Below are 57671 nucleotides of genomic sequence, written 5' to 3'. Positions count from 1 at the left end.
GATTTTATTCAAAAAGCTATTGAAAGTGTGCAGAGAAATGCTCTGGTCGGTGGACTTTTAGCAGTATTAATTTTATTTATCTTCTTGAGAAATATTAGAAGTACAATTGTTATTGCGACAGCAATTCCGGTTTCTATTATAGCTACCTTTGTATTAATGTATTTTGCTGATTTAAATATTAATATTATTTCTCTTGGTGGCCTGGCATTAGGTGTTGGAATGCTGGTGGATAATGCTATTGTGGTGCTGGAAAATATTTATCGTTATCGAAGTATGGGAGTCGGTAAGATAGAGGCTGCTAAAGAAGGTAGTTCAGAAGTGGGAATGGCAATTACAGCCTCAACTCTGACTACAATAGTTGTATTTCTGCCGGTGTTTTTTGTGCAGGGTCTTGCTGCCAGATTATTTAAAGAACTGGCTTTAACAGTTAGTTTTTCTTTATTTGCTTCTCTGGCTGTAGCTTTAACTTTAATTCCCATGCTTTCTTCAACCTTTTTGAAGGTAAGTCAGAAAGATTTAGATAGAGAGAGTAAACAGGGCTTTATTACTCGAAATTATAAAAGAATGCTTGGATTTTCCTTAAATCACCGCTGGATAATTGTTTTGATTCTGGTTATTTTACTGGCGGGAAGTATTGCTTTAGTGCCTAGCATTGGAACTGAGTTCTTACCGGCTTCTGACCAGGGAATGTTTACAATTAATTATGATCTTCCGGCCAGTACTGTTCTGGCTGAAAGTGATAATGTAGCTCAATATATAGAAGATGTACTTGCTTCCATTCCGGAAGTAAAAACTGTTTTCAGTCGAGTTGGTTCTGCTGATATGATGGGAACTTCTACCAGCAGTGATTCGGGAACTATAATTGTTTTAATGAAAGAACTTGATCAGAGAACTAGAAGTACTGATCAAATAATGGAAGAAGTAAGACAGCGTCTATCTTTACCTGATGTAAACTTTCAGCTTTCTACTCAGTCCGGTTTTGGTGGCCCGGGTGGAGGCAAACCAATTAATATAAAATTAAAGGGTAATGATTTTGAAGTTCTGAAAGAATATACTACTAAAGCAAGACTGGAAATGGAAAATATCGATGGATTGAGAGATGTAAGTGATAGTTTTGAAGAGGGAAGACCCGAATTAAGGATACAGCTCAATAGATCTCTGGCCAGTCAGTTTGGTTTAAATGCCAGGCAGGTTGCTAATACTGTCAGAACAGCTGTTAGTGGTAGTGTAACTACCCGTTACGAAGTAGCTGGAGATGAATATGATATCAGGGTTCAATTACAGGAAAGTGATTTAAATACTGTTTCCCAGCTTTCTAATCTAAATATTATAGCTCCGGGTGGAGTTCAGGTGCCATTAAAGAGATTTGCTGATTTAGAGGTGGAAACAGGACCGAATCAAATACTGCGTATAGACCAGGAAAGGTATGCAGAAATAAATTCTGATTTGTACAATATTGACCTGGGAACAGCAGTTGAGAGAATTCAAAACAGACTGGCTGAAAATATTGAACTGCCAGATGGTTACGAATTCAGTTATGAAGGACAGTTCCAGGATTTGCAGAGTTCATTTAGAAGTTTAGCTTTTGCTTTTATTCTGGCTGTAGTTCTGGTTTACATGGTAATGGCTTCACAATTTGAATCGTTAATCCATCCATTTATTATCATGTTTACTGTACCTCTTGCTGTAATTGGTGTAATACTGGGTATCTTTATAACAAATAGTACTTTATCTGTAGCATCTTTAATTGGATTAATAACTCTTGCCGGTATTGTTGTAAATAATGCGATTGTAATGGTCGATTATATAAATCATTTGAGACGAGAAAAACAGGAAAAGAATGCAGCGATTCTTGAAGCTGCTTCAGTAAGACTAAGACCAATTATGATGACAGCTCTGACAACAATTCTGGGTCTGATTCCACTTGCCCTTGGTCGTGGTGATGGGGGAGAACTGGCTCAGCCAATTGCTGTTGTAGTTATCAGTGGTTTAACATTTGCCACTTTCTTAACTTTATTTATAATACCAATTTTCTATTCTCTATTAACATCATTTAGAGAGATTATACTTGCAAAAATTAAGGGTGTTGATCGTTCAGAATTGGAAGGAAAAATTTAATAGATAGATAATCAATTAAGGAGACATCTTAAAATAATTGGATAATAAAGTTTGATTATTCAAAAGATGTCTTCTTAATTTTTTCTCAGAGCTTCGGAAACTGTTTTCCGGGGTTTGAAAGGGAGTTTTTCTCATTCAGGTTATTGTATTTTCATCATTAATATGTTAAAATTAAAGCTGTGTTGAATTATGGATATCTAGCAATATTTTACTTAACTACTGGAGGTGAGATTTAGATGTTTGTACTTAAGATTTTACACTTTATTATAGCAATTGGAGTAATTGTTGGTGTTTTACTGCAGTCAGGAAAAAGTGCCGGTTTATCTGGAGCAATTGATGGTGGTGCTACAACTTTTTTTGGTAAGTCAGGAAAGAAGATGGAAGACAAAATAAGTAAGGCAACAACTGTAGCAGCAGTATTATTTATGCTTAATTCTCTAATTCTTGCTATATTTTAAACTTCATAATTAAGTAATAATAAGTTAATGATAAAGCAAATATTATTAATAATAATCATCTAATATTCAATCAGGGAAAATAGTAAATTTTTAAAATGAAATAAAAACCAGATAAGATGCTATGAAAAAATTAGCAGATAAAAAATTAATAAGGAGGTTGGTGCATGAATTTTTATACACCGCTGGCGGGAATAATCGCATTAGCTTTTGCTTTTATTCTTGCTGGAAAAGTAAAAAAGGAAAGTATGGGAACAAATAGAATGGCTGAACTGTCAGATGCAATCAATGAAGGGGCTATGGCTTTTTTAGGTCGTGAATACAAGATGTTAGCAGTATTTGTTGCTGTAGTAGCAGTTGTAATGACAGTAGTACCCAGTCTTGGCTGGCAGTACGCGGTATCCTTTATTTTAGGAGCATTATTCTCTGCTCTGGCTGGATTTATCGGGATGCAAATTGCTACCCAATCAAATGCTAGAACAACCAATGCTGCCCGGACAGGTTTGAATGCAGCTTTAAAAGTTGCTTTTTCCGGAGGAACAGTAATGGGAATGTCTGTTGTAGGTTTAGGTACTCTGGGGCTTGGAATTTTATATATGTTCTTTTCTCATAATGTACAATTTATTAGAGGTTTTGCTTTTGGAGCCAGTTCTATTGCCCTCTTTGCCCGTGTTGGTGGAGGTATTTATACTAAAGCAGCTGATGTTGGTGCTGATTTAGTTGGTAAAGTAGAAGCTGGAATTCCAGAAGATGATCCCCGTAATCCTGCTGTTATTGCTGATAATGTTGGTGATAATGTTGGTGATGTTGCAGGTATGGGAGCAGACTTATTCGAATCATATGTTGGTTCAATAGTAGCTGCTATGACTTTAGGAGCTGCTCTGAGTGTAGATCATGTTTTATTACCAATGTTAATTGCAGCTTTAGGTATTGTAGCTGCTATTATTGGTACTCGTTTTGTCAGAGCTAAAGAAGGTGGCAACCCTGCTAAAGCTTTGGAAAGGGGAACTTTAAGTGCTGCCGGAATTACAATTGTTGGTGCTTACTTTTTGGTAACAGCACTGACTGGAGAAGTTGGAATTTTTATAGCAATTATCGCCGGTTTAATTGCAGGTACTTTAATTGGTAGAATTACAGAGTATTATACTTCCGAACACTATGGGCCTGTAAAACATATTGCCCGTCAGTCACAGACTGGTACAGCAACTAACATAATCAGTGGTCTGTCTGTAGGAATGAGAAGTACAGCTCTTCCAATTTTAGTTATTGCAGTAGCTATTTATTTAGCTTATAATTTTGCCGGTCTGTATGGTATTGCAATGGCAGCAGTTGGTATGCTTTCTACTACAGGAATTACACTTTCTGTTGATGCCTACGGGCCTATTGCTGATAATGCAGGAGGTATTGCCGAAATGGCAGAATTAGATTCTTCAGTTAGAGATATTACTGATAAACTGGATTCTGTTGGTAATACAACAGCTGCTATGGGTAAGGGATTTGCAATTGGTTCTGCTGCTTTGACAGCTCTTTCATTATTTGCAGCTTTCTCACAGGCAGTTGGCCTGGATTCAATTTCTCTAACTAATCCGCAGGTTATCATTGGTCTCTTTATTGGAGCTATGTTACCATTTTTATTCTCAGCGATTACTATGGAGGCTGTAGGTAAGGCTGCTGGAGAGATGATCGAAGAAGTAAGAAGACAATTTAAAGAAATGCCGGGTATAATGGAAGGAACTCAAAAACCTGATCACCGGAAATGTGTTGATATTTCTACAACAGCTGCTTTAAAAGAAATGATTTTACCAGGATTACTGGCAGTAGTTGTTCCAGTAATTATTGGACTCTGGAATGTGCAGGCACTTGGTGGTCTTTTAGGTGGTGCTCTTTCTTCCGGTGTTCTTCTGGCTATTATGATGGCTAACTCCGGTGGTGCCTGGGATAATGCTAAAAAATATATTGAATCAGGAGCTTTTGGTGGCAAGGGAACAGAAACTCATGCTGCTTCGGTTGTTGGTGATACAGTTGGTGATCCATTTAAGGATACCTCTGGTCCATCCTTAAATATTTTAATCAAATTAATGACCATTGTTTCACTTGTATTTGCTCCTTTATTCATGTAAAATTAATATAGTAGTAAAGGATTTAATCACCCTCCTTGTAGTTAATACTACTGGGAGGGTTTTTTAATTAGAAAGGTAGTGATTTAATGCCGGAAGTAGAGGATGGAATGTGCTTTGCCTGTGGTGAGGAAAATCCAATTTCTCTGGCTCTTAAATTTGAAAAAATTGAAGAAAACAAAGTTAAAGCAGAATTTATACCTGGAGAATATCACCAGGGATATAAGGGGATTATTCATGGGGGTATAACAGCTACTTTACTGGATGAGGCAATGGCACATGTGCTTGGTTTTAAAGGAATTAAGGCTTATACTGCCGAATTAAATATTCGGTACAGAAAAGCAATTGAGATTGGAAAAAAGTTAGAAATTATTGGTGAATATAAAAGTTCTAAAAAGTCATCTATTGCAAATGTTTATTATGCCCGGGCAGAAATTTTTGATAATAATGGAAACTTAAAGGCTGAAGCCAGAGCAAAATTTATTGAGGCCTGAGGATAATCTTAATTGTTAACGAAAACTTGCAAAAAATTAAATCATATTTAGGGGAGGATACTAATGCAGAGAGAAGAAGCAATTAAATTAATGAAAGAAAATATTAAACAGAAGAATTTGCGTAAACATTGTCTGGCAGTGGAAGCAGTAATGGCCGAGCTTGCTGATTATTTTGATAAAGATCAGGATAAATGGCGTCTGGCAGGGCTGCTGCATGATATTGATTACGAAGATACTGCAGATGAGCCCGAAAAGCACAGTCAGCTTGGTGCAGAAATGCTGGCAGATATAGGAATGGAAGCAAAAATTGTGGAGGCTGTTAGAGCCCACAATGGAATGCATCAACTTCCCAGAAAAACATTAATGGCAAAGGCTTTATATGCAGCTGACCCATTAACTGGTTTAATTGTTGCTTCGGCATTGATCCATCCTGAAAAAAGTCTAAATGCACTGGATACAGAATTTGTTTTAAATCGTTATGGAGACAACTCTTTTGCCAAGGGAGCTGATCGGGATGTAATTGCTTCCTGTAAAGAGATGGATTTAGAATTAAAAGAATTTATTGAACTGTCTCTAGCAGCTATGCAGAATGTTTCTGATGATTTAGGACTTTAATTTTAAATAAATTTTAGCTCAGAATCACCAAAAGATTGGGGATGATTATTAATGAGTGCCAGAAGTGAATTGTTGAGACGCTTAAGAGAAGATGTGCATCGTCCATTAAGTAAGGACGAAATTTTTGAGGAGTTTGAGATAGCAAAGGATCAGCGGCAAATGTTTTCAGATCTACTGCTGGATTTAATTAAGTCAGGACAGATTTTTAAAAACTCACAGGGATTATATGGAGTTCCTGAAAAATTTAATTTAATTGGTGGTAGAATAGAGAAAACAGCATCTGGAAATGCATTTTTAATACCTGATGATCCAGAAAAAGATGATATCTATATTGCTTCCGCAAATATGAACGGTGCAATGCACAATGATAAAGTTTTTGTGAGACCTGTCCATTCTGATAGAGGTAAAAGTCAGGCGGGAGAAGTTGCAGAAATTATAGAACGTGTTAACAAAAAGATAGTTGGTAATTTAGAGAAATATAAAAATTATGGATTTTTGATTCCGGATAATAATAGAATTTGTAATGATGTATTTATTCCACCTGAAGCTTTAAATAAGGCTGAAAATGGTCAAAAAGTGGTTGCTAAAATAACCCGCTGGCCAGAAAAAAATAGAAACCCTGAAGGCGAAATTATTGAAATTCTTGGAGATAAGGATGATCCAGGTGTAGATATTGAGGCAATAATTCGTCAGCTTGATTTACCGGGAGAATTTCCGGATAAAGTTTTAAGTCAGATTAAAAATATTCCGGATGAAGTTAGTGATGCAAGAGTAAAAAAAGATGACGAACGGCAAGATTTAAGAGATTTAAAATTGGTTACAATTGATGGATCAGATGCAAAAGATTTAGATGATGCAGTTTCTATAGAAAAACTCGATAGTGAAGTTTATCGACTGGGTGTTCATATTGCTGATGTAAGTCATTATGTTACCGAAGATAGTCCGCTTGATAGTGAAGCTTATTCGAGGGCTACAAGTATTTATCTGGTTGATCGGGTGATTCCAATGCTGCCCGAAAAACTTTCAAATGGTATTTGCAGCTTAAATCCTCGTGTTGATCGTTTAACTATGACTGTATTTATTGACTACAGGCTGCAGGGGAAAAATGGAATTGAGATTATAGATCATGATATTACTAAATCTGTGATTAATTCCAATCACCGGCTGACCTATGATGCAGTACAAAATATTTTAGAGGACAAAGAAAGCCAGGAGAGACAGCAATACAGTGACTTTGTTGAAGAGCTGGAAATGATGAATGAATTAAGAAGAAGACTTAGGCGCCATCGATTTGCGGAAGGAAGTATGGATTTTAATTTTACTGAAGTTAAGGTGGAACTTGATGAAGAAGGACATCCAATTGATTTAAAGAAAAGACGTCACCGGGAAGCAGAGCAGTTAATTGAAGAATTTATGATTGCTGCTAATAGAATTGTAGCTGCTGAAATGTCCTGGCGAGATATGCCGTTTATTTATCGAGTTCATGAAGAACCGGATCTTGATCGAATGCAGCAGTTTAATGAATTTATTCATAACTTTGGCTACAGTCTTAAAGGAGTTAAAAATGGAGTCCATCCCCGAGCACTGCAGGAAATTTTAGAAGATGTTAGGGGTACTAAGGAAGAAAAAATTATTGAAACAGTAATGCTTCGTTCACTTAAGAAAGCTGTTTATTCTGATAAAAACATAGGGCATTTTGGACTCGGAATTAGTCATTACAGTCATTTTACTTCTCCCATTAGGAGATATCCTGATCTAACAGCTCATCGAATCATTAAGGAAACAATCACTGAAGGATATTTAAGTGAAGAACGTCAGGATGAGCTGGATAGTGAGCTGCCTAAAATTGCAGACCACTGCTCCTTACAGGAGAGAAGGGCAATGGACGCGGAAAGAGATTCAGTTGATCTTAAAAAAATTGAATTTATGGAAGATAAAATCGGTGATGAGTTCGAAGGTATTATCAGTGGAATAACAGGTTTTGGAATTTTCGTTGAACTCGAGAACACTGTTGAGGGTCTGGTTCATATAAAAAATCTGCGTGATGATTATTATCATTATGATGAAGAAAAATACCATTTAATTGGTGAGAGAACCAAAAAGATTTATCGGATTGGGGACCAGGTAAAAATAAAGGTCGCAAAAGTTAATAGAGATGAGAGGCAGTTGGATTTCGAACTGCTTGAGAAGTTAGATTAAGCTATAATAGCTGAAATAAATGAATAAGGATGTGGTAGTCATGGCTAAAAATAAGGATAAAGACATAGAAATTATCTCCAGAAATAAAAAAGCCAGACATGATTTTTATATAGAGGAAACTTATGAAGCAGGAATCAAACTAAAAGGAACAGAGATTAAATCCATTAGAAATCATCGGGTTAATTTGAAAGATAGTTTTGCTCTAGTTGAAGAGGGGGAAGTCTATCTGCATAATATGCATATCAGTCCCTATAAAGAAGGAAATCGTTATAATCATGAACCGGAAAGAAAAAGAAAACTTCTGCTTCACAAAAATGAAATCAGAAAGCTAATCGGATATACAACTCAGAAAGGTTATACCCTGGTACCTCTTACTCTTTATCTAAAGAAAAATCTATGTAAAGTTGAACTTGCAGTGGCTAAAGGTAAGCAGCAGCATGATAAAAGAAGAGATATTGCTAAGAGAACTGCTCAGAGAGAGATGGAAAAAGCTTTTAGACGTCAGCAAAAAGGAGATTATTAACTCTTAAATGTTAATATTTTTTACTATTTTGCTTTTAGGATGATCTTGGAATATGATATAAATTTGACATTTCCTGACCTTTGAGTTATAATAATTATGCTGAAAAGAAACAGCTATCCAGGGGGTGTTCTGGCTTCGCCTGGATGGTGAATCCTTTAGAAGCGGGTCGAGGAGTTCCTTTCACTCGTAAAACACTGGGAACTATAAAATTATCTGCAAACGATAATAATTACGCTTTAGCTGCCGCGTAGGCAGTTAACGCCTGAGCGGGTCCTGTCTGTGGAGTCGCCTCAGGTGCCATAAAAAGCAGACTAACCTTCTTCTGATGTCTGTAAGAAGAAGGGACATTTAACAGGCTGGCAGTAAGTAATCCTGTTCAGTGGAGTGCTTACTGTGAGATTAAAAGCTGAACTACGCTCGTAGAAACTACTGGGTGAGCCATTCAGTACGTGGGTTCGACTCCCACCACCTCCACCAAATAATAACTAAATTTAATATTTTTGATTCAAGAACCTGATTATATAAGGGTTCTTTTTTGTTTTATATAGAAGGAAATAAGGCTCAAATGTTTAATATATATACTAGTAGAAGAAATGAGGTGTCCTTATGACCGGGACAAAAATCAAAAAATATATTTTAGATAATAGAGATGATCTAATAAATAAAATTATGGATGAGCAGGAGTTTTTGTTACCTCAAGAAATGAACAGGTATAATTCAAATATGATGGAGAAAGTTAGAAGTGATACCTCTTCTAATTTAAATTATCTGGCTCAAGCTTTAGCTGTTGGTGAAAAAAACATTTTTGTTAATTACTACAGCTGGCTTTATACGGTTTTAAAAGAGCGGGGGATTGGAATTGAAGTTCTTAAGAAACACCTAAAGGCAATAAAAAATGTTTTATATTCTGAATTTACGCAAAAAGATTTTAATTTAATTAAAAATTATTTAAATTCTGCTGAGAATAAGATTTAAAATCCTGAGAATCATTATCAATCTTTCATCAATGAAAATAATTATTTGCAGGAAAAAGCAAAAATTTATCTTAATTTTATAATTAATATGGAAAGAGAAAGAGCAGTTAAACTAATTCTTGATTTGGTTGATCAGGGAACTGCAGTAGACGATATTTATTTAAATATTTTTCAACAAGTACAGTATGAAATTGGACGTCTCTGGCAGCTAAATCAGATAAGTATAGCTCAGGAACATTATGCGACTTCTGTAACTCAGCTGGCAATGGCACAATTATATCCTAAAATTTTTTCTTCCTATAAGAAAGGGAAAAAAGTTTTAACTGGCTGTATTGGAGATGAGTTACATGAGCTGGGAGTTAGAATGGTAGCTGATCTTTTAGAATTAGCCGGTTGGGATACAATTCATCTTGGTTCAAACACTCCTCCTGCTGAAATTTTAAAGCTGCTAGTAGAAAAAGAAATTGATTTACTTGCTATTTCGCTCACTCTGCCTGATAAGTTGGAGGTAGCACAGGGGTTAATAACTAAAATTCATGAAAAAACTAAATTGTCCAATTTAAAAATTATTGTTGGTGGAAGAGTGTTTTTAAAAAACAGCAATTTGTGGCAAAAAATTGGAGCAGATGCTTTTGCCGCTGATGCAAAAGAAGCAGTAAAGGTGGCTGATTCGTTATTATGATAGGCACAAATCAGCAGAATTTAGGTTTTATTATAAAAATTGATCAGGATAGTCAGGTTCAGGAAGTCCTTTTCAATTCTTTAAATAACTCGCTAAATTTAGAAAAAGAAAATTTCAGCAGATATGTAGACCAGGGTAGTCTCAAAAAATATTTTTCTCTTTTAAAGGAAGTTAAAAAGAAAGAGGTTGTTTTTGGCAGAGAAATTAATCTTAAACTTGGCGAAAAATCAGAATCATATATTTTGATAGTTCTAGATAATCTTGACAGCAGTAGCATTTTAATTGCTGCCAATCAGTCTGAAGGAATTATTAAATATTATGAAGAATTGATGCGGATCAATAATAATTATGTAAATAATTTGAGACGAAATTTAAAGGAAAAGATTGATCAAGAAACCCCTTTATCTGAAGATCAAATTTATAATGAAATGAGCAGGTTAAATAATGAATTAGTAAATCTTCAGCGTAAACTAAACAAACAAAATCTGCTTTTAAAAGCAGAAAAAGAAAAATATCGAGTTACACTTGCGAGCATAGCAGAGGGAGTCATAACTGCTGATCAGGATGATCTTATTGTTTATTTAAATTCGAAAGCTGAAGATATGCTTGGCTGGACACTTTCCCAAGCAAAAGGAAAAGAGTGTACAGATATTTTTAAGATATTTATTGAAGAAAATAATGAACAGGATTTAGATATAACTGCAGATGAGGATAAAAAATCAGAAGAAATAGAGATTTCACTTTCTGAGCTGCTATTTAAAAATGGAGAGATTAATAACCAGGAAGCAGTATTAACTCCTAGGAATAATAATAGTTTTCCAATTGAATTTTCAGCTGCCTCAGTAGCTGAAAATCAGGGAAAAGTTATAATTTTTAGAGATATCAGTGAAAGAAAAGATATGGAAGCCAGATTAAGAAAATACGCTGCAACTGATCTTTTAACAGAGGTTTTAAATAGAAGAGCTGGACTTGACTTTTTAGCAGAAGAAATGGACAAGGCTGAAGAAAATCAGGACAGTCTTTCTATTATTTTTATTGATGTTAATGATCTTAAGCTGGTTAATGATAATTTTGGTCATCAGGAAGGGGATGAACTGCTGCAAAAAATTAGCGATATTTTACAGCACTCTCTTCGGAGAAATGATAGAGTAGTCAGACTGGGTGGAGATGAATTTTTACTTGTTTTACCTCATAGTAATCAAATAGAGGCTGAAAAGATTTGGCTGCGAATTAGAAAAGAATTTAGGCGAGCTACAGAAGCTAATAAAAAAGACTATAAAATTTCCGCCAGTCATGGAGCAGCTGAATACAGTCCTGATTATCAAAAAGATTTAGAACAACTGATAAATGAAGCTGATAATGCTATGTATAAGGAAAAGCAAAAGATTAAATCAGCTGAAAACATACGATAAATAGATAAACTTAAATTAAAAGGAGGAAAGATAATGCAGGAAATTGGTCTGGGAACAATGCTCTTAAATAATAGTATTGAAAATTACCTTCTGGCTTTATTATTCTTATCTGCAGTTTATTTTATAATAAGAATATTTGATAAAGTATTACTGGGGAAAATGGATTTGTTTGTAGAAAAGTTTTCTCACTCTTTTTCAGTCTTATTAAAAAAAATAATAAAAAAACGTATTTATCCATTATTGTATTTGCTGGCACTTTTCTTAGCTTTTAATGAGTTGAAAACCAGCAGCCAGATTGATAATTTTATTAATTTAATTCTTATGATTTTATCAGTTATTTTTATAGTTCTTTCTGTTCTGGATATAATTACTTACAGTCTTAAAAAATACTGGTCTAAAAAACATCGAAGTGAGGAACAGCAGAAAGTTTTGAGTATTACACTCTTTATTATCAAGACTGTTGTCTGGATAATTGCTTTCTTATTTATTTTGGACAATTTAAATATCCAGATTACTGGCCTAATCACTGGGCTTGGAATTGGTGGTATTGCAATAGCTTTTGCAGCTCAAAATGTTTTAACTGATCTTTTTAATTATTTTACAATTTTTTTTGATAAACCATTTGATATAGGTGATTTTATTATTATAGGAGACTATAAAGGCACAATAGAGCATATAGGAGTTAAAACTACCAGAATTAGAAGTCTGAGTGGTGAACAACTTATTATTTCCAATACAGACCTTGTCAATTCTAGAATTAACAACTATAAGCGGATGAGGCAGAGAAGAATTAATTTTAGTTTTGGGGTGACTTATGATACTCCTCTGGAAAAGCTAAAAAAAGTGACGGGTATAGTAGAAGATATAATTAAATCAATTGATAAGACAGAATTTGATCGAGCTCATTTTGCAGAATATGCTGACTCCAGTCTGCTTTTTCAGGTTGTATATTATGTTACAGATAGTGATTATAAATTATATATGGACATTCAGCAGCAGATAAATTTTAAACTAAAAGAAAATTTTGAGGAGTTGGGAGTTAGTTTTGCTTTTCCAACTCAGACTATTCACTTTGCTTCATCAGAGTTAATAAATAAAAAATCTGAAAAAGTTGTAGGTATAAATAAAGAAGATCAAAATAATTTTGATAAAGATAAAATAAATTGAAATAAGGAGTTAAAAAGATGTTAATTGCAAGTTGTGAAATCAAATTATATTTACCAGGCGCAGCAACCTTAAAAGATAAGCGGCGAATAATAAAAAGCCTGCTGCAGAAAAGCAAAAACAAATTTAATCTTTCTGCAGCAGAGGTAGATGCCCAGGATTATATCCAGACTGCTGTACTGGGAGTTGCACTGGTAGGAAGTGATTATCAGTATTTGCAGAGTGTCATGGACAAATATCTTGACTTTGTTGAATCTTTTCCCGAATTTCTACTTACAGACTTCGAAGTGACAATCAGCTGAAAGCTCTTCTTTATTAATTAAAGAAGCAGCTTCCCGGTCAAGCAAAACTGTGATCTGGGGATGAGTCTGTAGTAGTGATGCTGGAACCTGAGTGGATATTTTTCCACTCACAGTTCGTTTTATTGCCTCTGCTTTACTTTTACCACTGGCCAGCAAAATTATTCTATCAGCTTTTAAAATAGTAGCCATACCCATTGAAATTGCTTTTTTAGGAACTTCATCTTTGCTGTCAAAATAGCGGCTGTTTGCTTCGATTGTTTCTTCAGTTAGATCTACTACTTCAGTTGCGACATTTAAATTTTCTGCAGGTTCGTTAAAACCAATATGGCCATTAGAACCTATTCCCAGAATCTGTAGATCAATACCCCGGGCATTTTTAATTGATTCTTCGTAATTTCTGCACTCCTCAGCAAAATCTTCTGCGCTTCCATCAGGGATATGGATATTTTCTTTTTTAATATTAATGTCATTGAAAAAATTATCATTCATATAATAATGATAACTGTTAGGATGGTCTGCTTCCAGTCCACAGTATTCGTCCAGATTAAAACTTTGTACTTCTTTAAAATCAACTTCATCTTCTCTATACATTTCAATTAGTTTATCATACATTGCCAGGGGGGTACCACCAGTTGCCAGTCCCAGATTGCTGTCAGGTTTTAAAGTGATTTGACTTGCAACCATTAGAGCAGCCTTTTTGCTCATAGCATGATAATCTTTTTCTACAATAATTCTCATTTTTACACATCCTTTTAAAAATTTAGTCTAGATCAAAAGTGAATTTAAATTTATAATTATCGTTACGATAATAGGCAGAAGTATATTCAATAATGTCATCAGTTTCATTTTTACTGAATTGTTCAAAATATAGCCCCAGCATACCTTCCTTAACCTGCATCTTATCTGCAATACTGGAATCAAAAATAACTGCTTCAACTTCTGCTTCAGCATTGCTCAGCTGAATATTATATTTGTCTTTTATTATTTTAAACAAGGAGCTATTTTCCAGTTCATTCTTTTTTAGATCTTTAAAATTATGAGCAGCTAAATAGGTGTTTTCCAGTAAAAAAGGCTTATTTTCAATTAATCTTAATCTTTCCAGTTTGAAAAGTTCTGTTTTAGAGTCTAAATTCATTTTTTTAGCAGCTTGTTTATCTCTAATTTTATTAAAAGCAAGAATCTTAGTGGTGTAACTGAGTCCCTTTTTTTCCATTTCTTTGGTAAAGCTTAAAAGTGGAGAGATGCTGTAACTCTGCTGATAGTCTGTGACAAAGGTACCACTTCCCTGTTTTCTAATTAAATAGCCGTTGTCTACCAGAATATCAACTGCTTTTTTAACAGTCATGCGGCTAATATTGTGATATTCAGCCAGTTCTCTTTCTGAGGGCAGTCTTTCTCCAACTTCAAATTCTTTATTTTTAACAGCATTTAAAATACTTTCTTTAAGCTGGTAATAAAGCGGAAGAGGACTGTTTTTATTAATTTCCTGCATAAACCTGCCTCCTTTTAAGGAATATACAACATGTGGTCTATACCAATTATACGATAAAAAATTATTATCTGCAAGTTAAAAACAGATAATAATTTTTAAATAGTTGATTTTAAAATTTAAAGATAATCCCGATCAGTGCAGAAACAGTTATGTAAATAATAGGATGTTTTTTAAATTTTCGAACTGCAGTAAAGACAATTAGCAGTAAAAGTAAAGATTTATAGTCAAAAAAATTAATTAACTTTTTATTTAACTGCAGATATTGGAGGTTTAAAATTCCACCCTGAGCCAGTTCAAAAGCTGCTGAAGCAATTAAACCAGCGACTGCAGGTCTAATTCCACTAAATGCTGATTCAACAAGGGGATGCTGATTAAATTTCTTAAAATAATGAGCAATAATAGTAATAATAATAATTGAAGGAGCTGCCAGTCCTGCTGTTGCAATAATTCCACCCGGGATACCTCCAGTATTAAAACCAATAAAAGTTGCGGTATTAATTCCAATGGCACCGGGAGTTGATTCGGAAATTGCAATCATATTTAAAAGTTCTTTGGAAGTCATCCAACTGTATTTTGTAATTAAATCCTGCAGAAAGGGCAGAGCTGCCAGTCCGCCTCCAAGGGCAAAAAGACCAACTTTAAAAAATTCCAGGAATAATCTTAGATAGACCATTATTTATCACTTCCCTGATCTTTATTTTGATAATCGTAATAGGCAGTCTCCAGATTACCTCTGAGATATTGAATTATAATACCGGCTGCTGCTGAGCCAAGAATAACAAAAACTGGGGATATCTTAAAAATTACCAGCAATAAAAAAGCTATTAAAAATATAAGCAGACTGGCTCTGGTTTTATCAGATTTTTGCCACATTTTGATTACTATATCAATTATTAAAGCAACTACAGCAATTTGAATAGCAGCAAATGCATGCTGAAAAAGATCAATTTGCTGAAAACGCTTAAAAAATGAAGCAATAAGCGTTATAATAATAAGCGAGGGCATAATAAAACCGGTAGTAGCTGCCAGTGCTCCTTTAATACCCTTAAGGCTGTAACCGGTCATGGTAGCCGTATTAACAGCTATAATACCCGGAGTGCTCTGGCCGATTGCATAATAATTATAGATATCTTCTTCGGTAATCCAGTTTAAATTATCAACCAGTTCCCGTTTGATTATTGGCAGCATGGCATAACCACCACCAAAGGTGAAAGATCCAATTTTAAAAAAAATCAAAAAGATTTTGAGTAATTTTTTCACGATTTATTCAACCTCCGGCTAATATTATAACATAATAAGAAAAAATTGGCGAAATTATATTCTTATTATGTTATTTAAAGGCGGAATAAAAAGGATAATAAAATTTTTTAGAGAATAAATATATATAGCCTTGCATTTAAGATTATATTTTTGAGGTGAAAGGAGGTTTTTCTTATGGCAGAAATCGTAGGAATTGTTGTTATAGTATGGGCTATCGTTTACTTTTTTGATAGAATGGCTCCATAAGAAAAAATTGGAGGGAGAAATGTATTTATTTCTCCCTTCTTTCCATGATTAGTCAGACATAAATTTTAAATTAGTAGAGGAGTAATAATGCCTAATTTTAAAGAAGATATCAAGATTATATTTTTACTAATTAAGAAAGATATAAAAGAATCACTGAAAAATAGAACTGCTTTAATGATTATCATGCTACCTCTTTTTGCATCACTGATGTTTTCTCTTGTTAGTTCTCAGCAGTTGGTGCGAAATTTCGAACTTGCAGTAAGTGGACCTGAAAGCGAAGAACTGGTATCATTTATTAACAGTAATTTTAAAAACTTTAAAATTGAAAAATATCCCAATATTAAGGCTGGTAAAGAGGCTACAGCGGCAGGATCTATTGATGCAGCTATAAATTATGATCCTGATCCAGAAAATATTGAAGACCGTTATCAGATATATTTAGATAGTAGAGATACAATTAATTTTTTTATTTTGAAAGAAAATATTTCTCAGTTATTATCAAGTTATCATAATCTAAATAGTGGTCCCCAATTTAACTTTAATTCTGCTTCAGAAGTAAAAGTTAGCAGTTCAATTTTACCAGTCTGGTTAACAGTTACAATTACAATGATTGGTTTAATGTTAATATCTGCTTCTTTATCGGAAGAAAAGGATAATAAAACTCTGGCCGCTTTACTGGTCACAAAAGCAAATATTTACCAGGTGATAATAGCCAAAAGTTTATTCGCCTGGATTTTAGTTTTAATAACTTCCACTTTGATGGGAGCTTTAAATGGAGTTTTAGTAATTGGGTTTAATAGATTATTATCTGCCTTTATTATTATTTCAGCTGCTTCATTTGTTTTTAGTGGTCTGGGATTAATTATTAGTCTTTTCAGTAAATCACAGTCTTCTTCGAGGTCAATTTCGACAGTTATCTATTTTCCAATTATTTTTCCTGCTCTTGTTGCTGATGTTTCTCCCTTAACACAGAGATTAGCATTATTTTTTCCAACTCATTATTTATATCAGGCTTTAGATAAAGTTCTGGTTTATGAGGGAGGCAATAGAAATCTGTCTTTAGAGTTAGCAGTTTTAATTTTATTTGCATTGATTTTTTATTTAATAATCCTTATTTATACTAGAAAGGCTGATTCTCTTGTTGAATAAAAATAATTTTTTGTTAGCAGTTATTTCTATTATTATTTTAATAAATCCAGTAGTTCAGGCTGAGGGATTCGAAAATCCGCAGGCTTTTACAGAATATATTTATAATAGTTATTCAGAAAGGGATTTTTCTGAGGTCTATAATAATTTTGCTGCAGAATTAAAAAGGATATTACCCGAAAATAAATATACAGAATTTCAACAGCAGAATTTTGAAAAATATCAATTGAAATATACAGAAATTAAAGTTTCTGCTGCCAAAGAAATAGATTTTAAGACAATTAAAGATAAATTTGATTATGCTGATGATTTTGGCAGTTATTATCAGCTTCAGGTTAGTTATTTATTAAAATTCAAACATTTTGGCAGTCGGGAAGAAAAGTCTGAGAAGAAGGTTTATATTAGAAAAATTAATGATGACTTCCAAATTTTCTGGGATTATAAAAATGCTTTGAATAATGATGAAGCAGCAGAACCGGCTGATAAAAATGAATAATCCAATTATTGAGATAAGAAATTTAGAAAAAAATTTTTCAGGTTTTAAAGCTTTAAAAGGTATTAATCTTCAAATTGATAGAGGAGAGATTATTGGGCTGCTAGGGCCTAATGGCGCCGGAAAAACAACCACCCTTAAGATATTAACCGGGCTTTTAAGTGCTGATCAGGGAAGTATAAAAATAATGGGATCATCTGTCAACAAAAAACTTCCGGGCTGGTTAAAGGCAAAAATCGGAGTTGTATTTGAAGAAAGCAATTTATATCTGAGACTTAATGCTATTGACAATCTTAAGTTATTTGCCGGAATAAATAATGTTAGCAAAGCTAGAATTGCTGAACTTTTGTCTGAATATAAGCTGCAGGATGCTGCTAAAAAAGAAGTTAGAAACTTTTCTAAGGGAATGAAAAAAAGGCTGATGATCTGCAGAGCACTGCTTGCTGAGCCAGAAATCTTAATTTTAGATGAAGCTACCGGAGGGCTTGATCCAATTTCGGCAGAAATTATTCGTAAAAAAGTTCTGAGCTTAAAAGAAGAAGGGAAAACTGTAATTTTGAGTACCCATTATCTGGAAGAAGCAGATCGGCTCTGTGATAGAGTAGCTTTTATTAATCAGGGAAAAGTACTGGCAGTTAACAGACCTTCAGCATTTAAAAATAAGCTTCAGGAAAAGTATCTGGAACTCAAATTTTTAATTGATCCAGATCTTGATTTAAAAGAAATCAAGAAGTTTTTAGAAGGTGTTTTGGCTGCTAAAGATGATTACAGTCTGCAGTCTGGAGTTTTGAATTTGAAGTTGAATTTTGACCAGCAGCTTTTTAATAAGGCAGAGAGAGTAGCTGCAAAATTTAAACTGCTCGATCTAAAGAAGGTTGAAGCAGATCTGCAGCAGGTTTTTAATAATTTTAATAATTAATTCTCGGAGGAGATAGGATGCAGAAGCTTGCACCTGATTTTGATTTTTTATTTAATAATTTAAATAAAATTGCCTATATTTTTAAAGATCCAACTCACTTTGGTTCTGTAAATCAGAAAATGGCTGATTTTTGTTCCTGTAAAGTTTCAGAACTGGAGGGGAAATCTGTATCTGTTATTTTGGATCAAAAAGAGATTGAAACAGTTAAAAGATTTAATCAAAATATTTTTAACGAAGGTCTGCGGAAAAAGGCTGAAATGGAAATTGAGATAAATAAAAAGCTTCACACAATTGAAGTAGATACAATACCTCATCATAATAATCAGGGCAAAGTTGATTATTTACTCTGCCTGGCTGAAGATATTACTGCAGAGCTGGAAAAAGAGAAAAGATTTTATAGAAACAAAAAACGATACAGAAGTATTTTTAAAAAAGCACCACTCGCTTTTGTTGTTTCTGATAGAGAAACAAACATTATTGATTGGAATGATAAGGCTGAAGACATTTTTGGCTGGAAAAAAGAAGAGGTTATTAATAAAAATTTTAATTTAATTGTAGCCGAAGATTCTTATTCTGAAATAACAGAGGTTATTGAAAATGTCTTTGAAGGGAAAAAGAGTTACAACATTAATAAAAATATAGCTAAAGATGGCAGTGAACTTTACTGTGAATGGAATACTGCCTTAATAAGAGATAAAAACGATAAAATACTGGAAATTATTTCGATTGCTCAAGATATTAGTGAGAAGATAGAAACAAAAAGAAGAATTGAAAATCAGAAAGAAGAATTAAAATATAGTGAGCTGAGAACTCAATTTTTTGCAAATATTTCGCATGAATTGAAGACTCCTCTAAATTTGATTTTCTCCAGTCTGCAGCTTTTAGATTATAAACTTAAAAATACTAATTTTGAACAGATAAATCATTTTGATAAATATCTGGCTTCAATTCGAAATAATGGATTTAGACTGTTGAGACTTGTAAATAACCTTATTGATATAACTAAAATCGATGTTAATACTTTTCAGCTTCATCGGGCCAATTTTGATGTTATAGAATTAATCAGATCGGTTGTAACAAGTACCAGAGACTATCTGGAAGCCAAAAATAGAAATTTTAGATTTGAAAGCAGTCTGGATTCGGAAGTAATAGCCTGTGACCCGTTTAATATTGAGAGAGTGATTTTGAATTTGATTTCAAATGCTGTAAAATTTACAGCAGAGGGAGACGAAATTTTATTAAGAATTGAAAAAGAAAAAGAGTGGATTAAAATTTCTTTAAGAGATACTGGAATTGGTATTAAAAAGGAAAATCAGGATATTATATTTGAACAGTTTAGACAGGTGGATCAGAGTTTTAATAAAAAAAGAGAGGGTAGTGGGATTGGTTTATCTCTAGTTAAGTCAATTGTGGAGATGCATGGTGGAAAAATAGAACTGGACAGTATTTACGGTGTTTACAGCAGATTTAGTGTTTATTTACCTGCAGAAACCATTGATGAGCGAACTCTGGCTGCAGAAAGTTATTCCGCAGACAGTCTATTAAATAAGGTAGAGTTAGAATTTAGTGATATTAATTATATTTAAAAGTAAGGAGGGGTTACCTTGTCAGTTCCCAGAAAATTTGGCATTAGAATTTTACTGCTTATTTTATCAATTTTTATTCTGAGCAGTACAGCAGCAGCTCAAAATACAATTTATTTTAATAGCAAAGATATTACTTCGGAAATAGAAACGGTAAGCCGGGAAGGGGAACTGCTGATTAAGGCAAGGGACCTGGCAGAATTACTGGATGCTGATTTAACCTGGAGACCAGCTCTTAAATCACTGGAAATGAAGTCCCAGAATGTTACAATTAAAATCATGGCCAATAGTCGATATATTCAGATAGGTAATGATGCTTTAAAAACTAGAGCTGGTCTGCAGCTGGTAGATAATCAGGCATATATTCCGCTGGCAAAATCGATAGAGGCATTTGGATATCTGCTTGAATATCAGCGCGATAATGAGGAGCTGTATATTTTTCAGCCAGAAACAACAATTAACAATGTATCCTGGCAGGAAGATGGTAATCAACTTCAGATTAAAATGGATGAGATTACACCTTATAGAATTTTACATAGTGAAGATGGTAGAGAAATTACTATAGAGATTGATAAGGCAGTAATTGATCAGGAGTTTAGTGATAATATTTCAAATAATAACTATTATTTGCGTGTTGTTAATGTTCCGGATAGAGCTTTATTAAGGTTAATTATTAAAAGTAGAACTCCGATTCCCTTTCAGATTGATGGGGGAGTTTATGAGTATGAAGATTCACTGGTCCTCAGTTTCCTGCCTCAGCTTAAAGATATAAGGATTGATAAAAATAACATTTTGAAAGTTGAAGCTACCGGTGAAATTCCTGATGCAAAAACTAAATATATCTCTGAAAGCAAAAAAATGATTATTGATATACCGTCTGTAGTTATTGGTAATTTTGATCTGGATATAGAAAATCATCCTCTGATTAAGGACATTAAGGTTACCCAGCATGATCTGGACCCGGTAATTTTAAGGATAGAAGCCACAATGGTAAATGGGGATATATTTAAGCCGTTAAAAAGAGAAAAAAATAGTCTGCTGGCATTTAAGCCAGGACAGCGTTCGGAGATTACAAATCTTGATTATGCAGCGGGAAGTTTTAGTTTTGATTCTTCTTCTGCCTTAAATCCTGAACTATTTTTGCTGGAAACCCCTCCAAGACTGGTTATGAATCTCTATCATGTTAATCGTGGAGCCGGGATTCTTGATAAAATAGAGGTTAATAATTCTCTGATTAAAAATTTAAGGACAGCAAGATTTGATGAACAGACTGTTAGAATAGTTGCCGACCTAAAAGAGCTTACTGGCTATGATTGGGTAGAAGAAGAGAAAAATGGTATCTATCATTACACAGTTAATTTAAAAAATAAGTTTGCAGAAATCAGGACAGAGGATAATGATAAATATCAATATCTTGACATTTTAATGGACAGCAGAGCTGAATATGAGGTTAAGAAGTTTAATTATCCGCACCGAATAGTAGTTGATTTTAAAAATACTTTAAATAACCTGGATGAATTTAAGACCATTGAAAAGACTTCTTTAATAAAAGATATTAGAAGTAGTAATTATCAACTGGAGGGAGAAGAAGTCACCCGATTGGTTTTTGAATTAAATGATTATTACAGCCATCGAGTTGAGACATATCAGGATAAACATGGGATTAAAATTGCTCTAGCTAAGGATTATTTAAATAAGCAAATGAAAGAAGATAGAGAAATTGAAAGTCATCTGATAGTAGTTGATGCAGGGCATGGAGGTTTTGACCCGGGTGCTATAGGAATGACAGGTCTGGAAGAAAAAGTTTCTAATTTAGCAATTGCCAGAGAAATTGCCAGTCAATTAGCTGATAAAGATCAGACAGTGCTTTTAACTAGAAATTCTGATCGTTTCCATTCACTGCAGCAGCGAGTCAAGTTTGCTAATGCCAGAAATGCAGATTTATTTGTCAGTATTCATGCTAATTCCTTTAATAATCCTCAAACAGGTGGAGTAGAGACTTATTATAATCAGCATGAAAATAATCAGAATAGATTTCTTGCTGAAAAAATACATGATAAACTGGGGAGAGGTCTTGGAATTTATGATCGAGGAATCAAGGAAAGTAATTTTTATGTTATAAAATATACAAAAATGCCTTCTGCTCTGATAGAAGTTGCATTTGTAAGTAATCCTGGAGAAGAAAAAATGCTTCAATCATCCAAATTCCAGAAAAAAGCCGCATCTCTGATTACGGAAGGGATTCTTGATTACCTGGAAGAGAATGGGGGAAAATAATATGGCTGTTAAAAAGATTAAATTAAGTCCTGAGCAAAAAAGAAAAATGCTGCTTGTTTTGAGAGTTTTACTGTTGACAGCAGCAGTACTTTATTTACTTTTCCTCTTCTATAATAATTATTTTTTGGATGATAAAATCAAAGTTTATTTTTCTACCGAAAATGCAAATTATTTGAAATCAGAAAAGAGGACTATTAATCAGGAAAGCGACTTATATTTTCAGATATTTGATGAACTCAAATCTGGACCGGAAAGTAGTGGACTTACTGCAACAATTCCAGCAGGCAGTCAACTGCTGGATTACCAAATTGAAGATAAAATGATAATTTTAAATTTCAATCAGGCTTTTAGAGATAATCACTGGGGTGGTAGCACAGGAGAATTACTGACAATTTACTCTATCGTGAATTCTTATACCTCGCTGGAAGAAATTCAAACTGTCCGGATATTGATTGAAGGAAAAGAGGTAGAAAGTTTGGTTGGTCATCTTGACTTAACACAACCCTTGATGTACAATCAAAAACTAACTGAGGGAAGTTAACTAAATTAATAGGAGTTGGTTTTGTTGGAAGATTCAAAGAGAGCAATTGGGTTACTGGATTCAGGTGTTGGAGGCCTGACGGTTGCTCGCGAAATTTTTAAGCTGCTGCCAGAAGAAGATATTATTTATTATGGAGATACTCTACATCTTCCTTACGGCCCCAAAGATTTAGATTTAGTCAGGGAGTATGTAGAAAAGATAATAAATTATTTAATCTATAAAAAAAAGGTTAAAGCAGTTGTTATAGCCTGTAATACAGCTACATCTGCCGCTCTTGACTATGTTCAAAATAAATTTGAGATACCTATTTTTGGAATGATTAAAAGTGCGGCTGCTAAAGCAGTAAAAATAAGTAATAGACAAAAAATTGCAGTTATTGGTACAGAGGGAACAGTTAATAGTCTAGCTTATCAGAATGCAATTTTGAAATTTAATAGTAGAGCTGATCTTTATGCGGAAGCCTGTCCCAAATTTGTTGAGCTGGTTGAGGAAGGAAAGTTTGATGGAGCTGAGGTTGAGCGAACTGCTCAAAATTATCTTTTGCCTTTAAAAGAAGCGAAAGTTGATTCTTTAATTTTAGGCTGCACACATTTTCCGTATTTGAGTCCTTTGTTAGCCGAGATAATGGGGGATGATGTTACGCTAATTAACCCCGCTCATGAGATGGCAGTTGAAGTTAAAGACACTTTGACAAAAATTGAACTTTTAAAAAAAGATATAACAGGAAATGCTGAGCATAAATTTATTGTAAGTGATAAGAGCCGGATATCCAGACGTTTTCTGGAACATGGACGCAGGTTTTTAGGTTTAGAAGTTTTAAATTTTAAAGAAGAAAATATATTTAGTTAAGAATTAAACTGGGAGGAAATTTTATAATGCGTAATGATGGAAGAAAAGTAGATCAATTAAGAGAAGTAGAAATAACAAGGAATTATACAAAATATGCTGAGGGCTCTGTTTTAGTTGAGACTGGTGACACTATGGTTTTATGTAATGTGTCTATAGAAGATAGTGTTCCTTACTTTTTAAGAGGCCAGAATAAAGGCTGGTTAACTGCTGAATATTCTTTATTACCCCGGGCAACTCAGGATCGAAATATTAGAGAAGCAGCTAAAAGAAAATTGAGTGGCAGAACTCAGGAGATTCAGAGACTGATTGGTAGAAGTTTACGGGCGATTATTGATTTAGACAAAATGGGTGAGCGTACAATCTGGGTTGACTGTGATGTGCTGCAGGCTGATGGCGGTACCAGAACTGCTTCAATCACCGGTGCTTATGTGGCTCTTGTAGATGCAATTAATTATTTGCTTAATGAGGGTAAATTGGACGAAAATCCTCTGCAGGGGTTTATGGCAGCAACCAGTGTTGGGATTGTTAATGGAACTCCAATGCTCGATTTATGTTATGAAGAAGACTTTAAAGCTCAGGTTGATATGAATATTGCTATGACTGAAGCGGGAGAAATCATTGAAATTCAGGGTACAGCAGAAGAACATCCCTTTAGTAGAGAAGAGTTGGATCAGTTATATGACCTGGCAGAAAAAGGTATCTTAGAGTTAATAGAAGAACAAAAACTCTCACTGGTTGGTGAGTAAAATGAGAAAAATAATTATTGGTAGTGGTAATCAGCATAAGATAGAGGAGATCAAGGCTTTTTTCGCTGAACTGGATTTTGATTTTGAAGGCCTTGATCCAGAACTGGAACTGCCTGATGTTATAGAAGATGGTAAGAGTTATAAAGAAAATGCTCTGAAAAAAGCAAGGCAGCGTGCTAAAGAATTAAATGAGATTGTACTTGCAGATGATTCTGGTCTTTCAGTAGACTATCTGGATGGAGCACCTGGAATTTATTCGGCTCGTTTTGGGGGAGAAGATTTAAATGACCGAGATAAGTATTTGAAAATATTAGAGATATTAAAAGGACAGCCTGAGTCCAATCGCAAGGCAGCTTTTGTTTCAGTTATTGCTCTGGTAGATCCTTTTAAAAATATAGAAATTACTGCTGAAGGAAGATGTGAGGGACTGATTGCTGAAGAGCCTGCTGGGGAAAATGGCTTTGGCTATGATCCTATCTTTTATTTACCTGAATATAAGAAGACAATGGCCCAGATTAGCCAGGAAGAAAAGAATAAAATTAGCCATCGAGGTAGGGCTTTAATTAAAATGAAAAGGAAAATAAAAGAGAGCTATAATTAATAAAAAGCAGCATTTAGCATTTAATTTAATCTGAACATCAATAAATGCCGTTTTCCTCTTTGACCGAAAGCGGCATTTACTATATACTATTAATTGTCGTCGCGAAAAAAGTTATTAATTTTTGCGGCACAAAACACGTCGGAGCGTGGCGCAGTTTGGTAGCGCACCTGCTTTGGGAGCAGGGGGTCGAAGGTTCAAATCCTTTCGCTCCGACCATTTTAGATTATAGCAAGTTTTTAAGCGGGAGTAGCTCAGTTGGCTAGAGCATCAGCCTTCCAAGCTGAGGGTCGCGAGTTCGAGTCTCGTTTCCCGCTCCATTTTATGCGCCCGTAGCTCAGCCCGGATAGAGCAACGGACTTCTAATCCGTAGGCCACAGGTTCGAATCCTGTCGGGCGCGCCATTTTCAAATTAAACAACCTAATATGGTGGATGTAGCTCAGTTGGCTAGAGCGCGGGATTGTGGCTCCCGAGGCCGTGGGTTCAAGCCCCATCATCCACCCCATTTAATACATCTATCTAAGATGTATTTTTTTTATGCAAAATTTTATAATTCAATTATTAATAGATTTTTAAATACTGTTTTAAAAATAATAAATTTATTTCTTATCAATAATCTTGACTAATAACTTTTAGAAAGGATATAATTAATATTAGGTTATGATTTAATTAATTGAAATTCTATGCTATAATATACTCACTCTGTCCTGACTTTGAGTCAAAAAAACAAGTGGAGGTTAATAAGAGTGGCAAAACAAACAAAAAAATCGCTGAAAAGGCGTAATACAATTTTAAATGAGGCCGAAAAACTATTTATTGAAGAGGGATTTGAAAAAACTACTGTTAAAGATATAGCTGCTCGAGCAGGTGTAGCTAAGGGGACTTTTTATTACTATTTTGATACAAAGGAAGATATTATTTCTTCTCTTTTAGAAAAAAGATATAGAAAGACAGAAAAAAAGGCAAGACATGTTTTAGAAAACAAAAAAATGTCTTCTTTAGAAAAACTGGAAAAGGTTATTTTGCGCCTTATTTTTAGCAGACGTGGTAATTTTAAAGTTTATGAATTCTTTAAAATTGATGAAAATGCTAAATTTATGAAAGAGAGGAATAAGGAGTTCTGGAATAAGTTTATGCCTATTTTTACAGCCATTGTAAAAGAAGGGGTTGAAAGAGGGGAATTTGAAACTGAATACCCGGAAGAGATAACCGAAATTTTGTTTATGGGTATCGATAATTTTTTGCATCGACATTATGCTAAATTTACAACCGAAGAAATGTATGTTGATAAATTTGCAGCAGTAGAAGAGTTATTAAACCGAACCTTAAATGTAAAAGGTAGAAAAGTTGATCTATCTTTAATGAAACCTGAAAAATCTTAGTTGGATTATAAATATAATTCACTTTTCTCACTTTTTAACTAAAACTGGTGGTGTAAATATGAAAAAGAATTTTAATAATGATGATTTACTTGCTTTTCTGGGTCGTCTTGCTACTAAATGGGGTACTGGCCATGAAAGTGTGAGTAAAATTCTTGATAAGAGTAGAGATTTTATTGAAAAGAAAAATTATAAGCTGCCTTTTATAGATAAGGTAACAGAACTGCTGGAAATGTTAAGTGAGTATTCAAAAGGCAACTTTAAGCTCAATGAAGCAGCCGTAGGTTGGATTGTAGCTACACTGGCCTATTTAATTTTACCAACAGATTTAATTCCTGATTTTTTGCCGGGAGTTGGTCTGACTGATGATGCAGCAGCATTTATCCTTGCTTTTAGGCAGCTCTCACAGGAGTTAGAACATTTTCGTAGGTGGAAAGAACTTGAGTCTAATACCGTTGAGATAGATAAAGAATAAATTATTTTGGTGATTCACTGGAAATTTTCTTTGATTTATTATATAATTGAAAAGATGAAAATTTTGCTGTCGGGATTCTAATTCAATTTATAAATTAAATTAGAAGAATTAAATGATAATTTTTAAAAAATCCTTGACAAGAGCAAAAAGCTATGCTAACATTATATGTGCTTTTTGTGAAAAAGAAAAAAGAAGTTTTCACTCACAGCATTATTTACTATGCGAAAGTGGCGGAATTGGCAGACGCGCTAGATTTAGGATCTAGTGGGCAATCCCCGTGTGGGTTCGAGTCCCACCTTTCGCACCATTTAATAATTCTGTCATTGACCCCCGATATTGGCCCGGTGCCAGATCGGGGATTATTAACATATAGAGAGTTTTTTAAAGTTTTATTTAAATATCAGTTAGGAGGAATATTAATGGAAGTAAAAAAGGAAGTATTGGAAGGTAATAAAGTTAAGCTGGAAGTTGAAATAGAAAGTGATCGGGTAGATGAAGCATTAGAGCAGGCTTATCGTCAGGTGGTTAAGGATGTAGAAATTCCTGGATTTAGAAAAGGGAAAGCTCCTCGCAAGATAATTGAACAGAGATTTGGCGAAGAGGTTCTACACAAAGATGCACTCGATATTCTGATCCCAAAGGGATACAGCGAAGCTGTAGAAGAAGCTGATATTGAGCCCATTGATCAGCCAGATATAGAAGATTTTTATATTTCAAAAGGAGAGCCTGCTACTTTTACTGCAATTGTAGAGGTTAAGCCTGAAGTTGAACTGGGTGACTACAAAGGTTTAGGTATTGAAAAAGAAGATACTGCAGTCAAAGACGAGGAGATTGTTCAGCGTCTGGAAAAAATGCAGGATGAGCACAGTCAGCTGGTTACTGCCGAGCGCGAAGAACTGCAGGAAGGCGATTTTGCAATTATTGACTTTACCGGTTATGTAGATGGAGAGGAATTCCCGGGTGGTTCTGCCGAAGAATACAGCTTAGAAATAGGGTCCGGAAGCTTTATTCCCGGTTTTGAAGAGCAGTTAATTGGAATGAAGGTTGGAGAAGAAAAATCTGTAGAAGTAACATTCCCGGAAGATTATCATGCAGATGACCTTGCAGGTGCAGATGCTTCTTTTGATGTACTTCTTAAAGAAATTAAAGTTAAAGAAAGACCAGAACTAGATGATGATTTTGCTAAAGAAGCAAGTGATTTTGAAACAATGGAAGAACTAAGAGTTAGTATTGAAGAAGAATTAGCTGAACAGAAAGAAAATTCAGCTGAAAATAACTTTAGAGAAGAACTGATAAAAAAGGCAAGTGAAAATGCTGAAGTTAATATGACTGATACTCTTGTAGATGAGCAGCTTGACCAGATGTTCCAGCGTTTATCTCAGTCTATTTCCCAGCAGGGTATGGATGTAGAAGATTACCTGGGCTATATGGGTATGGACGAAGAAGGCTGGAGAGAACAGAACAAAGAAACTGCATCAGAGCGGGCAAAAGAACTGCTGGTACTGGAAGCTATTGCTGAAGTAGAAGATATTGAAGTTACAGATGAAGAAATTGAAGAAGAGGTAAATGAGATTGCAGAAATGCATGATCAGGATCCAGAACAGATTAAAGCTATTTTGCAGATGCAGGGACAGCTTTCACAGCTTACAGAAGATATTAGAAGACAAAAAACCATTGATTTCTTAATTGAAAATAATTAAATTTTGATTAGATTGTTAAATAATAACTGTTTTTCATCATTAAATCAGATATAATTATATATAGGTATCAGGTGTAAAATTTAGAGAATACCCTGTGCCAAAAAATAAAGGGAGGTTTTAAACGATGAGCCTTATTCCAATGGTAGTTGAACAGACAAATCGTGGGGAAAGATCATATGATATTTATTCCCGACTTTTAAAAGATAGAATTGTATTTCTGGGTTCTCCAGTAACAGATGATGTTGCGAATACTGTTATTGCTCAACTGCTCTTTTTAGAAGCAGATAATCCGGATAAAGATATTTATCTATATATTAACAGTCCGGGTGGCTCAGTAACTGCTGCTCTGGCAATGTATGATACAATGCAGTATATTAAGCCTGATGTAGTTACAATTGGTATGGGACAGGCTGCTAGTGCCGGTGCACTGCTGCTTGCTGCTGGTGCAGAAGGGAAGCGTTATGCTCTTCCATATGCAAGAGTGATGATTCATCAGCCAGCCGGTGGAGCTCAGGGTAAGGCGACTGAAGCTGAAATCCATATTAAAGAGTTAATGAGGATTAGAGAATTATTAAATGATATTCTCAGCAAACACACAGGTCAGGATTCAGAGAAAATTGCTCAGGATGTAGAAAAAGATTATTTTATGACTGCAGAAGAAGCTGTAGATTATGGAATAATTGATGAAGTAATTACCCGAAATGAATTAAAAGAAAAGTAATTTAGCCCAAGAGGTGATATAATGTTCAAATTTGGCGATCACGATCACGAAGATGGGGAGCTAAAATGTTCCTTCTGTGGTAAGAGCCAGGACCAGGTCAAGAAGCTTGTTGCCGGTCCAGGAGTCTATATTTGTGATGAATGTATAGAACTCTGTAATGAAATTGTAGAAGAAGAATTGGATGAGGAACTGGAACTTGAATTTGAAAGTGTTCCCAAACCAAAACAAATAAAAGAATATTTAGATCAATATGTAATTGGTCAGGAAAGAGCAAAAAAATCACTGTCAGTTGCTGTTTATAATCATTATAAACGAGTTAACTCCAATATGATGGTTGATGATGTTGAGTTGCAGAAGAGTAATATTATGATGGTAGGTCCTACCGGTTGTGGTAAGACTCTGATGGCTCAAACTCTGGCCAAGATTATAGATGTACCAATTGCAATAACAGATGCTACATCATTAACAGAAGCTGGTTATGTAGGAGAAGATGTGGAAAATATTCTGCTTAAACTGATTCAGGCTGCTGATTATGATGTAGAAAAAGCAGAAAAAGGTATAATTTATGTGGATGAAATTGATAAAATTGCCCGTAAATCAGAAAATACATCAATTACCAGAGATGTATCTGGGGAAGGTGTACAGCAGGCACTGCTTAAGATTATAGAGGGTACTGTTGCCAGTGTTCCACCCCAGGGTGGAAGAAAGCATCCTCATCAGGAATTTATTCAGATAGATACAACCAATATTCTCTTTATTGCTGGTGGAGCCTTTGATGGTCTGGAAAAGTTAATTGATTCCCGGATTAGCGAAAAGGTAATGGGTTTTGGAGCTGATATCAAGACTAAAGAAGAGGATAAGAATATAGGGGATACTTTAAAGCATATCCAGCCTCAGGATTTACTGCACTATGGTTTAATTCCAGAATTTATTGGTAGAATGCCAGTTCAGGTTACTTTAGATCAGCTTGAGGAAGAAGATATGGTTCGAATTATGAAAGAACCGCGTAATGCTTTAGTAAAACAGTATGAGAAGTTTTTTGCTATGGATGATATAGAATTAGAGTTTACTGATGAAGCTTTAAAAGCTATTGCAGCAAAAGCATTAGAACGTGATACAGGTGCTCGTGGTCTGAGATCAGTTGTAGAAAATGCTGTTTTAGATATCATGTATGATTTACCTTCAAGGCCTGAAATTAGAAAGTGTATTATTACTAAGGAAGTTATAGAAGAAAATGCTGATCCTATTCTAGAAATTGAAGAACAGAGACTAGAAGAGGAAGAAAGCGCTTAACAGCTAAGGATTAAATAAGGTAAAATGTTTAAAAATTTTAAGCTGTAAGAGATTATTTAGAGATAATATTACTCCTGATGAGTGAGTGGTATTATCTCTTTCGTTTTTTTGATTAATTTTGGAGGGGAAAACTTAAGAATCCAGAATTATTAAAGTAGAATAATTAATTTAAGAATTTGTTTATCTAAATATAATTGATAGAGGTGAAAATTAATGTCTGAAGATAATGAAGTTAAAGAAGTGATGGAACTCCCTCTACTTGCGTCCCGGGGTGTGATTGTTTTTCCACATATGGTGATTCCTCTTCTGGTTGGCAGAGATAAATCTATAGCTGCTCTGGAGGAAGCGATGATGGAGGAAAAGAAAATTATTATAGCTGCACAAAAGGATGAAACAATAGAGGAGCCTGAAATAGATGATATTTATCAGTTTGGAACTATTGCCGAGGTAAAACAGCTGGTTAAACTTCCGAATGGTATGATTAAAGTTGTAGTCGAAGGTTTGGAAAGAGCTGAGGTCATTGAATATATTGATACAGAAGAATATTTTCTGGTTGAAGCAGAAAGCTGTCCTGAAGAAAAAGTTGAAGTAACTACAGATGTTAAGGCTTTAATGCGGACTGTAGTTAAGGAGTTTGAAGAATATATTAAATATAATCGTAATTTGCCTGCGGAAACAATTATGTCAGCCAGCAATATTGAAGAACCAGGTCGACTGGCGGATGTTATATCATCACAGGTGGAATTGAAATATCAGCAGTTACAGGAATTACTGGAAGCAACTGATATAATTCAGCGTCTGGAAAAAATGCTGAGTTTGCTGCAGGATGAAATTGAAGTTTTAAAAATTGAACAGGATATAAATAAACGAGTAAAAAAGAAAGTTGAAAAAAACCAAAAAGAATATTATTTAAGAGAAAAAATGAAGGTTATTCAGGATGAACTAGATCAGGACAAAAGTTCAACTGATGAGATTGATGAGTACTATCAAAAATTGGAAGAGGCAGATTTGCCAGAGAATGTAGCTGAAAAGGTTGAAGAGGAGATTGAAAAACTTGATCGAACTCCTAATATGTCACCCGAAGCTACAGTAATTCGCAACTATCTTGATTGTGTTTTAGATCTTCCCTGGAATAAAGAAAAAGATGAGGAAATTGACATACAAAGTTCTGAGCAGATTTTAGAAGCAGATCACTATGGATTAAAAGATGTTAAGGAGAGAATTTTAGAATATCTGGCTGTTCGCAAAATGGCACCAGCTAAGAAAAGTCCTATTCTTTGTCTTGTAGGTGCCCCGGGTGTTGGTAAAACTTCTCTTGGTCGTTCAATTGCCAGAGCACTGGACAGAGACTTTGTCCGTCTTTCTCTGGGTGGAGTACGAGATGAGGCAGAAATTAGAGGGCACCGCAGAACTTACATTGGTTCCAGACCCGGCAGGATTATAAATGCTATGCGGGATGCCGGCAGCAAAAACCCGGTCTTTTTACTGGATGAAGTTGATAAAATGAGCTCCGATTTTAGAGGAGATCCAGCGTCTGCTTTACTTGAAGTTTTAGACCCAGAGCAGAATAAAGAGTTTGGTGATCATTATCTTGAAGTTCCATTTGATCTTTCCCAGGTTCTTTTTGTTACAACAGCTAATGTAGCTCATACAATACCAGCGCCTCTTCTTGATCGGATGGAATTAATTGAAATCCCAGGTTATACTGAAGATGAGAAATTAAAAATTGCAGAAGGTCATCTTTTACCGAAGATATATGAAGATCATGGTTTAAAAGAAGATCAGATTAACATTTCTTCTAATGCTATTCTAAAGGTTATCAGGGAATATACCCGAGAAGCAGGTGTAAGAAATCTAGAAAGAAAGCTTGCTGCTATAGCACGTAAAGTGGCTAAAGAATTTGTGGAAGGTAGAGATCATAAAGCTCTAGTTGCAGTCAATAGTGTGGAAAAATATCTGGGACTGGCAGATTATGAACATCAGGAAAGTGATCTTGAAGACAGAATTGGTGTGGCTACAGGTCTTGCTTATAATCAGGCAGGAGGAGATATTCTGGATATAGAAGTGGCAGTAGTTCCTGGTAAAGGAGAGTTAACTCTTACCGGTTCTTTAGGAGATGTAATGAAAGAATCTGCGCAGGCAGCTTTGAGTTATGTACGCTCTAAACAGAATGACTTAAACTTAAGTGATGGGTTTTATAAAAAATATGATATTCATATTCATGTACCTCAGGGTGCTGTTCCTAAAGATGGACCTTCAGCAGGGATTACAATTGCAATTGCTTTAGCCTCTGCTTTAACAGGTCGCAAAGTACGTGGAGATTATGCAATGACTGGAGAAATTTCCTTAAGAGGTAGAGTGCTGCCGATTGGTGGTTTAAAAACTAAAATTCTTGCCGGAAGAAGAGCGGGGATAAATAACTTTATTTTACCAAAGAAAAATGAAAATAAATTTAAAGAAATTGAAAAAGAAATTACCAGAGGCTTAAATGTAACATTTGTCTCTCACATGGATGAGGTAATGGATATTTTATTGCTAGAGGATGAAAATCATGCAGATTAGTAATGCCGAATTTTATAAAAGTGTATATAAATATGAAGACTGCCCCAGGCTGCAGCAGCCTGAGGTAGCCTTTAGTGGTCGCTCAAATGTTGGAAAATCATCATTGATAAATAGAATTACCAGACAGAAAAAACTGGCGAGAACAAGTAATACTCCTGGAAGAACCCAATCTCTTAATTATTTTAATATTGATGATAAGTTTTATCTGGTAGATTTGCCTGGTTATGGTTTTGCCAATGTACCGCAAAAAGTAAAAGATGACTGGGCAGAACTAATAGATACTTACTTAAATTACAGAGAAAATTTAATTGGAGTTGTTCAGATTATTGACTCTCGTCATAAACCAACCAAAGATGATAAAATGATGGTCGAATGGCTGCAGGCCAGTGGTTTAAGTTATCTAATTGTTGCTACAAAGGTAGATAAGATATCTAATAATAAAAAAGCAAAACAGAAAAAATTAATTTATAAAGAATTAAGTTTAACCAGAGAAGATAATTTTACATTTTTTTCTGCTCAGAGTGGGGAAGGAAGTAAGGATGTCTATGAATATCTTGATTTTTTAATGCAGCTGGCAAAAGATAGGGGTTAAAAATGGATTATAGTTATACCACATATTTTGCTGAAATTTATGATGATGTAATGAAAAATGTTCCTTATAAATACTGGTTCAGGTATTTAAAGGACCTTTTAAAATATTATAAACTAAAGCCAAATTCAGTTCTAGAACTAGCTTCTGGAACTTCTAATATGACTTTGAAAATAATAAATTTGCAGTCAGTTAAGAGAGTCACTGCACTTGACTTATCTGCAGCAATGCTTGCCAGAGCTGCAGAAAAATTAGAAACTGAATTATTTAATTCCCGTAAATTTATTAATTATTCTATTGAGGAAAATAACTCAACCTATCATTTGCAGCAAAACAGTAAGAACTTAACAGTTAATTTTAAGGAACAGAATATGACTGATTTTTATTTTGAAAACAAATTTAATTTAATAGTTTCTTTTTTTGATAGTTTAAATTATTTAACTGATCTGAATCAACTTCAGAGTTGTTTTGAGAGTGCAGCAGCTTCCTTAACTGAGAATGGATTATTTATTTTTGATATGAACTCAATTGGCAGAATTAAAACTATTGAGGAAAAATCATTTGTAATCGAAGGGGATAGTTATCAGTGTTTTTGGGAGGATATTGTTAAAGCAAAAGAAAATTTATGGCAGGTTAAGCTCAAAATATGTCCTGATAATGATCAACTTCCTTGTTTTGAGGAGACACATAGTGAACGGGGATATCAGATTGATACTATTGTCAGATTACTTAAAAAAAGTGGTTTTAAAGCGGTCGATGTTTACAATGCTTTTAGTTTGGCCAGCGGTAAAAATAATTCTGATCGCCTTTATTTTGCAGCTTCGCTAAATGAAAAGAGGCTAGAGCAAAATCAGGGCCAATTAAAAAAATTATATTATGGAACCAAAAATAGAATAGATTACTTTTTTGCTATCCTAATTTTTAAATTAATAGTCTATTAATTTATTTTATTTTTTTAACTACTTTTCTCAGATCCTGATCCTTATCTTTTGGTCTGCTCCAGATTTTACTTTTCAGCCAGGGTAGAACATAATAATCCAGGCCGAAGGAACGTCCCGAACCGATTAAAGCAATTGAGGCAAAGAGGAACCAGAAAAGAGGACTAAAGTGTCCAGGCCAGTCACTGGACCAGTGAGCATACTGACCGGCAAGTAAAAAGTTAACTGAAAAACCGGCAGAACCCAGGGCACCCAGGCTTGCAAATAAACCAAAGATTAAGGAAAGTCCGATTCCTATCATACTTAAAGTAACTACAGTTTGGAAGAAAAGTGGAAACTTAAAAATAATAGCTTCATTTAACCAGACATACCATCCAACTGCATAGTCACCAATTGGAGATGCTGAAGCTCCAGAAACTAAATAATCCGGTGCTGTTAACCAGCCATCTCTAACTTTAGTATAACCCTCATAAAGCCACATAATTCCAACAAAGACACGTAAAAGGACCAGCCAGAGCGACCTCGAAGTTTCACTAACAAAGCCAAATAATTGTGGTAGTAATCCTTTATGAGAAGCCTGTTCTTTCATATATTCAGTAATCATACTGTATGTTTCTTTTAAACCACCAATTTCAAAACGGTAGAACATATTAACAGAGTGTTTCATAAACATAGCTGGAATTCCTGTCAAAGATAGGCCCATTACTTCAGCTACAGCATAACTGCTTCCAACTGAAACCATAACTCCGTGTAAATTTGGCTCAAGTTCTTCTTTAGACCCTCCCTTAATTTCAGCGATAATATTTTTAGCTGCACATTCACCTGTTTGCTGAGCAGACTCAACTAAGGCAGGAAGGATCTGATCATTTTTCCAGGGAGCTGCTGCGTTGTCACCAATAGCATAAACATTGGAATAATCTGCTGTCTGCAGATATTTATTTACCTTTATTCTATTTGCACGATCAGTAGCAAGACCAGAATTTGCAGCGAAATCAGCTGCCTGCACCCCACAGGTCCAGATGATGGTTCGAGCTTCGACTTCCATTCCATCATTTAAAACCAGTTTGTTTTCTTCAATTCTATCAACAAACTCACCGGTCTTAACATTTACTCCTTTTTTTCTCATATAATTACTTGCTTTTTTAACCAGTTCATCACTGAGATTAGGAAGTATTTGATCAAGGCCTTCAAAGTTATAAATCTCCATTTCATCGCGTGGGATATTATATTCTTTGCTGTAATCATCAAGCCATTCAATTAATTCACCAACCATTTCAACTCCGGTAAAACCTCCACCAGCAACTGCAAAGGAAAGCAGTTCCTTTCTTTCGGCTGGATCATCTGTCATTCTTGCTTCCTGCAGACAATTTTCAATGTGTTTTCTGATAGACTTAGAATCATCCATTGACCAGAGTGTAAAGGCGTGTTCGGCTACACCTTCAACTCCACAGTAGCTCGGCTTGCTGCCGGCACCCATAATCAAATAATCATAGCTGTATTGATGATCATCAGAACTTAAAATTTGATTTTCGAAATCAATATTGTTGATCTCGTCTTTAACTACATTTACCCTTGTTGAAGAAAAGATCCTTTCTAAATCAATTTCAAGTGCATCTTCTTCAATCCTTTTGCCTGCCACCTCATGTAATTCTGTTAACAGGGTATGATAAGAATTCCTGTCAATGAGAGTAATTGTAGAGTCAGGATGTTTTTTTAATTTCTTATGGAGAGTCTGAGCAGCAGTAACTCCACCATATCCTGCTCCAAGTACTATAATATTATTACTCAATTTTTTTTACCTCCCTTAGATATTTTTATTTTTTTTTACTTTTATTAAAGCTTTCCTTCATGACTATTTTATATTAGAATTAAATTTATAATTTCACATGCTTTATAAAAGTAAGTCATGAGTTATTTTTTTCACACTATAATTATAGCACAATAAAAATAAATTGCAAATTTCTTAGTGATTTACTCAGAATAGTAATTTAGCCAGAATAATCATTTGCAAAGTTAAGCATTTATGATAAAATGTAAGTGATTTACCCGGGATTATTAAATTTTATATAATTTTTTGTAAAATTAATTTAATTGAAAAATGGATTTAATAAAAATAGGAAGTGATAATTTGTTAAAAAATAAAAAGATAATTTTAATTACAATAATTGCAGTCATATTATTAACCTTAACTGGCTGTAGTAATAAGGAAGAAAAAATACCTCAGGCAGATGACAGTGCCTTTTTAATGGATACTTTAGTCCAGATGCGAGCTCATGGAGAAAATGCTGAAAAAGCAGTTGAAGCAAGCATGGAGAGAATAAGAGAACTTGAAAATTTAATGAGTAAAACCATCGAAACAAGTGATATTTATAAATTAAACAACAGCCCAGAAATGAAAATTGATATTAATCAGGAATCTATGAAAGTTTTAAAAAAGGCTGTTAATTATGCTGAGCAAACTGATGGAAATTTTGACCCTACTATTGGAGCCTTAGTTGAGCTCTGGGGGATTGGAACTAAAAATCCAGAAGTTCCTTCAGAATCAGAAATTAAGCGGGCTTTGTCAAATACAGGTTATCAATATCTAAAATTATATGATAGTTCGGCAGAAATTACCAGACCGGGTGTGAAAGTTGATCTGGGAGGTATAGCTAAAGGATTTGCAGCTGAAGAAGTAAAAAAAGTTGTTGAAAACTATGGTATTGAACATGCTTTTGTGAATTTAGGTGGAAACGTGCTGGTTATTGGTGATAAAGTTGATGGGACTCCCTGGAAAATTGGGATTCAGGATCCCAGAAAAGATCGAGGAAATGTGATGGCCATTGTTGATGCTGTCGATAAGACCATTGTTACTTCTGGAAATTATGAAAGATATTTTGAGAAGGATGGGAAAATTTATCATCATATTATAGATCCTAAAACTGGCTATCCTGCTGAGAATAATCTTTTAAGTGTTAGTATAATCAGTGAAAATTCTTTTGATGCAGATGCCCTTTCTACAGCTGTTTACGTAATGGGCCTCAAAAAAGGAATGAAATTTATTGAAAATATGGAAGATGTTAATGTTATGATTATCACAGAGGATCTTGATGTTTACATTTCATCAGGTCTAAAAGATATTGTTGAAATAAAGGATTCAGATTTTAATTTAATTGAAGGTGAAAACTTTGCTGATTGAAGATAAATTATACCGGAAAATTTGTTCTGAAATAAATGAAAATATTTTAAAAATAACAAAATCAAAACGTGCTATTATTAATCAGTCAGTTGAGGATTTGATCAATGGAGGGGGTAAAAAATTACGACCTTTCTTAATGTTTTTAGCTGCTTCATTTGGTAACTATGATAAAGAAAAGATGCTGCAGTTAGGTAGTGGGATTGAACTGCTGCATATGGCTTCACTGGTTCATGATGATATTATTGATAATGCTGAGCTCAGACGGGGCAGGGAAACTGCTCAGAGAAGATTTGGTAAAAAAGAAGCGGTTTTTATTGGAGACTTTTTGCTTTCCCGTACTTTTGATATTTTCTTTAATTATCTGGACAAAAAAGTTTTAAGAAAAATGAATAAAAATGTACGCTTATTATGTGAGGGAGAAATTGAGCAATCCGAAAAGCGATTTGACTTTCAGATTGGGATTAGGGATTACTATCGACGAATAAGACATAAAACTGCTCTGCTTTTTGCTTTAAGCAGTTATCTGGGAGCTCATGAAAGTGGAATTAGAGGAAAAAAGCTTAACCTTTTATATAAGTTGGGCTTAGAAATAGGAATGGCTTTTCAGATACAGGATGATCTCTTAGATTTTGAAGGTGATGAGGAAGCTACTGGTAAAATGCTGGCCCAGGACTTAAAAGAGGGAGTTATTACTCTACCTGTTATCTTATTGTTAAATAAAGATCACTATCGGAGTAAGTATGCTGATTATAACAAAACCGTACTTGATGATAAGATTGTTAATGAGATTATTGTTGACGTCAAAAATTCGGGTGTGCTTACAGAGAGTCGTCAGATTTTAATGGTTTTTATTGATCGTGTAAATAAATATCTGACCCAATTGCCTGATAATAAGGCAAAAAATAAATTAAAAAAGCTCATTGAAGTTCAGGTTAAGAGAAAATTTTAAACTTCTTTTTGGTAAAAATTTAACTTGATATTTCAAATAATTAATTATAAAATAGAAATAGCTTTTGGGGTTATAGCTCAGCTGGATAGAGCAACAGATTCCTAATCAAAAAAGAGAAAAAAACTTCTTTTTGAAAGGGGATAAATAATTCTAAAAGACCAAAATATGAGCAGAAAAAGCTGTCATATCAAAGCTTATTAGTTAATATAAATTTATTTATAATTAAAAGAAAATAACCTTTTCGTTAATAAACTGAGCAACAGATTAATTTACTTATTTTAAGTAGTCTGTGTCTCAGTTTTTTACTTTATAACGGGAGGGTTATCAAATGATTAAGATGAATTTAGAAAGCGACAAAGATATTCGAGAAGTCTTTGAGGAGTTTATTGAAGAAAAAAAGTTAGATGGTTTATCTGAAGAAACAATAGTATACTATGAGAATTACGGTAATATTTTTATTGATTATTTAGTCAACCAGGAGGATATAACATTAACCAGTGGTATTACAAGAAGAGTTCTCAAAAATTATTTAGAGTGGATATCCAAGACTCATAATTACAGTCATACTGGAAAAAATACTATGTTAAGGGCAATAAGAGTATTTGTTTATTATTTACAAGATAGATCTGATATTGAGATTCAAGATTTTAAAATAAAAATCAGAAAAGCAAAAAAGAGTAAAAAAAACAAAATTTACTCCGAAGAAGAATTAGATACTTTATTAGAGAAACCCGACTTGAAGAAAACTAGATTTGGTGAATATAGAAGTTGGGTAGTAATTAATTTTTTGCTTGCTACAGGAGTAAGATCCAAAACTCTGGTAAATATTAAGATTAAAGACTTAGATATGGGAAATAAGGTTGTTAAATTGATGAACTATAAGGCTCATCATGAATTTTCACTAAAGATATTTAACAGATTATATAGTATATTAAAAGAATATCTACAATTCAGAGATGGAGAACCCGATGATTATTTATTTTGTTCCTCATATGGGGATAAATTTACTACTTCTGGCTTAAGAACCTCTATTCAACGTTATAATAAAAAGAGGGGAGTTGAAAAGAGTGGAATACATGCTTTTCGTCATACCTTTGCCAGCTTATGGATTAAAAATGGTGGTGATCCTTATAGATTAATGGATTTGCTAGATCATCAGAGCATGGAGACTACTAAGCAGTATGTTCATCACTTTAAAGATGATGAGTCTATTAAAAATAAGAATCCACTTGAGACTTTAGCGAAAAATGAAAAAGAGTATATTAATTTAAATAAATAAGTTCTGTCACTCACGAGAAATCTATCCTGATTTGTAAGTATTATTTAGCCTGCTTATAAACTGGATAGATTTTTTATGTTTAAAACCAAATAAAGGATAATTATTTGAGTTCAAGAAATAATATAACAGCAACTTCTTATATTCATCAATTATAATATTATTTTAATTTTTATTAATGAGGTGAGATTATCATGGGTTTAAGTTTGGAAGGGTTAAATGATTTAATTTCTAATCAATTCGAATTAGATAATCTATTAAACGAATTTAAAAGTCAAAAAGGCATAAACAATGAAAAAGTAACTTTTCTTGGTATAAATGATATTGCCAGTTATTATTGGTGCTCTAGAGAATCGATATTTAAAGCTAAAGAAAATGAAATTAAGTATTTCAAGAATGCTATTATTGATAGCTTTATTGTTTTAAATTTGATTGATGACTTTACATCATCTGATCTTATTGATTTAGGACCATTAGAAATATTATCTAGAACAGATAAAATTGGAGTGGATGAACTAAACAATTTATTTATAAATAAAGGAATAAGTAGTCCAAGTATAGATAATCGCCAACTTGGATATGCTCTTTATAAATCTGATAATACTAATTCTTATAAGGAAATTATGATTTACTATGGCAGTTATAATAAAGAAAGAGAAAAAGATGACAGTTTTATTTGTTTTGTAGATACAGTAGAAAAATTCTTGGAATTAGATAATAAATATCAGGAAGAACTTGTTAGAACCAAACATACAGATACCCGTAGTTTAGAAGAAATTGAAAATGGGAAACCATTGTGGACTAAAAGAAGTTATGCAAGAGCTAGAGGAAAACTTTTACATGAATTAAATAATTTAAATAATAAATACAAATCATTCAGATGGCATTTTCCCTGGGATAATTATATAGTTACTGGCATTCCTGATGGAGTTGGAGATAATTTTGTTTATGAGTATAAGTCAGCTAAAGATAAATACTATTACCATAATTATATTAGGTCTATTGCCAATTCTCAGGCAGATTTATATGGTTACTTCTTTAAGAAGCAAGAAAAGAAAATTGAAACAGTATTTATGAAAGAAGGAGAGTTAAAAGAAATAAACGGTGAAATTGATATTGATAACGCTTTAGATATTTTGAATATTTTCAAAAATACTTTAACAGGAAATTCAGATCATATAGCTCCAGTAGAATGGAAATGTAAGAAATGTGATTATTATGATGAATGTGAAGTAACTTCATTAAAGAAGTAAAAATTATATTTCAGTTTATGCATATATTAAATTTTGACCCGTTCTGCATAATAAGATAAAATGAACACCGAAGAGCTTATAACTATTTAAAAGAGGTGTTTTATGGAATTCTTAAGATTTACCTTCAATCAAGAATCAAAAACTAAGAGGACATATAAACTATCAGATTTAATTAATGTGGATATAGAGGAATCAGATATATATCAAGAGGTCGAAGAAACAGTGTCTGATTATGAAGAATTGTATAGCCAGCTTAAAAAACATATATATATTACATTTAGTAATAAATACAGATCATATGAAGAATTTGTTTTAAGGATTTCTGAAGAGTTATGTTCTAAATTATTTTCTACTTTAAAACAAGTTTATAGAAGAAGATTATTTTCTAATAAAAGAAATAATTATAGAGAAGTTAATCATAGATATTTACATTTAAAATATCTGAATGATGAAGATGAGATAGTTTTTACTTTAAATAATGAACCTGACAATTTGCTTGAAAAAAATGTAGAAAAGAAAGTTAAGCTAGAGGTAAAAAATCTATTAAGTAAAGTTACCACTTCTAGTTTAATCGATATATATATTGAATATAAGATTAAATATTTAATTCAACAGCAGAAAATAACTATAATAAATCATTGCAAGAATTCAGAATTAACTAAATTAGACTTTTCTTTTCAATATGATTATAATAAATTTGATTTTTCGCATAATGAATTTATCGATGAAGTTTCTTACCAAATAGGCGAGGCCTTATATAATAGTGGCAATAGTATAACTCTAGAGGATCTAGAAAGAGTAATGGGGTTGCGTTCATCTTTCACGAAGATAGAGCCTTGGGATATTTCAGATCTTAAAAGAGTGTCTAATATTGCTAGTGGAAAACCAATTTTCAAATCGACGACAGTTTTATTTCAATTCAGATCATTAACAGAAAGCATTTATAATGATGGACCTGCAATCGAAGAAAAAAAGGACAAGTATAGAACAAAAATATTTATTGATAAAATTGATATAAAAGAAGTAAATGGCATTATTGATAAGTTTAATAAATTTGATTATCAGTTTAAATATTTTGGTGTTGAATTAGGGTTAATAAATTTATTATTATCCACATTAATTATGGCAAAATCATCAGAGTCAGAGGTAGTAAAAGTCAAAGCCAGTAAACTTATAAATGGGATTTGGATGAAAGATGAGACAAGTAAAACTAAAAGAAATAAATTTAAAAGATTATATTATATTTTAAAAGTATTAGATAAAATTAAGATTGATGTCTTAAATATTCCTTATCACTCTGATATTAGGGATTCTAAACTTTGGGATATTCAGTTTGAGTATTTGGGAAACTTAAAACTAAATAAAGAAATTGAAGATGCTTTGGATGACTTTTATTTTTACTTCAAACCTGGATCATGGAAAAGTGCTTTTCTGGATAAGGAAATTTATTTTGCTAAAATAAATAAAAATATATTTCATAATTATTCATATAGAAATAATCGTTTTTTCTTTAGAGCTTTTAGTTATTTAATTTTTGTTTTTAGAAGTGATAATAGAAATTTAAGAAAAACTAAAATTAAAGCTATTAAATTATTTGAAAAGATAATTGATTATGATGATATGAAATATGAGAATGAATTAAGTGATGTTAAATCTAAACTTTTAAAAAAATTTTTTGTGGCATTAAAAGAATTAATTAAGCGTGGTTGGGAAATAAAAATAGAGAATGATAGATTTAATTCCTTGTTAAATGATTTGGATAAAAAAATTGATAAAAAACAATTTGTATCAGATGACATAAGATATTTAAAGCAAATTTATATTATATTTACGCCACCTGATGAATTAATAGTAGATATGCCAGTGAAATCAAATCAGAGTCCAATATCTGAAGAATTTAGAAATAAATTAATATACTATTTAAATCAACCTGAAAATAGTCAATTTAAATTAGCGGGAAAATTAGAAGGTGTTCATCAACCTGAAATTTCCGAAATTAAATGTAAAAAAAGAAATAGTATTGGTAAAGAAAAATACAATGCTATTAAAAATGAAATATATTCAGATTGAATTAGACGCCTTTATAGGGTGTCTTTTTTTTTGCCTATATTAAAATAAAAAATATTTTATTTTAATATTTATATAAATTTATTAATATTTTTTTTAGTTTTATACCTTATAATTACTGTCATAAAAGTATTATATAAACTAATAATAAAATTATATTATTTTAAATTATAATTTGATAGGCCGAAGCAAACATATTTGTTATCCTTTTCCTAGTAGAAAAAACGAGGGAGGTGCTGAGCAGTAATGAAAAATGAAGAACTCGAAAAAAATTATTTCAATAAAAAGATTAAACCGCAGTGCTCTGAAGAAGAAGCGGTAGAAATCTGGTACACAGCTCAGAAGTATGGATTAAGCTTTATAAAGAATGAGATCTTTTTTAGGAAAGATGGAAATAGAAATATAATCTGTGCTTCTCGTGATGGATTTTTGGGGTATGCAAATAATCACTCGCAATTTTCTGGAATGAATTCTGATGTGGTTTATGCTGATGATCAGTTTGTGCGAGAAAATAATCAGATAAAACACAGATATGGTAGTGAGAGAAGCAAAATTGTCGGAGCTTATACATTAATAAAGAGAAAAGACTTCGAACTGCCGATCTATTACTTTGCTTCTTTTGACCAATACGCTCCTGAAGCTAATAAGTTTTGGGAAGAGAATGGTCCGAGTATGATTCAAAAAGTTTCAGAAGCAATTGCAATAAAGAAGGCATTCAACATTTCTAAGGTCTATTTAGTAAATGAAATTTTTCAGCAGACAGAAACTACATATTTAAATACCTCAAATGTAAAAGTTGAAAATGCTGATAGACTTAAAACCTTGAGGGAAATTGTAGCTGATAATGGAGAGCTGAGACAGGTTGCTATTCAGGAGTTTAAATCACTGAATATTTTCGAAGCTGATTTAGATCTTTCTACAATTATCTATAGTTTAACTGACGATGAGTTTTCAGATGTTATAGATAAGCTAGATGATCTTAATGTAAATAAGGCAGCTTAATTTTATTGACTATGATTTATAGTAAACATTTTTTTACTGTCACGAAGAAATATGCTTTGAAGACGTAAATAAAAAAATAGGAGGAATAAAAGATGAGTAAATATAAAGGAAAAGGTCGTAGAAGGCACACAGATGGAGAAAATTACTATGGACACAAATACAGACAGGGAAAGGCTTCTTGTAAAGCATGTAAGTACTTCAAGTTTGGATACTATTGTGATTATTATGATGGATCAGCCTTTGACCCAACTAAGAAGAATAAAAGTTGCGACGGATTTGTAGTTGATTGGGAAACTCAATATGGGAAAAAACTAAAGCAAAAAAATACTGATTGTTCAGGCTGTAAGAACTTATCTATGAAAGGTAAATATGTACGGTGTGATGATACATCCAGAAAAGTTGCACACATTAATAAAGCTAAATTTGGACACGTTAAGATACCAAAATGGTGTCCTGAAAATAAGGGAGGAAATTAATAATAAAATGAACAACTTGAAAGAAAAAATTCAGCAATCAAATATGACTAAGACTCAGAAAGCAAATGCAGTATTAGATCACATAACTGAAGAAATAATAATTGATCAGAGTAATAATGTTTATGTAGCATTAAAGATTGGTGACTACAGAAAGATATTTAATTTAGAATCAACTGACTTCAAAAAAATATTGCAGGCAAAATATCACCAATTAACTGACGAGACAATAAATGCTAGTTCAATTTCACAAATAATACAGTTATATTCTGGTAATGCAGTATTGAACTCATCTAAGGTGAAGATGGATTTAAGAGTAGCTGAAAAAAATGACTCAATTTATTATGACCTTTGCAATTCTAAATGGGAGGTGATTAAAATTGCTCCTGATAATTGGAAGAAGATAAGCGGCGAAAATTCACCAGTATATTTTAGGAGATATTCTCATATGAAAGAACAGATTGAACCACTTTATGAATCTAAGGATAAAGGTGATCCCAAGAAAATACTGGATTATTTAAATATTGAAAATGAATCAGATGAAGCTATCTTGCTTTTAACATATATGGCCTCATTGTTTATTCCAAAAATTGTACATCCTATTCTAATTTTATTAGGACCACATGGATCAGCCAAAAGCACTATGTTTCGGTTAATTCAGAGAATAGTTGATCCGACTGAAACAGAAATCTTGAATATACCTACAAATACTGAAGAATATATTCAAAAAACAGCTCACTCTTGGGTATCCTTTTATGATAATGTTGCCAAAGTACCAAGGAATTTATCTGATGCTATGTGTAGAACTGTTACTGGTGGTAGTCAAAGCAAAAGAAAACTGTTCTCTAATGATGAAGATTTTATTCATAAATTCAAGCACTGTGTCGGTATAAATGGTATAAAGTTTAACAGCCTACAACCTGATTTATTAGATAGATCAATCATTTTAAATATGGATCGAATTACTGGACAAAGTCGAAAATCAGAAATAAGTCTCATGGATAATTTTAAGACTGATAGAAAAATAATATTAACTGGATTCTTAAATCTTATAGCAGAATCAATGAAAATAGTTGATGACATTGATTTGAATAAAGTTGCTCTTCCGAGATTAGCTGATTTTTATAAATGGGGAATAGCATTTGCCAAAGTATTGGGTTATGGTCAGCAGAAATTTGAAAGAGCATTTAATATAAACAGATCTGCTGCACCTGAAATTATTAATAATAAGACAGCACTCATAAAACTTATTGATGAATATTTAAATGATAATGATAAGTGGTCAGGAACAGCATCTGAATTTCGTTCTGAGCTTATTAAATTTGCAGATGATAATGACATGAATAGTGATATTATACCTGACTCTCCTGAATGGCTTAGTAGAGAAATTAATAAATACTCTAACGGAGATATATTTAATAAAATTGGTATTGAGTTCAATAAAAAGCGAAGTAATTCTAAAAGACTGATAAGGTTTAATAAGACGGTTTGATTTTGCTGTATTAATTAATAAATAATTGTGACGCTAATGACGCCAAAAATGGTCATTTATAAATATATATCAAGTATTTATAGGTGTTTTATATTACTTAATCATTAAAAATGGTGTCACTGGCGTCACGTATTAAGTTCTCTATCACTCACGAAGAAAGCCTTTGTCTCTGGATCATTAGAAATAGCAAAGATCACTTCTCGTGATTGCAAGTTTGAAATTTTAATAGACTACTAAAAAATATTAGGAGGAATTTATTTTGCTTAAAATTAACAAGAAAATTGCTGAGGATATTATAGAAGTGCTTAATGATGAAGTAAATGATAGGATATATAACTTTAAGCCTTTCGGATCTGACTTTCAGACTCCAGAAAGTATTGATTATGATTATAAACGGATGTTAAAGGCTACTAAAATTATTAATAATCATTTAGGATATATCTATGGTGTTCATACTGCTATTTATGAGTTGAGAAATTGTTTTAGCAATAATGAAAAGACAGAAAATCATCTTAGCTCAGTAATTAATAGATATAGTTTCGACGGGCATTTTTGGATAGATAAATTTATGACTGATAATATTAACAACTCTCGTATAATGAAAAATATTGATGTTGTTGAAGAAACTAACAGCAATAGTATAGTTTTAAATAGACTAATCAGATTAATGATTATTTCTAATGAATATTTAATTAGACCATTAAAATCAATGTTTATTTTAAAAAAGAATGTTGATGTATTGAATTTTCAAACAGGGTTAATTAACATCACAAGATTAATGTCGTTTGTAAGAGGTATCAACTTTTCAATTGGAATAATTATGAGAGAGATTGGTATCTGCTTTAAAGACCTTGATTGGCGTTTCCCTTATTATAAAGATGAATGTAATCAAATAATTGATAGTTTGAACAGTTTAGAATTAGAAATTAATAAGGAATTAGATTTAGCTGAAGAAACAACTAATTTTAAAAAATCATTAGTAGGTTAAAAAATCTAAAATTTTACGCCTGGAACTATTGTTTTAACTGAAAAAAAGAATAATCTTTCGACGCCCCACCCCCTCTTTAAGAGGTAAGGTGGGGATTTTTTTATGCCTAAATTTAAAGGAGGTGATGTTCATGTATAAGAAAGAATGCCCTAATTGTAATGGCAGCTCGTACAGTTCATGCAGTAAAGGAAAATGGTTCTGTCCCTATTGTGAAGAGGATTTAACTGAGGTTGAAGAAGTTATGACAGAAGACAATGATTAAAAATATTTTATGCTACTAATATCGATCAGCTCTGTTTAGATTACAGGGCTAATTAAACTATTTGGGAGGTAATATAATGTCAAAATTTAAAACTAGAGAACTTTTAGAGAAATTGGATAAGAAAATTGAGAGTGTGCAGTCCTCAGAAGAATTTCAATCTATACTTGAAACCTTCAGTAAGTTTCACAGTTATTCATATCATAATTCACTTTTAATTCTAACACAAAAACCAGATGCCAGTTTTGTAGCTGGATATAAACAGTGGCAGCAGAAGTTTAATCGCTATGTTAAAAAGGGTGAAAATGGTATTGCTATTCTCGCCCCCTTTTCTTATAAAAAGAGAATAGAAAAAGCCAGTAATGATAATGAAAAAGAAACTGATTCAGATGATGATAATTATGTTAAGAAAACTTATTTTAAACCAGTCTATGTATTTGATGTATCTCAGACTGAAGGAGAAGAGCTACCAGAAATTGATACAAGCCTAGATAACAAACATCAATACTTACTCGACCCTATTCTGAGTTTGGTTAAGGAAAAGGGAGTAACGCTTAGATTTGAGAGTTTAGAGAATGGATTAGATGGATATTCGAAAGGAGGTGAGATAGTTATTAATAAGGCTCTTAATTCTACCGAGAAAGCAGCAGTTATTATCCATGAACTTGCACATGAAATTCTTCATTCACGAGAAGAAAGAGCTGTGTTGACTAAAGAGGTTAAGGAGCTGGAGGCTGAAGCCGTATCATTTGTAGTTATGGACCATTACAATTTAGAGATCAAATCAGATCAATATCTTGCTCTCTATAAAGAAAGTTATGATTTAAAGGATAGTTTAAAACGGATTAGTAAGCTGGCAACTTCAATAATTAGTTATTGTGATCAGAATTTAATGTCTAAAAAATCTTAAGGAGGAATAAAAATGAGTGCTCAAAACAAAGTAGTTGATATTAATAAGAATCGTGAAGAATTAATTACCTTTACTAAAGAAGAAGTGGAAACAATCAGGAATACTGTTGCAGACAAGGCTAATCCTGATGAACTACGGATGTTCCTGCATATTGCTAAGAGTTATGGCTTAGATCCATTCAATAAGGAGATATTCTTCTGGAAAATAGATGGAAGGCCAACAATTATGACTTCTCGTGATGGATATTTAAAGATTGCAGATAGAAATCCTAATTATGATGGTCTTGTATCAGATGTAGTTAGGGAGAATGATAAGTTCAGACGGAAAGAAACTGGAATTAATCATCAATATGGTACCAAGAGGGGACAGATTGTAGGTGCTTATGCTTTAGTTTATAGAAAGGACCGCAAGTATCCTATTTATGTTTTTGCTCCATATGAGGAATATAAGGCTGATAAGAGAGTCTGGAATTCCTATCCTTCTGCCATGATATTAAAGGTTGCCGAATCTATGGCCTTAAAAAGAGCCTTTACTGTTAGTGGTTTAGTTTCTCGGGAAGAAATGAATACGCAGCAGATGGAAGATAATAATTATGATGATGTTCCATTTAGCCAGGTGCAGAATAAGAATGATCAGTCAGTAGATATTGAGGAGGTGAAAGCAGATGATAATAGTGAGTTATCTAAAAGAGAAGAAATAATCAAAGAAATAGTCGGTAACAATAATAAGCTTAAGAATGATCTATTCAATTATCTTAAACATGCTAAAAAAGAGAATGGACTTAAGCAGCATGAAAAGATATCTATTGATAAACTTACCGAGAAGCAGTTTGAGCAGTTAAAGAGTATTTTAAGCAGTTTCAAAAAGCTTGCATAGACAGGATGATTCATCTGATTTCTGTTAAAGGTTAAATTGGACAAAAATAAAATTGGAAGGATGATAAAAATGAGTAAATTTAAGGTGGATGTTAATTGGATTGAAAGACATGGAGGTAATCTAATAATTGAAACTGAAAACGAGAAGGAAGCAATTGAATTATTAAAATCAGATCAGAATAGATTACTGGAAATTATGATAGATAAGTATGCTAATGAAACTTTTGATTATGTTGGAGAAATTATTGTAAATCGCTGTAGTGATGAAATGGATGATTCTAGTATAGATGTTGTTATTAAAGATGATGAAATTAATAAAGAATAAGTAAGGTTGGGTCATTGATTATTATCTGGTCAAAAAAATGAAAGGAGAGTTATGAAAACATTAAGCAGTTTAATAATCGGATTTTTTTTATTTGTCGGTAGCTTTTTATGGTTTGGCAGTCAGCCTGTTGTTGAAAGTTATATCAATCAATATGAGTGGGATAATACTTATTATGTTGAAAGAGGTGACACACTTTGGGATTTAGCAGAAAATATTAGCTCTGCTGAGGAAGATTACAGAATTGTAATAGCCGCTATTAAAAAAGTTAATAAAATTGATAGTTATTTAAAGGTCAATCAAAAAATAATATTACCTAAAAATTAGCCATCATGCAGGAATAACTGTGTGGTGGCTTTTTCTATTTGAAAGGAGGTGAATTAATGCCTGTTAATGGTGTTCCCAGTGATGATTGGAGAGTTAGACAAGCTATGGGTTATTATGCCGAAAGAATGGATGCAGATCAAGCTCGAAGATGTCATCAAAAATTACAGAAAAAGAAATTAAAATCTAAAGAGACTTCTATTCGTGAGTGTGAAGATCTTGACTTTAAAATGCCGTTTTAAAAAATTAAAAGGAGATGATATTAATGGTAAATATTCAGAAGTTTAGTTTAAGAGTCGTTAAGGAGTCAGGTGGAAGATATGACATAGACAAGAGTGTTGGTAACCCTATACAGGCAAGAGATCTATTCATTGAGGTATTAGAACTTGACCAGAGAGCTGAAGAAGTCTTTGCTATGGCCACTCTTGATATCAAAAGCAAGGTAACTGGTGTATTTGAGGTTTCTATTGGTAATCTAACCTCTAGCCTTGTCTCACCACGAGAAGTATTTAAGCGGGCTATTTTACAGAATGCAGCAGCTATTGTTCTAGCCCACAATCATCCGAGTACAGTACCTGAACCAAGTAGTGTTGATGTTACTGTAACTAAGAAACTCATCAAATCAGGTAAAATACTCGGCATAGATATTGTGGATCACATAATTATTGGTAGCAAAGATAATTATATCAGTATGAAGGAAAGAAATCTAATTTAATTATTATGGAATACTGGCTTAGGTTTGAAATCTGAGTCAGTATTCTTAATTCATTATTCTAAAATAATTTGCATAATTTCTTATTAGTGAAATAAATTTGTCGAATTGTAGATAAAGGAAAACCCATTTATTTCAAGAAGTATATATTTAAGTGTTGTTTGATTGAATATTGAAACTGGAGGTAAACATGTTAAAACCTAATGAAAATATTCAGAAAATATTAATTTCTACTACCAGCCGATTTAAAGGAGAATATGAAACAGAAAACTTATTAATTACTCATTCTTGGATTTTTAATGATAGTGTGCATCTTGATCTTAATTCTAGTGAAAATCCTTATTGTAGGAACTATTTCACAATAGTTGTTAAAACTCCTGAGTTAAAAAGAAATAGAAATTTTTTTGTTTATCCTAATTATAAATATATTGGGGATATAATCTGCATAATATTATCTATTTTTTATGGAAAAAGATTTGATAATCATGGAATGATAGAAACTCACGGTAACTTTAGTATACCAAATTTAAATCAAATTAACCCTATTCGTTATACTAAAATAGGGATTAACAATCACAAACCAAGAAAAGATATAGATATTGAACTGAAATTAGATAAATTAAAAAAAATTAATAGACTATTAGTTGGTGATGTTGAAAATGAGAAGGTTTTAAATACTTTATTGACTGCAGGTAATTTTTATTTAAAAGCTATCCAAGATTTTGAAGAAGATCCGAATATAGCTTATTTAAATTTGATTAATTCAGGAGAAGTATTATCTAATTTCTATAATTATAGTGAAAACGCATTGTTTGATGAGAATTTAAAAGAAATTTTAAGACAAATTGAAGAAGGCCTAGATGAAGGAAGTAAGATTAGCAAACAAATAAAAAGTAGATTATATCAAGTACGAAGTAAATATTCTTTAACTTTAACCAATTTATTAAATGAAGGGTTTTTTAATTATGAAGGTAGTAATCATGTCTTTGCTTTAAAACAAAAAAACATCCAAAAAAACATTAAAGCTTCCTATGATATTAGAAGTCTATATTTACATGAGGGAATTTCCTTTGGTCAACATATCCAGCATCATGATAACCATTTGAATGAATTAATTATAGGCGAGCCTTTGGTTGAACAAAAAAGATTAAGAAAACTTTTGAAAAGAACTCCTACATTTATTGGATTAGAAAGAATAATAAGATATTGCCTTTTAAGGTTTATTCATTTAGAATTAACAGTTGTTGATGAAAAGCTTAATGAACAACCAAACAGTAGATAAAAATATATTCAAAATAAGTAATTTTAATTTTTAAGATCTCATTGACGGACTCTTCCCATCAATCACGAGAAAAAATTGTTTTGATTTTAAAACATTATTATATAAGAAAATTTATTATTTTATTTTTTTAATGATATGATAATCATTCTATAAACCCAAATTCTTGTTAATTATAATAGAGCTAAAACTTTAGCTTAGAACAGGTCATATTAGTTTGATTTTAGTGAATTTATATTCATAAATATTGGAGTTATACGCAATAATACTTTATTTTTTAAGGAGGAATAATAATGCCTGATTTACCGAGATGGAAAGTCAATTTATCAGTCTATGGACCGATTTACATTAAAAATAAATTTGTATTAAGACATAGGAAGGATATATCTCATGAAGAACCTTTATATAGTGATATAGAAATTTATAATAGAAATAATGGGGTAGACGTAGTTGTAACTGCTTTTGCTAAAAATAAACATTCGGCTCAGAAAGCAGCTTTATTCTTTTTTGGTCATGCGGTTGATGTTTTAAGTTTTAAAATAAACTTACCAATTAAATTAGAATATAGTAAAAATAAGTCATTAACCAATCACAATTTGAGAAGAGAAATAACTAAAGTTGAATGGAATAAAGCATTTAAAGATTCAAGATTATTATTTTTTAAGCAGCCAGTTTTTTTAAGAGCTATAGGTTGGTACAGAAAAGCACTTTACACAGAAGAAGTAACTGATAAATTTTTATCTTTTTATAATTCTTTAGAAATTATTTCTAATAAATATCATCCTGAATATGAGAGAAAGGAAAAGGGATCTAAAAGCCACATGTGGGAAACTTTTAAAAAGATATGGGGAGATTGTTCTCAGTGGCCGATAATTGCTGATGATAAAGATTGGATTGATGAAAATTATGAAATTAGGAAGAATATAGCACATGGAGTTAAAGAAATTAATGTTGAGTTTATAAATGAAGTTGATAATAGATTGGAAGAAATACGGAAAGTGTCATATAGACTCATTAATGATTGGTGGGAAGAAAAATTAGATTTAGAAATCAGCCCGGATATAAGAGATAAAGTTGAAAGGGGGTAACAGGTATTACTGCGTATAACATGTGATTGGCGTCATGCCTTCTGTCATAAAGCTTGCAATTTAACCAATCACTGATACAGAAAAGCAAGCTTTACGCCAGTTCCTGCGGAATCAGGCACAAGTGCAAATCCCTGTAACGTTATATAAAAGATGAAACATACAATAAAAACTTTAATAAATATTTTTAATCCAAAAGGAGAGGAAATGTATTATGAAAAAAGAACATATAACTTTACAAGATGTACGAAATAAAAAACTAGATAATAAAGCCATTAAGATTGAAAAAAATTTATTTAAAAAATCTGATAAAAAAATAAATCCAAAGAAAGAAAATCCATTTTGGACTGCAAAAGGAGATATTCCTATATTAATATCAGCACCACATGCTGTTAGACATTGTAGATATGGGAGGGTAAAACAATCAGATTATTTGACAGGTTCAATTGTTTATCTATTAAATGAATTAACTGGTTGTCATGGAATATCCTTAACAAAAAATTATGGTGGCGACCCTAATATAGATAGCACATGTATCTATAAAAGAAAGATAAAAGATATTTGTAGTAATAATGATATTAAAGTTTTTTTAGATATACATGGTGCTGCTGGTAGTAAAACATGGGATATAGATTTTGGTACCAATTCAAATATAAATTTATTGGGTAATATAAAAATTTTGAATATTTTAGAAAGTTCGTTTAAAGACTTTAATATTAATAAAATCTCGCATGATTATTTTGCTGCTTCTTTAAAAACTAATGTATCTTATTTTGTTGCAAATGAATTAGGAATACCTGCTATACAAGTTGAAATTAATAGAAAATATAGATCTCCTAAGATTAATCCTGAAAATTTCAATTTTTTATTAAGTTCAATTTCTAAAGGAATTATAGAGTTTATCAAATAAAAAATAATAAACCTAATTAATGGAATCCTTATAAGAATACTATTAATTATAAGTTACTAAACTTAAAAAAGTCTCACTCTTCATATAACATGGGATTGAAGATTCCGCTGCGTTTCATGTAAATTTATTCGGCAAGGACAGCCGCCCTAAGCCTCACGAACTTCTTAAATCCCAGAGACTTTATACGCAATAGATCTAAAATAATTGAAGGTGTTTTTATGTCTACTTTACAGATTTGCCCAGATATGAATAGCCCTCACAATGGGCGAGAAGATTTACTTGATCGTTCTTTAATTCGTCAACAAGACTTTATGATTTTTGCTAGACCATGGATTAATAAAACTCTTGAAGCTTATAGAAGTTGTGATTCTTTTAGTGGTTTGATTTATCTTTGGATAGTATTTAATAGTTGGGCTTCTCAAGTAGTTAAAAAAAGAGAGTATGCAGAAAAAAATTGGTATTTAGTTAAAGCTTTTGGAAGAGATGAAGAATTGAGTTCTAGATTTGAGTTGTTTTTAGAAAGAGATGAAGAATTATTAAGACTTTCAAGACAATTTCGTGAGTTATGGCCTGTTTTTAAAGTTAGAGCGTTACAAGATTTACATATTACTCCATGGAATCAACAAGATAAGATTAAAGTTGTCTAAGTTTGATGGGCTTTGTAAAGTTGCGGAACACTATAATAAATTTTAAGAATAAATGACTATGAATAAACTGGACTATCAAATTACTGTAAAAGCTAATATCAGTCATTTTGATTTAATCTTTTAATATAATTTGGAGGATGTCATGGATATAACAAACCGAATAAATCGTTTAGAAAAATATGAAAAAAAATATGATATTGAACTCAACAGTTTATTTGCTAAGCTCATTAAAGACAAAATGAAAGATAGTTACATATTAATTTTAAATGGTGAAATTCATTCTTTAGAAAAAGATACATTAGATGGTAGAATAAAAATTAATTTTAAAGTATATGATCAAGAAAATAATTTAATGGGTAAATTCAAAAGAATTTATGCTATGGAAAATTTTTTTAAAATCAAAGTTTTCCATGTGCTTATGACATTGAAATCAAAACCATCTATTATAAGAATTTATCCTGAAAAGATTTATCCAACTCAAAAGTTTTATGCACCTAAAAATAAATTTAAATTTAATAATAATATTATTAAAACTAAAGTTGTAGGGATAACATTTAATAATAGAGAGAATAAAATAAGGAACTTAAACTATAACGATTCCATTTTTCTTAAAAGAGATTATGAAAATGAATATGACAATAACGCAATTAAAGTAGTTTCAAAAATTGGAGATATATTAGGTTATTTACCAAAAGAATTAGCATTTAAACTAGCTCCAAAATTTGATAAAAAACAAAGCTTTGAAGCTAAAATTTATGAATTGCCTAAAGATGATAACAATATTACTTTTAAAATAGAAATATATAACAAGAAAGGTTGATTATAATGGCTAAAGATATTACTAATAAACTTGAGCGATTAGAAGTTTTTGAAGAAAAATTTAATATTGATTTAGATGGTTTGTATTGTGAAAGTGATGAAAATAATAACATATTTATCACAGGTGAAGTTCATCTTAAAGAAGGTAATGAACTTGATCAAGACATCCAAATTTTAGCTGTTTGTTATGATGATAAAAATAGAGTTATCAAAAAGTCTGAATTTATTATTTATGACAATAAATTTTTTGGGTTTGAAGTTCTACAAATATCGATATATGAACTTTCTCAGTTACCAAATAAAATTAGAATATATCCAAATTATCTATAATAAAGGAGCTTAAATATGATATTAGAAGAAGTTCGTTCTTCTCTATTAAAGGAAGCAAAAATGTCACCAAATTTACTCTCAGATTTAGCTGGTTTAGAACACTATATTGCAGAAAGTTATCACAATCGTTCTTTTGCAGAATTATTACAAAATGCTGATGATGCTGATTCAACAAAATTTATAATTGATATAGCAGAGAATTATATTTTAATAGCTAATGATGGCAGATATTTTAATAAAAAGGATTTTGAAAGTTTATGCAGAAGCACAAGATCATTTAAAAAACGAGGAGAAAAAATAGGCTATAGAGGTATTGGTTTTAAATCTGTAGTAGGCTTTTCGGGAAAATTACATTTACTTAGTGGGGATATTAAAACTACATTTTCAAAAAAACTTACTAAAAACGAAATGTCAGCAGATATTAATGTTCCTCTTATACGAATTCCTCATCCTATGAATAATCTAGATGCTAATGTAATGAAATTGGTTAATAAAATTTTAAATAAAGGATATAAAACTATATTTATTTTTGAAAATATTAACAAGCAACAAATAGAAACAGAAATTGATAATTTTAATAGTAGTTCATTATTATTTTTAAATAATATCAATAAAATAGAATTGAATACAGAAAAAAATATAGAAATCATAGAAGCTAAAAGAAAAATCATATCACCTCAAATTAGTAAATCAATTATTAGTAAAGGGGATAAAATTAAAAGATGGTTAACTATAGGGAGTGAAACCCAGGAATCTATTTCATTTTCATTAAATGTTAATGGGGGTATTAATAGATTAAAAGATGAGGAATCTCTTGTATATGCTTTCTTACCTACTGAAGAGAAAACTGGTTTAGGAATTAAAATTAATGGTGATGTTAGTACTGATCCTTCTAGAAGAAAAGTGATATTAGATAATAATACTCAGGATGTAATTAGATCCGTTTCCAAAATCATCTCAAAGTTATTCATTGAATGCTTAAAAAATGAATTTGAAATTGCTAATGAAAAAGAAATTATTAACGCTTTGCTACCATACATTGATCCTAGAAGTATTGCTTATAAAAAGAAGACTTTTAGTACAGAACTGTTAAAAAACATTAAAAAAATAATTAATAATGAATTGGAAGATCTAATATTAAAACCCTCATGGATTAATAGTTTAGATTTTGAAAAAATAGCTAAAGAATTAAACTTATGGATGGTTGATAGAGACATAGCTGGATTAAACAACTTGAAAAATCTATTAAGTTATTTTGGGGCTAAAGAAATAAATAATAACTCAATAATAAATAATATCAATAAATTTAATCTTTCAATTAGAGGTTATGCTGAATTTATTTCATTGCTGATTAATAAATATGTTGTTCGAGAAATCTTAATAAGAGATTTATCTTTAGATATGAAAATATGGATTGGTAAAGATGATAATGTATATAGTTTAAACGAAATTAATAAAGATAATATAATGGTTAATAATGAATTTATAGAATTAATTTTAGAAAAAGTCTCATATGCAGAATATAAAAGTTTTATAAGCTCTATAATGGAATATAACAATTTGAACTTGAATTCGGCAAGTAAAAATACCGAATCCCGTTATGATAGTCTTTAAACAGTAAATCTAGTTCAAATTTTTTTGAATAAAAAAATAGAATC

57 protein-coding genes, 5 tRNA genes and 1 other RNA gene (1 of these 63 running past the window's edge) are annotated in these 57671 nt (G+C 32.3%); 58 read left to right on the top strand and 5 right to left on the bottom strand.

Going from position 1 to position 57671, the window contains the following annotated elements; all coding sequences use genetic code 11:
* From DFR80_RS05380 to DFR80_RS05320, 13 genes are all read left to right on the top strand, one after another.
* On the top strand, positions 1-2118 hold the 3' portion of the coding sequence (locus DFR80_RS05380) for an efflux RND transporter permease subunit (RefSeq protein ID WP_114489403.1). Its footprint begins 963 nt before the window's first position; 2118 of the gene's 3081 nt are visible here — the last part of the coding sequence; its start codon lies off the left edge, out of view; its stop codon occupies positions 2116-2118.
* Positions 2119-2354: 236 nt separating this feature from the next.
* On the top strand, positions 2355-2576 hold the full coding sequence (secG, locus tag DFR80_RS05375; RefSeq protein WP_076544387.1) for a preprotein translocase subunit SecG: 222 nt from the start codon (positions 2355-2357) through the stop codon (positions 2574-2576).
* A 164-nt stretch (positions 2577-2740) separates the two neighbouring features.
* On the top strand, positions 2741-4693 hold the full coding sequence (locus DFR80_RS05370; RefSeq protein WP_114489402.1) for a sodium-translocating pyrophosphatase: 1953 nt from the start codon (positions 2741-2743) through the stop codon (positions 4691-4693).
* Between the two features lie 86 nt (positions 4694-4779).
* Positions 4780-5184 (top strand): PaaI family thioesterase, encoded by a 405-nt coding sequence (locus tag DFR80_RS05365; protein WP_114489401.1) that lies wholly within the window; start codon positions 4780-4782, stop codon positions 5182-5184.
* 63 nt (positions 5185-5247) lie between these two features.
* Positions 5248-5799: an HDIG domain-containing metalloprotein gene (locus DFR80_RS05360; RefSeq protein ID WP_114489400.1), complete on the top strand. Its 552-nt coding sequence runs from the start codon at positions 5248-5250 to the stop codon at positions 5797-5799.
* 51 nt (positions 5800-5850) lie between these two features.
* Entirely contained in the window at positions 5851-7998 is a 2148-nt protein-coding gene (gene rnr, locus DFR80_RS05355; protein ID WP_114489399.1) for a ribonuclease R, read from the top strand.
* Between the two features lie 40 nt (positions 7999-8038).
* Positions 8039-8521 carry an SsrA-binding protein SmpB gene (gene smpB, locus DFR80_RS05350; protein WP_076544382.1) on the top strand — a complete coding sequence of 161 codons (483 nt, stop codon included), beginning with the start codon at positions 8039-8041 and terminating at the stop codon, positions 8519-8521.
* 120 nt (positions 8522-8641) lie between these two features.
* Positions 8642-8998, top strand: a transfer-messenger RNA (tmRNA) gene (gene ssrA / locus DFR80_RS05345).
* A gap of 129 nt (positions 8999-9127) precedes the next feature.
* The gene (locus tag DFR80_RS05340; protein ID WP_114489398.1) at positions 9128-9496 is read left to right on the top strand and encodes a hypothetical protein; all 369 of its coding nucleotides are present in this window, start codon (positions 9128-9130) and stop codon (positions 9494-9496) included.
* A 45-nt stretch (positions 9497-9541) separates the two neighbouring features.
* Positions 9542-10177, top strand: a complete 636-nt coding sequence (locus DFR80_RS05335) for a B12-binding domain-containing protein (RefSeq protein WP_114489397.1) — start codon at positions 9542-9544, stop codon at positions 10175-10177.
* Positions 10174-11589, top strand: a complete 1416-nt coding sequence (locus DFR80_RS05330) for a sensor domain-containing diguanylate cyclase (RefSeq protein WP_114489396.1) — start codon at positions 10174-10176, stop codon at positions 11587-11589. Before DFR80_RS05335 ends, DFR80_RS05330 begins: the two co-directional genes overlap by 4 nt.
* Positions 11590-11622: 33 nt before the next feature.
* Positions 11623-12756 carry a mechanosensitive ion channel family protein gene (locus tag DFR80_RS05325; RefSeq protein WP_114489395.1) on the top strand — a complete coding sequence of 378 codons (1134 nt, stop codon included), beginning with the start codon at positions 11623-11625 and terminating at the stop codon, positions 12754-12756.
* Between the two features lie 17 nt (positions 12757-12773).
* On the top strand, positions 12774-13055 hold the full coding sequence (locus DFR80_RS05320; RefSeq protein ID WP_114489394.1) for a DUF503 domain-containing protein: 282 nt from the start codon (positions 12774-12776) through the stop codon (positions 13053-13055).
* Here DFR80_RS05320 and nagB read toward each other — a convergent pair.
* The 4 genes from nagB to DFR80_RS05300 form a co-directional block, all read right to left on the bottom strand.
* Positions 13023-13793, bottom strand: a complete 771-nt coding sequence (gene nagB / locus DFR80_RS05315) for a glucosamine-6-phosphate deaminase (RefSeq protein ID WP_076544377.1) — start codon at positions 13791-13793, stop codon at positions 13023-13025. The two genes, DFR80_RS05320 and nagB, sit on opposite strands and share 33 nt — an antisense overlap.
* Before the next feature lie 22 nt (positions 13794-13815).
* Entirely contained in the window at positions 13816-14547 is a 732-nt protein-coding gene (locus DFR80_RS05310; protein ID WP_076544376.1) for a GntR family transcriptional regulator, read from the bottom strand.
* Between the two features lie 109 nt (positions 14548-14656).
* Entirely contained in the window at positions 14657-15220 is a 564-nt protein-coding gene (locus DFR80_RS05305) for a chromate transporter (RefSeq protein WP_076544375.1), read from the bottom strand.
* Positions 15220-15807 carry a chromate transporter gene (locus tag DFR80_RS05300; protein ID WP_114489393.1) on the bottom strand — a complete coding sequence of 196 codons (588 nt, stop codon included), beginning with the start codon at positions 15805-15807 and terminating at the stop codon, positions 15220-15222. The genes DFR80_RS05305 and DFR80_RS05300 overlap by 1 nt, the downstream gene beginning before the upstream one ends.
* A gap of 333 nt (positions 15808-16140) precedes the next feature.
* Here DFR80_RS05300 and DFR80_RS05295 point away from each other — a divergent pair, with 333 nt between their 5' ends.
* The 22 genes from DFR80_RS05295 to DFR80_RS05190 all read left to right on the top strand — a co-directional run bounded on the left by DFR80_RS05295 (position 16141) and on the right by DFR80_RS05190 (position 34866).
* Positions 16141-17202, top strand: coding sequence for an ABC transporter permease (locus DFR80_RS05295; RefSeq protein ID WP_076544373.1), 1062 nt, complete (start codon positions 16141-16143; stop codon positions 17200-17202).
* Positions 17195-17695: a hypothetical protein gene (locus DFR80_RS05290; RefSeq protein ID WP_233493739.1), complete on the top strand. Its 501-nt coding sequence runs from the start codon at positions 17195-17197 to the stop codon at positions 17693-17695. Before DFR80_RS05295 ends, DFR80_RS05290 begins: the two co-directional genes overlap by 8 nt.
* Entirely contained in the window at positions 17688-18611 is a 924-nt protein-coding gene (locus DFR80_RS05285; RefSeq protein ID WP_076544371.1) for an ABC transporter ATP-binding protein, read from the top strand. Before DFR80_RS05290 ends, DFR80_RS05285 begins: the two co-directional genes overlap by 8 nt.
* A 17-nt stretch (positions 18612-18628) precedes the next feature.
* Positions 18629-20197, top strand: coding sequence for a PAS domain-containing sensor histidine kinase (locus DFR80_RS05280; RefSeq protein ID WP_076544370.1), 1569 nt, complete (start codon positions 18629-18631; stop codon positions 20195-20197).
* A gap of 18 nt (positions 20198-20215) precedes the next feature.
* A complete protein-coding gene (locus DFR80_RS05275; protein WP_076544369.1) occupies positions 20216-22471 on the top strand; it encodes an N-acetylmuramoyl-L-alanine amidase family protein in 2256 nt (751 codons plus the stop codon).
* Between the two features lies 1 nt (position 22472).
* Positions 22473-23012, top strand: coding sequence for a GerMN domain-containing protein (locus DFR80_RS05270; protein ID WP_076544368.1), 540 nt, complete (start codon positions 22473-22475; stop codon positions 23010-23012).
* A gap of 24 nt (positions 23013-23036) precedes the next feature.
* On the top strand, positions 23037-23861 hold the full coding sequence (gene murI, locus DFR80_RS05265; protein ID WP_076544367.1) for a glutamate racemase: 825 nt from the start codon (positions 23037-23039) through the stop codon (positions 23859-23861).
* A 26-nt stretch (positions 23862-23887) separates the two neighbouring features.
* The gene (gene rph, locus DFR80_RS05260; protein WP_076544366.1) at positions 23888-24607 is read left to right on the top strand and encodes a ribonuclease PH; all 720 of its coding nucleotides are present in this window, start codon (positions 23888-23890) and stop codon (positions 24605-24607) included.
* A gap of 1 nt (position 24608) precedes the next feature.
* The gene (locus tag DFR80_RS05255) at positions 24609-25208 is read left to right on the top strand and encodes an XTP/dITP diphosphatase (RefSeq protein ID WP_076544365.1); all 600 of its coding nucleotides are present in this window, start codon (positions 24609-24611) and stop codon (positions 25206-25208) included.
* A 139-nt stretch (positions 25209-25347) separates the two neighbouring features.
* Positions 25348-25424, top strand: a tRNA-Pro gene (locus DFR80_RS05250).
* Positions 25425-25448: 24 nt separating this feature from the next.
* Positions 25449-25525 (top strand) — tRNA-Gly (locus DFR80_RS05245).
* Between the two features lie 6 nt (positions 25526-25531).
* Positions 25532-25609 (top strand) — tRNA-Arg (locus DFR80_RS05240).
* Between the two features lie 25 nt (positions 25610-25634).
* Positions 25635-25711 (top strand) — tRNA-His (locus tag DFR80_RS05235).
* 241 nt (positions 25712-25952) lie between these two features.
* Positions 25953-26588: a TetR/AcrR family transcriptional regulator gene (locus DFR80_RS05230; protein WP_076544364.1), complete on the top strand. Its 636-nt coding sequence runs from the start codon at positions 25953-25955 to the stop codon at positions 26586-26588.
* A 58-nt stretch (positions 26589-26646) separates the two neighbouring features.
* On the top strand, positions 26647-27060 hold the full coding sequence (locus DFR80_RS05225; protein WP_076544363.1) for a YkvA family protein: 414 nt from the start codon (positions 26647-26649) through the stop codon (positions 27058-27060).
* Positions 27061-27281: 221 nt separating this feature from the next.
* Positions 27282-27367, top strand: a tRNA-Leu gene (locus DFR80_RS05220).
* Between the two features lie 112 nt (positions 27368-27479).
* On the top strand, positions 27480-28760 hold the full coding sequence (tig, locus tag DFR80_RS05215; protein ID WP_076544362.1) for a trigger factor: 1281 nt from the start codon (positions 27480-27482) through the stop codon (positions 28758-28760).
* 124 nt (positions 28761-28884) lie between these two features.
* A complete protein-coding gene (gene clpP / locus DFR80_RS05210) occupies positions 28885-29481 on the top strand; it encodes an ATP-dependent Clp endopeptidase proteolytic subunit ClpP (RefSeq protein WP_076544361.1) in 597 nt (198 codons plus the stop codon).
* A 21-nt stretch (positions 29482-29502) separates the two neighbouring features.
* The gene (clpX, locus tag DFR80_RS05205) at positions 29503-30774 is read left to right on the top strand and encodes an ATP-dependent Clp protease ATP-binding subunit ClpX (RefSeq protein ID WP_076544360.1); all 1272 of its coding nucleotides are present in this window, start codon (positions 29503-29505) and stop codon (positions 30772-30774) included.
* A gap of 213 nt (positions 30775-30987) precedes the next feature.
* Positions 30988-33336, top strand: a complete 2349-nt coding sequence (gene lon / locus DFR80_RS05200; protein WP_114489392.1) for an endopeptidase La — start codon at positions 30988-30990, stop codon at positions 33334-33336.
* On the top strand, positions 33326-33928 hold the full coding sequence (gene yihA / locus DFR80_RS05195) for a ribosome biogenesis GTP-binding protein YihA/YsxC (RefSeq protein WP_076544358.1): 603 nt from the start codon (positions 33326-33328) through the stop codon (positions 33926-33928). The genes lon and yihA overlap by 11 nt, the downstream gene beginning before the upstream one ends.
* 2 nt (positions 33929-33930) lie before the next feature.
* A complete protein-coding gene (locus tag DFR80_RS05190; protein ID WP_114489391.1) occupies positions 33931-34866 on the top strand; it encodes a class I SAM-dependent methyltransferase in 936 nt (311 codons plus the stop codon).
* A 1-nt stretch (position 34867) separates the two neighbouring features.
* On the opposite strand, the gene DFR80_RS05185 is transcribed toward DFR80_RS05190, so the two are convergent.
* Positions 34868-36652, bottom strand: a complete 1785-nt coding sequence (locus DFR80_RS05185; protein WP_114489390.1) for an FAD-dependent oxidoreductase — start codon at positions 36650-36652, stop codon at positions 34868-34870.
* A gap of 339 nt (positions 36653-36991) precedes the next feature.
* Between DFR80_RS05185 and DFR80_RS05180 the strand changes: the two genes are divergently transcribed.
* The 23 genes from DFR80_RS05180 to DFR80_RS05075 all read left to right on the top strand — a co-directional run bounded on the left by DFR80_RS05180 (position 36992) and on the right by DFR80_RS05075 (position 57627).
* Positions 36992-38041 carry an FAD:protein FMN transferase gene (locus DFR80_RS05180; RefSeq protein ID WP_233493736.1) on the top strand — a complete coding sequence of 350 codons (1050 nt, stop codon included), beginning with the start codon at positions 36992-36994 and terminating at the stop codon, positions 38039-38041.
* The gene (locus DFR80_RS05175) at positions 38031-38990 is read left to right on the top strand and encodes a polyprenyl synthetase family protein (RefSeq protein WP_076544354.1); all 960 of its coding nucleotides are present in this window, start codon (positions 38031-38033) and stop codon (positions 38988-38990) included. The genes DFR80_RS05180 and DFR80_RS05175 overlap by 11 nt, the downstream gene beginning before the upstream one ends.
* Positions 38991-39318: 328 nt before the next feature.
* On the top strand, positions 39319-40269 hold the full coding sequence (locus DFR80_RS05170) for a site-specific integrase (protein WP_114489389.1): 951 nt from the start codon (positions 39319-39321) through the stop codon (positions 40267-40269).
* A gap of 191 nt (positions 40270-40460) precedes the next feature.
* Positions 40461-41519, top strand: coding sequence for a hypothetical protein (locus DFR80_RS05165; RefSeq protein WP_114489388.1), 1059 nt, complete (start codon positions 40461-40463; stop codon positions 41517-41519).
* A 102-nt stretch (positions 41520-41621) separates the two neighbouring features.
* Positions 41622-43589 carry a hypothetical protein gene (locus tag DFR80_RS05160; protein WP_114489387.1) on the top strand — a complete coding sequence of 656 codons (1968 nt, stop codon included), beginning with the start codon at positions 41622-41624 and terminating at the stop codon, positions 43587-43589.
* A 243-nt stretch (positions 43590-43832) separates the two neighbouring features.
* Entirely contained in the window at positions 43833-44588 is a 756-nt protein-coding gene (locus tag DFR80_RS05155; protein ID WP_114489386.1) for a recombinase RecT, read from the top strand.
* A gap of 92 nt (positions 44589-44680) precedes the next feature.
* Positions 44681-45064, top strand: coding sequence for a hypothetical protein (locus tag DFR80_RS05150; protein ID WP_114489385.1), 384 nt, complete (start codon positions 44681-44683; stop codon positions 45062-45064).
* A gap of 7 nt (positions 45065-45071) precedes the next feature.
* A complete protein-coding gene (locus tag DFR80_RS05145; protein WP_114489384.1) occupies positions 45072-46553 on the top strand; it encodes a hypothetical protein in 1482 nt (493 codons plus the stop codon).
* 259 nt (positions 46554-46812) lie between these two features.
* Positions 46813-47541: a hypothetical protein gene (locus DFR80_RS05140; protein ID WP_114489383.1), complete on the top strand. Its 729-nt coding sequence runs from the start codon at positions 46813-46815 to the stop codon at positions 47539-47541.
* A 130-nt stretch (positions 47542-47671) separates the two neighbouring features.
* Entirely contained in the window at positions 47672-47803 is a 132-nt protein-coding gene (locus DFR80_RS15445) for a hypothetical protein (protein ID WP_255417013.1), read from the top strand.
* 76 nt (positions 47804-47879) lie between these two features.
* A complete protein-coding gene (locus DFR80_RS05135) occupies positions 47880-48710 on the top strand; it encodes an ArdC-like ssDNA-binding domain-containing protein (RefSeq protein ID WP_114489382.1) in 831 nt (276 codons plus the stop codon).
* Positions 48711-48722: 12 nt separating this feature from the next.
* Positions 48723-49586, top strand: coding sequence for a phage recombination protein Bet (gene bet, locus DFR80_RS05130; protein WP_114489381.1), 864 nt, complete (start codon positions 48723-48725; stop codon positions 49584-49586).
* Between the two features lie 69 nt (positions 49587-49655).
* Entirely contained in the window at positions 49656-49910 is a 255-nt protein-coding gene (locus DFR80_RS05125) for a hypothetical protein (protein WP_114489380.1), read from the top strand.
* Positions 49911-49961: 51 nt separating this feature from the next.
* The gene (locus DFR80_RS05120) at positions 49962-50234 is read left to right on the top strand and encodes a LysM peptidoglycan-binding domain-containing protein (protein ID WP_114489379.1); all 273 of its coding nucleotides are present in this window, start codon (positions 49962-49964) and stop codon (positions 50232-50234) included.
* A 56-nt stretch (positions 50235-50290) separates the two neighbouring features.
* The gene (locus DFR80_RS05115) at positions 50291-50473 is read left to right on the top strand and encodes a hypothetical protein (protein WP_114489378.1); all 183 of its coding nucleotides are present in this window, start codon (positions 50291-50293) and stop codon (positions 50471-50473) included.
* Between the two features lie 23 nt (positions 50474-50496).
* On the top strand, positions 50497-50946 hold the full coding sequence (locus DFR80_RS05110; protein ID WP_114489377.1) for a RadC family protein: 450 nt from the start codon (positions 50497-50499) through the stop codon (positions 50944-50946).
* A 187-nt stretch (positions 50947-51133) separates the two neighbouring features.
* Positions 51134-52225 carry a hypothetical protein gene (locus tag DFR80_RS05105; RefSeq protein ID WP_114489376.1) on the top strand — a complete coding sequence of 364 codons (1092 nt, stop codon included), beginning with the start codon at positions 51134-51136 and terminating at the stop codon, positions 52223-52225.
* A gap of 290 nt (positions 52226-52515) precedes the next feature.
* Complete coding sequence (gene mauJ, locus DFR80_RS05100) at positions 52516-53310, top strand: methylamine utilization protein MauJ (protein WP_114489375.1); 795 nt, start codon at positions 52516-52518, stop codon at positions 53308-53310.
* 211 nt (positions 53311-53521) lie between these two features.
* Entirely contained in the window at positions 53522-54217 is a 696-nt protein-coding gene (locus DFR80_RS05095) for a hypothetical protein (protein WP_114489374.1), read from the top strand.
* Between the two features lie 218 nt (positions 54218-54435).
* Entirely contained in the window at positions 54436-54864 is a 429-nt protein-coding gene (locus tag DFR80_RS05090) for a hypothetical protein (protein WP_114489373.1), read from the top strand.
* A 142-nt stretch (positions 54865-55006) separates the two neighbouring features.
* Complete coding sequence (locus DFR80_RS05085; RefSeq protein ID WP_114489372.1) at positions 55007-55684, top strand: HIRAN domain-containing protein; 678 nt, start codon at positions 55007-55009, stop codon at positions 55682-55684.
* Positions 55685-55689: 5 nt separating this feature from the next.
* Complete coding sequence (locus DFR80_RS05080; RefSeq protein WP_114489371.1) at positions 55690-56013, top strand: hypothetical protein; 324 nt, start codon at positions 55690-55692, stop codon at positions 56011-56013.
* A gap of 15 nt (positions 56014-56028) precedes the next feature.
* Positions 56029-57627, top strand: a complete 1599-nt coding sequence (locus DFR80_RS05075; RefSeq protein WP_114489370.1) for a sacsin N-terminal ATP-binding-like domain-containing protein — start codon at positions 56029-56031, stop codon at positions 57625-57627.
* Positions 57628-57671 lie beyond the last annotated feature (44 nt).

It is taken from the genome of Halanaerobium sp. ST460_2HS_T2 (assembly GCF_003337665.1).
GTDB lineage: Bacteria > Bacillota > Halanaerobiia > Halanaerobiales > Halanaerobiaceae > Halanaerobium > Halanaerobium kushneri.
This window is presented reverse-complemented; position numbering and strand designations above follow the sequence as displayed.

Excerpts from the sequence above, each read along its gene's own strand:
- DFR80_RS05125 (WP_114489380.1), top strand. The coding sequence starts at position 49,656 with ATGAGTAAATTTAAGGTGGATGTTAATTGGATTGAAAGACATGGAGGT.
- DFR80_RS05295 (WP_076544373.1), top strand. The coding sequence starts at position 16,141 with ATGCCTAATTTTAAAGAAGATATCAAGATTATATTTTTACTAATTAAG.
- DFR80_RS05225 (WP_076544363.1), top strand. The coding sequence starts at position 26,647 with ATGAAAAAGAATTTTAATAATGATGATTTACTTGCTTTTCTGGGTCGT.
- DFR80_RS05280 (WP_076544370.1), top strand. The coding sequence starts at position 18,629 with ATGCAGAAGCTTGCACCTGATTTTGATTTTTTATTTAATAATTTAAAT.
- DFR80_RS05120 (WP_114489379.1), top strand. The coding sequence starts at position 49,962 with ATGAAAACATTAAGCAGTTTAATAATCGGATTTTTTTTATTTGTCGGT.
- clpX (WP_076544360.1), top strand. The coding sequence starts at position 29,503 with ATGTTCAAATTTGGCGATCACGATCACGAAGATGGGGAGCTAAAATGT.
- nagB (WP_076544377.1), bottom strand. The coding sequence starts at position 13,793 with ATGAGAATTATTGTAGAAAAAGATTATCATGCTATGAGCAAAAAGGCT.
- DFR80_RS05360 (WP_114489400.1), top strand. The coding sequence starts at position 5,248 with ATGCAGAGAGAAGAAGCAATTAAATTAATGAAAGAAAATATTAAACAG.
- clpP (WP_076544361.1), top strand. The coding sequence starts at position 28,885 with ATGAGCCTTATTCCAATGGTAGTTGAACAGACAAATCGTGGGGAAAGA.
- DFR80_RS05305 (WP_076544375.1), bottom strand. The coding sequence starts at position 15,220 with ATGGTCTATCTAAGATTATTCCTGGAATTTTTTAAAGTTGGTCTTTTT.
- DFR80_RS05325 (WP_114489395.1), top strand. The coding sequence starts at position 11,623 with ATGCAGGAAATTGGTCTGGGAACAATGCTCTTAAATAATAGTATTGAA.
- DFR80_RS05370 (WP_114489402.1), top strand. The coding sequence starts at position 2,741 with ATGAATTTTTATACACCGCTGGCGGGAATAATCGCATTAGCTTTTGCT.
- yihA (WP_076544358.1), top strand. The coding sequence starts at position 33,326 with ATGCAGATTAGTAATGCCGAATTTTATAAAAGTGTATATAAATATGAA.
- DFR80_RS05330 (WP_114489396.1), top strand. The coding sequence starts at position 10,174 with ATGATAGGCACAAATCAGCAGAATTTAGGTTTTATTATAAAAATTGAT.
- tig (WP_076544362.1), top strand. The coding sequence starts at position 27,480 with ATGGAAGTAAAAAAGGAAGTATTGGAAGGTAATAAAGTTAAGCTGGAA.
- DFR80_RS05095 (WP_114489374.1), top strand. The coding sequence starts at position 53,522 with ATGAAAAAAGAACATATAACTTTACAAGATGTACGAAATAAAAAACTA.
- DFR80_RS05160 (WP_114489387.1), top strand. The coding sequence starts at position 41,622 with ATGGAATTCTTAAGATTTACCTTCAATCAAGAATCAAAAACTAAGAGG.
- secG (WP_076544387.1), top strand. The coding sequence starts at position 2,355 with ATGTTTGTACTTAAGATTTTACACTTTATTATAGCAATTGGAGTAATT.
- lon (WP_114489392.1), top strand. The coding sequence starts at position 30,988 with ATGTCTGAAGATAATGAAGTTAAAGAAGTGATGGAACTCCCTCTACTT.
- DFR80_RS05255 (WP_076544365.1), top strand. The coding sequence starts at position 24,609 with ATGAGAAAAATAATTATTGGTAGTGGTAATCAGCATAAGATAGAGGAG.
- DFR80_RS05150 (WP_114489385.1), top strand. The coding sequence starts at position 44,681 with ATGAGTAAATATAAAGGAAAAGGTCGTAGAAGGCACACAGATGGAGAA.
- DFR80_RS05085 (WP_114489372.1), top strand. The coding sequence starts at position 55,007 with ATGGATATAACAAACCGAATAAATCGTTTAGAAAAATATGAAAAAAAA.
- bet (WP_114489381.1), top strand. The coding sequence starts at position 48,723 with ATGAGTGCTCAAAACAAAGTAGTTGATATTAATAAGAATCGTGAAGAA.
- DFR80_RS05105 (WP_114489376.1), top strand. The coding sequence starts at position 51,134 with ATGTTAAAACCTAATGAAAATATTCAGAAAATATTAATTTCTACTACC.
- mauJ (WP_114489375.1), top strand. The coding sequence starts at position 52,516 with ATGCCTGATTTACCGAGATGGAAAGTCAATTTATCAGTCTATGGACCG.
- DFR80_RS05155 (WP_114489386.1), top strand. The coding sequence starts at position 43,833 with ATGAAAAATGAAGAACTCGAAAAAAATTATTTCAATAAAAAGATTAAA.
- DFR80_RS05285 (WP_076544371.1), top strand. The coding sequence starts at position 17,688 with ATGAATAATCCAATTATTGAGATAAGAAATTTAGAAAAAAATTTTTCA.
- DFR80_RS05090 (WP_114489373.1), top strand. The coding sequence starts at position 54,436 with ATGTCTACTTTACAGATTTGCCCAGATATGAATAGCCCTCACAATGGG.
- DFR80_RS05320 (WP_114489394.1), top strand. The coding sequence starts at position 12,774 with ATGTTAATTGCAAGTTGTGAAATCAAATTATATTTACCAGGCGCAGCA.
- DFR80_RS05340 (WP_114489398.1), top strand. The coding sequence starts at position 9,128 with ATGACCGGGACAAAAATCAAAAAATATATTTTAGATAATAGAGATGAT.
- DFR80_RS05270 (WP_076544368.1), top strand. The coding sequence starts at position 22,473 with ATGGCTGTTAAAAAGATTAAATTAAGTCCTGAGCAAAAAAGAAAAATG.
- DFR80_RS05110 (WP_114489377.1), top strand. The coding sequence starts at position 50,497 with ATGGTAAATATTCAGAAGTTTAGTTTAAGAGTCGTTAAGGAGTCAGGT.
- smpB (WP_076544382.1), top strand. The coding sequence starts at position 8,039 with ATGGCTAAAAATAAGGATAAAGACATAGAAATTATCTCCAGAAATAAA.
- DFR80_RS05165 (WP_114489388.1), top strand. The coding sequence starts at position 40,461 with ATGGGTTTAAGTTTGGAAGGGTTAAATGATTTAATTTCTAATCAATTC.
- DFR80_RS05365 (WP_114489401.1), top strand. The coding sequence starts at position 4,780 with ATGCCGGAAGTAGAGGATGGAATGTGCTTTGCCTGTGGTGAGGAAAAT.
- DFR80_RS05135 (WP_114489382.1), top strand. The coding sequence starts at position 47,880 with ATGTCAAAATTTAAAACTAGAGAACTTTTAGAGAAATTGGATAAGAAA.
- DFR80_RS05310 (WP_076544376.1), bottom strand. The coding sequence starts at position 14,547 with ATGCAGGAAATTAATAAAAACAGTCCTCTTCCGCTTTATTACCAGCTT.
- DFR80_RS05075 (WP_114489370.1), top strand. The coding sequence starts at position 56,029 with ATGATATTAGAAGAAGTTCGTTCTTCTCTATTAAAGGAAGCAAAAATG.
- DFR80_RS15445 (WP_255417013.1), top strand. The coding sequence starts at position 47,672 with ATGTATAAGAAAGAATGCCCTAATTGTAATGGCAGCTCGTACAGTTCA.
- DFR80_RS05115 (WP_114489378.1), top strand. The coding sequence starts at position 50,291 with ATGCCTGTTAATGGTGTTCCCAGTGATGATTGGAGAGTTAGACAAGCT.
- DFR80_RS05080 (WP_114489371.1), top strand. The coding sequence starts at position 55,690 with ATGGCTAAAGATATTACTAATAAACTTGAGCGATTAGAAGTTTTTGAA.
- DFR80_RS05190 (WP_114489391.1), top strand. The coding sequence starts at position 33,931 with ATGGATTATAGTTATACCACATATTTTGCTGAAATTTATGATGATGTA.
- rnr (WP_114489399.1), top strand. The coding sequence starts at position 5,851 with ATGAGTGCCAGAAGTGAATTGTTGAGACGCTTAAGAGAAGATGTGCAT.
- DFR80_RS05170 (WP_114489389.1), top strand. The coding sequence starts at position 39,319 with ATGATTAAGATGAATTTAGAAAGCGACAAAGATATTCGAGAAGTCTTT.
- rph (WP_076544366.1), top strand. The coding sequence starts at position 23,888 with ATGCGTAATGATGGAAGAAAAGTAGATCAATTAAGAGAAGTAGAAATA.
- DFR80_RS05145 (WP_114489384.1), top strand. The coding sequence starts at position 45,072 with ATGAACAACTTGAAAGAAAAAATTCAGCAATCAAATATGACTAAGACT.